The sequence below is a fragment of the Paenibacillus litoralis genome, from assembly GCF_046244365.1.
In the GTDB taxonomy this organism is placed as follows: Bacteria; Bacillota; Bacilli; order Paenibacillales; family NBRC-103111; genus Paenibacillus_V.
Map to the genome: position 1 here is coordinate 3,940,807 of NZ_CP176395.1, position 57,671 is coordinate 3,998,477.

At 53.5% G+C, this 57,671-nt stretch carries 55 protein-coding genes; 41 read left to right on the forward strand and 14 right to left on the reverse strand.

Features of this window, described 5'->3' with window-relative positions; all coding sequences use genetic code 11:
- Window positions 1-28: 28 nt before the first annotated feature.
- From hisC to ACKGJP_RS16095, 12 genes are all read left to right on the forward strand, one after another.
- On the forward strand, window positions 29-1,129 hold the full coding sequence (hisC, locus tag ACKGJP_RS16040) for a histidinol-phosphate transaminase (RefSeq protein WP_409346619.1): 1,101 nt from the start codon (window positions 29-31) through the stop codon (window positions 1,127-1,129).
- A 121-nt stretch (window positions 1,130-1,250) separates the two neighbouring features.
- Entirely contained in the window at window positions 1,251-2,339 is a 1,089-nt protein-coding gene (locus ACKGJP_RS16045) for a prephenate dehydrogenase (protein WP_409346620.1), read from the forward strand.
- Window positions 2,340-2,879: 540 nt separating this feature from the next.
- Window positions 2,880-3,473: an RNA polymerase sigma factor gene (locus tag ACKGJP_RS16050; protein WP_409346621.1), complete on the forward strand. Its 594-nt coding sequence runs from the start codon at window positions 2,880-2,882 to the stop codon at window positions 3,471-3,473.
- Entirely contained in the window at window positions 3,470-4,093 is a 624-nt protein-coding gene (locus ACKGJP_RS16055; protein WP_409346622.1) for an anti-sigma factor family protein, read from the forward strand. Before ACKGJP_RS16050 ends, ACKGJP_RS16055 begins: the two co-directional genes overlap by 4 nt.
- 263 nt (window positions 4,094-4,356) lie before the next feature.
- Window positions 4,357-5,481: a hypothetical protein gene (locus ACKGJP_RS16060; RefSeq protein ID WP_409346623.1), complete on the forward strand. Its 1,125-nt coding sequence runs from the start codon at window positions 4,357-4,359 to the stop codon at window positions 5,479-5,481.
- Between the two features lie 47 nt (window positions 5,482-5,528).
- A complete protein-coding gene (locus ACKGJP_RS16065; protein ID WP_409346624.1) occupies window positions 5,529-6,059 on the forward strand; it encodes a gamma carbonic anhydrase family protein in 531 nt (176 codons plus the stop codon).
- Window positions 6,049-6,486: a DUF2487 family protein gene (locus ACKGJP_RS16070; protein ID WP_409346625.1), complete on the forward strand. Its 438-nt coding sequence runs from the start codon at window positions 6,049-6,051 to the stop codon at window positions 6,484-6,486. The genes ACKGJP_RS16065 and ACKGJP_RS16070 overlap by 11 nt, the downstream gene beginning before the upstream one ends.
- Before the next feature lie 223 nt (window positions 6,487-6,709).
- Window positions 6,710-7,261, forward strand: a complete 552-nt coding sequence (locus tag ACKGJP_RS16075) for a ubiquinol-cytochrome c reductase iron-sulfur subunit (RefSeq protein ID WP_409346626.1) — start codon at window positions 6,710-6,712, stop codon at window positions 7,259-7,261.
- 17 nt (window positions 7,262-7,278) lie between these two features.
- Window positions 7,279-7,950 (forward strand): menaquinol-cytochrome c reductase cytochrome b subunit, encoded by a 672-nt coding sequence (gene qcrB / locus ACKGJP_RS16080; protein ID WP_409346627.1) that lies wholly within the window; start codon window positions 7,279-7,281, stop codon window positions 7,948-7,950.
- 21 nt (window positions 7,951-7,971) lie between these two features.
- A complete protein-coding gene (locus ACKGJP_RS16085) occupies window positions 7,972-8,862 on the forward strand; it encodes a c-type cytochrome (protein WP_409346628.1) in 891 nt (296 codons plus the stop codon).
- 111 nt (window positions 8,863-8,973) lie between these two features.
- Complete coding sequence (locus ACKGJP_RS16090; protein ID WP_409346629.1) at window positions 8,974-9,612, forward strand: DUF1405 domain-containing protein; 639 nt, start codon at window positions 8,974-8,976, stop codon at window positions 9,610-9,612.
- Window positions 9,613-9,693: 81 nt separating this feature from the next.
- The gene (locus tag ACKGJP_RS16095; RefSeq protein WP_409346630.1) at window positions 9,694-10,557 is read left to right on the forward strand and encodes a sporulation protein YpjB; all 864 of its coding nucleotides are present in this window, start codon (window positions 9,694-9,696) and stop codon (window positions 10,555-10,557) included.
- Between the two features lie 77 nt (window positions 10,558-10,634).
- Here the strand turns inward: ACKGJP_RS16095 and ACKGJP_RS16100 are convergent, their stop codons facing one another.
- A complete protein-coding gene (locus ACKGJP_RS16100) occupies window positions 10,635-11,504 on the reverse strand; it encodes a YitT family protein (protein ID WP_409346631.1) in 870 nt (289 codons plus the stop codon).
- A 209-nt stretch (window positions 11,505-11,713) separates the two neighbouring features.
- Between ACKGJP_RS16100 and ACKGJP_RS16105 the strand changes: the two genes are divergently transcribed.
- From ACKGJP_RS16105 to ACKGJP_RS16170, 14 genes are all read left to right on the forward strand, one after another.
- Window positions 11,714-12,052: a nucleotide pyrophosphohydrolase gene (locus ACKGJP_RS16105; RefSeq protein ID WP_409346632.1), complete on the forward strand. Its 339-nt coding sequence runs from the start codon at window positions 11,714-11,716 to the stop codon at window positions 12,050-12,052.
- Window positions 12,053-12,191: 139 nt separating this feature from the next.
- Window positions 12,192-12,719: a tetratricopeptide repeat protein gene (locus tag ACKGJP_RS16110; RefSeq protein WP_409346633.1), complete on the forward strand. Its 528-nt coding sequence runs from the start codon at window positions 12,192-12,194 to the stop codon at window positions 12,717-12,719.
- Between the two features lie 22 nt (window positions 12,720-12,741).
- Complete coding sequence (gene dapB, locus ACKGJP_RS16115; RefSeq protein ID WP_409346634.1) at window positions 12,742-13,545, forward strand: 4-hydroxy-tetrahydrodipicolinate reductase; 804 nt, start codon at window positions 12,742-12,744, stop codon at window positions 13,543-13,545.
- Window positions 13,546-13,627: 82 nt separating this feature from the next.
- Window positions 13,628-14,056 (forward strand): methylglyoxal synthase, encoded by a 429-nt coding sequence (locus tag ACKGJP_RS16120; protein ID WP_409346635.1) that lies wholly within the window; start codon window positions 13,628-13,630, stop codon window positions 14,054-14,056.
- Window positions 14,053-14,745 carry a bacillithiol biosynthesis deacetylase BshB1 gene (gene bshB1 / locus ACKGJP_RS16125; protein WP_409346636.1) on the forward strand — a complete coding sequence of 231 codons (693 nt, stop codon included), beginning with the start codon at window positions 14,053-14,055 and terminating at the stop codon, window positions 14,743-14,745. Before ACKGJP_RS16120 ends, bshB1 begins: the two co-directional genes overlap by 4 nt.
- Before the next feature lie 172 nt (window positions 14,746-14,917).
- Window positions 14,918-16,093, forward strand: a complete 1,176-nt coding sequence (gene bshA / locus ACKGJP_RS16130; RefSeq protein WP_409346637.1) for an N-acetyl-alpha-D-glucosaminyl L-malate synthase BshA — start codon at window positions 14,918-14,920, stop codon at window positions 16,091-16,093.
- Between the two features lie 70 nt (window positions 16,094-16,163).
- The gene (locus tag ACKGJP_RS16135) at window positions 16,164-17,495 is read left to right on the forward strand and encodes a CCA tRNA nucleotidyltransferase (RefSeq protein WP_409346638.1); all 1,332 of its coding nucleotides are present in this window, start codon (window positions 16,164-16,166) and stop codon (window positions 17,493-17,495) included.
- Window positions 17,492-18,457 carry a biotin--[acetyl-CoA-carboxylase] ligase gene (locus ACKGJP_RS16140; protein WP_409346639.1) on the forward strand — a complete coding sequence of 322 codons (966 nt, stop codon included), beginning with the start codon at window positions 17,492-17,494 and terminating at the stop codon, window positions 18,455-18,457. Before ACKGJP_RS16135 ends, ACKGJP_RS16140 begins: the two co-directional genes overlap by 4 nt.
- A gap of 413 nt (window positions 18,458-18,870) precedes the next feature.
- On the forward strand, window positions 18,871-19,737 hold the full coding sequence (gene panB, locus ACKGJP_RS16145; protein WP_409346640.1) for a 3-methyl-2-oxobutanoate hydroxymethyltransferase: 867 nt from the start codon (window positions 18,871-18,873) through the stop codon (window positions 19,735-19,737).
- A gap of 18 nt (window positions 19,738-19,755) precedes the next feature.
- The gene (gene panC / locus ACKGJP_RS16150; RefSeq protein WP_409346641.1) at window positions 19,756-20,658 is read left to right on the forward strand and encodes a pantoate--beta-alanine ligase; all 903 of its coding nucleotides are present in this window, start codon (window positions 19,756-19,758) and stop codon (window positions 20,656-20,658) included.
- 13 nt (window positions 20,659-20,671) lie between these two features.
- On the forward strand, window positions 20,672-21,055 hold the full coding sequence (gene panD, locus ACKGJP_RS16155; RefSeq protein ID WP_409346642.1) for an aspartate 1-decarboxylase: 384 nt from the start codon (window positions 20,672-20,674) through the stop codon (window positions 21,053-21,055).
- 103 nt (window positions 21,056-21,158) lie between these two features.
- Window positions 21,159-21,773 (forward strand): tetratricopeptide repeat protein, encoded by a 615-nt coding sequence (locus ACKGJP_RS16160; protein ID WP_409346643.1) that lies wholly within the window; start codon window positions 21,159-21,161, stop codon window positions 21,771-21,773.
- Window positions 21,774-21,893: 120 nt separating this feature from the next.
- Window positions 21,894-24,752: an ATP-dependent DNA helicase DinG gene (gene dinG / locus ACKGJP_RS16165; protein ID WP_409346644.1), complete on the forward strand. Its 2,859-nt coding sequence runs from the start codon at window positions 21,894-21,896 to the stop codon at window positions 24,750-24,752.
- A complete protein-coding gene (locus ACKGJP_RS16170; protein ID WP_409346645.1) occupies window positions 24,749-25,369 on the forward strand; it encodes a redox-sensing transcriptional repressor Rex in 621 nt (206 codons plus the stop codon). The genes dinG and ACKGJP_RS16170 overlap by 4 nt, the downstream gene beginning before the upstream one ends.
- 207 nt (window positions 25,370-25,576) lie before the next feature.
- Here ACKGJP_RS16170 and ACKGJP_RS16175 read toward each other — a convergent pair whose 3' ends face one another.
- From ACKGJP_RS16175 to ACKGJP_RS16185, 3 genes are all read right to left on the reverse strand, one after another.
- A complete protein-coding gene (locus ACKGJP_RS16175; protein ID WP_409346646.1) occupies window positions 25,577-25,756 on the reverse strand; it encodes a capping complex subunit for YIEGIA in 180 nt (59 codons plus the stop codon).
- Window positions 25,757-25,761: 5 nt separating this feature from the next.
- Window positions 25,762-26,670: a YIEGIA family protein gene (locus tag ACKGJP_RS16180; RefSeq protein WP_409346647.1), complete on the reverse strand. Its 909-nt coding sequence runs from the start codon at window positions 26,668-26,670 to the stop codon at window positions 25,762-25,764.
- 151 nt (window positions 26,671-26,821) lie between these two features.
- Window positions 26,822-27,439 (reverse strand): DUF47 domain-containing protein, encoded by a 618-nt coding sequence (locus ACKGJP_RS16185; protein WP_409346648.1) that lies wholly within the window; start codon window positions 27,437-27,439, stop codon window positions 26,822-26,824.
- Window positions 27,440-27,646: 207 nt separating this feature from the next.
- On the opposite strand from ACKGJP_RS16185, the gene ACKGJP_RS16190 reads away from it, so the two are divergent.
- From ACKGJP_RS16190 to ACKGJP_RS16220, 7 genes are all read left to right on the forward strand, one after another.
- Window positions 27,647-28,942: an amidohydrolase gene (locus ACKGJP_RS16190; protein ID WP_409346649.1), complete on the forward strand. Its 1,296-nt coding sequence runs from the start codon at window positions 27,647-27,649 to the stop codon at window positions 28,940-28,942.
- A gap of 26 nt (window positions 28,943-28,968) precedes the next feature.
- Complete coding sequence (locus tag ACKGJP_RS16195) at window positions 28,969-29,460, forward strand: DUF5590 domain-containing protein (RefSeq protein ID WP_409346650.1); 492 nt, start codon at window positions 28,969-28,971, stop codon at window positions 29,458-29,460.
- A gap of 105 nt (window positions 29,461-29,565) precedes the next feature.
- Complete coding sequence (locus tag ACKGJP_RS16200; RefSeq protein ID WP_409346651.1) at window positions 29,566-29,946, forward strand: cytochrome-c oxidase; 381 nt, start codon at window positions 29,566-29,568, stop codon at window positions 29,944-29,946.
- Between the two features lie 211 nt (window positions 29,947-30,157).
- Window positions 30,158-30,694, forward strand: a complete 537-nt coding sequence (locus ACKGJP_RS16205; protein WP_409346652.1) for a hypothetical protein — start codon at window positions 30,158-30,160, stop codon at window positions 30,692-30,694.
- Complete coding sequence (locus ACKGJP_RS16210; protein ID WP_409346653.1) at window positions 30,687-32,192, forward strand: AAA family ATPase; 1,506 nt, start codon at window positions 30,687-30,689, stop codon at window positions 32,190-32,192. Before ACKGJP_RS16205 ends, ACKGJP_RS16210 begins: the two co-directional genes overlap by 8 nt.
- A gap of 251 nt (window positions 32,193-32,443) precedes the next feature.
- The gene (asnS, locus tag ACKGJP_RS16215; protein WP_409346654.1) at window positions 32,444-33,739 is read left to right on the forward strand and encodes an asparagine--tRNA ligase; all 1,296 of its coding nucleotides are present in this window, start codon (window positions 32,444-32,446) and stop codon (window positions 33,737-33,739) included.
- 103 nt (window positions 33,740-33,842) lie between these two features.
- Entirely contained in the window at window positions 33,843-34,514 is a 672-nt protein-coding gene (locus ACKGJP_RS16220; protein WP_409346655.1) for a DnaD domain protein, read from the forward strand.
- Window positions 34,515-34,570: 56 nt separating this feature from the next.
- On the opposite strand, the gene ACKGJP_RS16225 is transcribed toward ACKGJP_RS16220, so the two are convergent.
- From ACKGJP_RS16225 to ACKGJP_RS16265, 9 genes are all read right to left on the reverse strand, one after another.
- Window positions 34,571-35,692, reverse strand: a complete 1,122-nt coding sequence (locus ACKGJP_RS16225; RefSeq protein WP_409346656.1) for a GGDEF domain-containing protein — start codon at window positions 35,690-35,692, stop codon at window positions 34,571-34,573.
- A gap of 187 nt (window positions 35,693-35,879) precedes the next feature.
- Complete coding sequence (locus ACKGJP_RS16230) at window positions 35,880-36,518, reverse strand: methylthioribulose 1-phosphate dehydratase (RefSeq protein WP_409346657.1); 639 nt, start codon at window positions 36,516-36,518, stop codon at window positions 35,880-35,882.
- 137 nt (window positions 36,519-36,655) lie between these two features.
- Window positions 36,656-37,333, reverse strand: a complete 678-nt coding sequence (locus ACKGJP_RS16235) for a 2-hydroxy-3-keto-5-methylthiopentenyl-1-phosphate phosphatase (protein WP_409346658.1) — start codon at window positions 37,331-37,333, stop codon at window positions 36,656-36,658.
- Complete coding sequence (locus ACKGJP_RS16240; RefSeq protein ID WP_409346659.1) at window positions 37,330-38,589, reverse strand: 2,3-diketo-5-methylthiopentyl-1-phosphate enolase; 1,260 nt, start codon at window positions 38,587-38,589, stop codon at window positions 37,330-37,332. Before ACKGJP_RS16240 ends, ACKGJP_RS16235 begins: the two co-directional genes overlap by 4 nt.
- A gap of 12 nt (window positions 38,590-38,601) precedes the next feature.
- The gene (gene proC, locus ACKGJP_RS16245; protein ID WP_409346660.1) at window positions 38,602-39,480 is read right to left on the reverse strand and encodes a pyrroline-5-carboxylate reductase; all 879 of its coding nucleotides are present in this window, start codon (window positions 39,478-39,480) and stop codon (window positions 38,602-38,604) included.
- 6 nt (window positions 39,481-39,486) lie between these two features.
- Entirely contained in the window at window positions 39,487-40,743 is a 1,257-nt protein-coding gene (locus ACKGJP_RS16250; RefSeq protein WP_409346661.1) for a glutamate-5-semialdehyde dehydrogenase, read from the reverse strand.
- A 41-nt stretch (window positions 40,744-40,784) separates the two neighbouring features.
- The gene (locus ACKGJP_RS16255) at window positions 40,785-42,509 is read right to left on the reverse strand and encodes a proline--tRNA ligase (protein ID WP_409346662.1); all 1,725 of its coding nucleotides are present in this window, start codon (window positions 42,507-42,509) and stop codon (window positions 40,785-40,787) included.
- A gap of 228 nt (window positions 42,510-42,737) precedes the next feature.
- Window positions 42,738-43,835, reverse strand: coding sequence for a glutamate 5-kinase (proB, locus tag ACKGJP_RS16260; RefSeq protein ID WP_409346663.1), 1,098 nt, complete (start codon window positions 43,833-43,835; stop codon window positions 42,738-42,740).
- Window positions 43,836-44,293: 458 nt separating this feature from the next.
- Window positions 44,294-45,490, reverse strand: a complete 1,197-nt coding sequence (locus ACKGJP_RS16265) for a pyridoxal phosphate-dependent aminotransferase (RefSeq protein WP_409346664.1) — start codon at window positions 45,488-45,490, stop codon at window positions 44,294-44,296.
- 563 nt (window positions 45,491-46,053) lie between these two features.
- On the opposite strand from ACKGJP_RS16265, the gene ACKGJP_RS16270 reads away from it, so the two are divergent.
- Together ACKGJP_RS16270 and ACKGJP_RS16275 are read left to right on the forward strand one after the other, a co-directional pair.
- Window positions 46,054-46,944, forward strand: a complete 891-nt coding sequence (locus ACKGJP_RS16270) for an EamA family transporter (protein WP_409346665.1) — start codon at window positions 46,054-46,056, stop codon at window positions 46,942-46,944.
- 228 nt (window positions 46,945-47,172) lie between these two features.
- Window positions 47,173-47,973, forward strand: coding sequence for a carbon-nitrogen family hydrolase (locus tag ACKGJP_RS16275; protein ID WP_409346666.1), 801 nt, complete (start codon window positions 47,173-47,175; stop codon window positions 47,971-47,973).
- Between the two features lie 68 nt (window positions 47,974-48,041).
- Here the strand turns inward: ACKGJP_RS16275 and ACKGJP_RS16280 are convergent, their stop codons facing one another.
- A complete protein-coding gene (locus tag ACKGJP_RS16280; protein ID WP_409346667.1) occupies window positions 48,042-48,935 on the reverse strand; it encodes a LysR family transcriptional regulator in 894 nt (297 codons plus the stop codon).
- 169 nt (window positions 48,936-49,104) lie between these two features.
- On the opposite strand from ACKGJP_RS16280, the gene leuC reads away from it, so the two are divergent.
- The 6 genes from leuC to nth all read left to right on the forward strand — a co-directional run bounded on the left by leuC (window position 49,105) and on the right by nth (window position 57,653).
- Entirely contained in the window at window positions 49,105-50,511 is a 1,407-nt protein-coding gene (gene leuC / locus ACKGJP_RS16285) for a 3-isopropylmalate dehydratase large subunit (RefSeq protein WP_409346668.1), read from the forward strand.
- Window positions 50,512-50,611: 100 nt separating this feature from the next.
- Window positions 50,612-51,217 (forward strand): 3-isopropylmalate dehydratase small subunit, encoded by a 606-nt coding sequence (leuD, locus tag ACKGJP_RS16290; protein ID WP_409346669.1) that lies wholly within the window; start codon window positions 50,612-50,614, stop codon window positions 51,215-51,217.
- A gap of 280 nt (window positions 51,218-51,497) precedes the next feature.
- Entirely contained in the window at window positions 51,498-53,297 is a 1,800-nt protein-coding gene (locus tag ACKGJP_RS16295; RefSeq protein ID WP_409346670.1) for an N-acetylmuramoyl-L-alanine amidase, read from the forward strand.
- A gap of 62 nt (window positions 53,298-53,359) precedes the next feature.
- Window positions 53,360-53,914, forward strand: coding sequence for a GerMN domain-containing protein (locus ACKGJP_RS16300; protein ID WP_409346671.1), 555 nt, complete (start codon window positions 53,360-53,362; stop codon window positions 53,912-53,914).
- A gap of 30 nt (window positions 53,915-53,944) precedes the next feature.
- Window positions 53,945-56,698, forward strand: a complete 2,754-nt coding sequence (locus ACKGJP_RS16305) for an S-layer homology domain-containing protein (protein WP_409346672.1) — start codon at window positions 53,945-53,947, stop codon at window positions 56,696-56,698.
- A 277-nt stretch (window positions 56,699-56,975) separates the two neighbouring features.
- A complete protein-coding gene (gene nth, locus ACKGJP_RS16310) occupies window positions 56,976-57,653 on the forward strand; it encodes an endonuclease III (protein ID WP_409346673.1) in 678 nt (225 codons plus the stop codon).
- Window positions 57,654-57,671 lie beyond the last annotated feature (18 nt).

Genomic DNA, 57,671 nt, shown 5'->3' on the forward strand with positions numbered 1-57,671 from the left:
TTCACATCTATTTAAAGAGGTGTCCTACATGCAGCCTAAACAGAACATTGTACATTTGCCGGTCTATCAGCCGGGCAAGCCGATTGAAGAAGTGAAACGCGAGCTTGGACTTACCGAAGTGACGAAGCTTGCTTCTAATGAAAACCCGTTCGGCTGCTCGCCGAAGGCGAAGCAGGCGATCGTCGACGAAGTCGAGCGCGTAAGCCTGTATCCCGACGGCGGAAGCGTCGATCTGGCGAAGGCCGTTGCCGAGTTTTATAGCGTCGAGCCGAACCAAATCATTTTCGGAGCCGGCTCGGACGAGATCATCCTGATGATCGCGCGCGCTTTCTTAGTGCCTGGCGACGAAACGGTTATGGCTTCGCATACCTTCCCGCAGTACAAGCATAATGCGGAAATCGAGAGCGCGAAAATCATCGAGGTGCCCTTGCAAGACGGTACGCACGATTTGCCTGCTCTGCTCGCCCGCGTTACGGATAAAACGAAAATCGTTTGGATTTGCAACCCGAACAATCCGACCGGTACGATCAACACGCATGCGGAAGTTAAAGATTTCCTGAACAGCATTTCGCCGAATGTACTAGTCATTCTTGACGAGGCTTATGCGGAATACATTACGACGGAGGATTATCCGGACGGGCTTCAACTGCTTAAAGAGCATAAGAACGTCGTTTTGCTGCGCACCTTCTCCAAAATTTACGGTCTCGCATCGCTGCGTATCGGCTATGGCATCGGGCATCCGGACGTCATCCATACGATCAATCAAGTTCGCGAGCCGTTCAATACTTCGCGCTTCGCCCAAGCGGCAGCGCTGGCGGCACTGGGCGACCAGTCGTTTATCGAGTTCTGCCGTACGGCGAACGCCGATGGCATCAAATATTTGTCCGGCGAGTTCGATCGCCTCGGGCTGAGCTATTTCCCGGCGAACGGCAACTTCATGATGGTCGATGTCAAACGTCCCGCAGCTTCAGCCTTTAACGCGCTGATGCGCAAAGGGATCATCGTAAGAGGCGGTCATGCACTCGACTTCCCGACCTCGATCCGCGTTACGGTGGGCAGCCGCGAGCAGAACGAGAAATTCATTGCCGCGCTTGAGCAAGTGCTGTCGGAAGTCGCCGTTACCGTTTAATGTTTCCAGCTTGCTGCACCCCAAGCTTGCAGACTCCTAGAATCAGCAGGCACCCCGCGAAGATTAACGCAACAGCGTAACTTTTGAACGGGCAACTTTAACAGAAAAAGGTTTTGATCTCATGACGAAAATCGCCATCATCGGCGTAGGTTTAATGGGCGGCTCGCTTGCATTATGCTGGAAAGGAAAGCCCGGACTGCATATTACGGGCTTTTCCTCCAATCCGGCCTCTGTCGATAAATATTTGAAGCGCAGCGTTGTCGATTCGGCCACGACTTCCTTGGAGGAAGCTGTGGCGGACGCGGATTTTATTTTTCTATGCGTACCGGTCGGTCTTATCTCGGATTATTTAAACAAGCTGCAGCAGGTTACGCTTAAGCCGGGCTGCATTATTACGGATGTCGGAAGCACGAAAGGGGCCGTTGCCGAATGCGCGGCTCGAATGAAGCTTCAGGGCGCCTATTTCATCGGCGGGCATCCGATGGCCGGCTCCGAACGTTCCGGGGTTGAAGCCGCTTCTTTATACTTGTACGAAAATGCCTTTTACGTGCTCACGCCTCCCGAAGGAACGCCGGAGGACGTCTACGGACGTTTAGTCGAGCTGCTCCAATGGACGCGGGCGCAGATCATACGGGTGGACGCCAAGCAGCATGACGATATCGTCGGCGCTATCAGTCATCTTCCCCATGTGATCGCTGTCGCGCTTGTCAATCAGATTGCGGGCTACAACGAGTCGAACGGGCTTTACCGCGCTTTGGCTGCGGGGGGCTTCCGCGATATTACTCGAATCGCCTCCGGCGATCCGGTTATGTGGCGTGACGTTTTTCAAAGCAACAAACCGGTAATGCTGAAGCTGCTTGACGATTGGAACAAGGAAGTCTCCCAGTTTCGCAGCATGATCGAAACGGATGACGGCGACGGCATTATGGATGCGTTCAAGCGGGCGGGCAAGTTCCGCAGCGAGCTTCCGGAACGCCGCAAAGGCGTCATTACGGCATTGTACGACCTATACGTCGACGTACCCGATCATCCGGGCATTATCGGATCGGTCGCCACCTTGCTCGGCAGTCACAGGATCAATTTAAGCAACATTCAGATAATCGAAAGCCGTGACGACGTCCCCGGCGTGCTTCGGCTGTCGTTCCGCAATGAAGAGGACTGGGAGCGCGCTTCCGAAGTGCTGAAACCGCATTACCCGGTGCACGTGTAGGAAGAGAGACTTATTTTTTATAAAATATGTTTCATACGATAAGCGCATAAAAGCGTTTATCCTTGCCGTCTAATAAGTATTCGGGAGCGCATTCCGTCAGGAATGCGCTCCCCCCATTAATGACGACTAATAATCATCGGTCGGAAAGAAACCGCTTGCACAAAACTGTTGACAAAATGTAAACGGATACATATAATAAGAACTACAGTATGGTTTCTCTCCACTCCTATCCGAATTTGCACTATGTGCGCCCACCGGGTTCCGGTGGTTTTTTTTTTGCTTTTTTTTATGTGTTCGGTATTTGGATTGTCATTATGACGATTCACTAGGCATGATGACCTAGTTTACATGCATTTGTCGAAATAAAGCAGGAATTTTACCGTTTTTAACGAATGTTGTAAATGGAACATTTTTCGAATGAGATACGTCTAATTAATTTGAAGAGAACCGCAACTTTTATCTCCCAGTCGGGTAAATAACGTACATACAAGATTCAGCGACGCTGGGAGAAGGGTGCTTTGCAAGGAGGATCGCTTGTAAATGACCGATTCCCAGTTAATTCGCGAGATTAAAGACGGCAATACGCAATTGTATGCGGAACTCGTTCGTCGTTACGAGCGCAAGATATACGCATTCATCTTCCATATGCTTAAAAGCGCACATATGGAGCTGTTGGTCGACGATTTGAGCCAGGAGACGTTCTATAAGGCGTATCGCAGCCTGCAGACGTTTCGTGAGATCGAGGCTTCGTTCTCCACTTGGCTGTATACGATAGCAAGGAATACGGTTCTTAGCGAGATGCGGAAGCAAAGGCACGTGAAAGTGTCACTCGATCAGAGCGGCCTTACGCCGCATGCTTCTTTCGAAGCTATGCCGGAACAAACCATCTTGCGCAACGAGAAGGTGGCTTTGGTTCGCGAAGCGATCAATAACTTGCCGGAGAAACAGCGGTCGGCGTTAATTTTACGGGAATACGAGCAGCTTGATTACCAGGAGATTGCAAACATACTGGGACAAACGGTCAGCGCCGTCAAGTCGCTGCTGTTTCGGGCGAGGGCCAGTGTGAAGGTACAGCTTGAGCCATACTTTGGAGAAGCGATTTACGAAGAGTATGAAGGGATGAGTCATCGATGAAATGCGAGGATATTCAGGAATTGTTCGGCGATTATTTTGATTTGCCCGAAACGGATCTTAAGCGGTTGTGCGTCGATGAGCATGTACGCCGCTGCAAGGTTTGCGCCGAACAGTTTGAGATTTGGGAGGAAAGCCTGCTGCTGATTCAAACGGCAGCTCGCGACATTCCTTCTTCCTCCAAGGAATCGTACCTGATTTCCAATCAGGTCATGGATCGCATCTACAAGGACGAGTCCTGGCGCATTCCGATCGCCGATCGCATATATGCCATTCCGTATCGCATTAGACGCAATTTGACGGCCGTCTTATCCTTCTGCTTGGCGCTATTTCTATTCAGCTTCATGTACACGTTTGCCGGGGGCGACTTGTTTCGGAAGGATGAAGCCCAGTCATCGTCATACGGCTTTCATCAAGCGGCTAAAGCCAGCGAAGAGCGGAATACGAGTATCAATGTAAGCAATATTCCGAAGTTTGCAATGGCAAGCACATCCGGTCGTGTCATCGAACCGATGAAGCTCGGACCGATTCATACGTATGCGGATTATTTACTTGCGATATCCATTCTAGGATTGATAAGTTCGCTCCTCATTATGAATTGGTTATCGCGTACGCGCAGTTGACGGCTATTTAAAATTGTTCGGCAGAGAAGCGTCCATTAACGGACGCTTTTTCTTTCGTAATCGGGCATCATTCCCTTAATTCAGCAAAGGGATGATTCCAGCTTGCGACGGCTGCGATTTGGGCGGAATGTAGCTGCACCCGGAATGATTTGGACGGAATTTTCCCATAATGGAAAATGAAAGGAACGGCAGCATAACGGGACGGAAGGCGGCCTGCTGCTTTGCTCTTTCATGATTTCTGACGAAAGGGAGGATAACGCGCCATGAACCTGGCAGATATGCTTTGTTACGCCGACATCCACGAATTAAGCCGGATTGCCCAAACCTATAAGTGCGAGTGCAACGGCCACTCCAAGAACGAGCTGATCCAAACGATCCTTTCCGCGATTAACCGCAGAGACATCTTCGAGAGACAAATGACGGAATTGACCGAGGAGGACGTCCGTTTTTTGAACTCTCTGTTGTTCGATTCCAGAAATTCGTTCAGTATGGAGGAGCTGCTGGCTCGCGCGAGCATGTCCAAATGGCAGCAAGAAGACGGGCAAAAAGCGAATTCCCGCGACATGATCGTCAAATTCAAACGAAACGGCTGGCTGTTCAACGGTTATTTGCAGCAAACCAAATCGTTATTTCAACTGCCGGACGATCTGAAACGGCGGTTTGACGACGTGTTGACCGTTCAATTTCGTAAATCGGTACAAGAGCTGGAAGAAGCGCCTGGCGTATACCGGGACGAGCAGCAGCTTCTGCTCGGGGACATTCTCCATTTTCTGCGGTATGTGCTGGAGCAGGATATTCCGCTTTCAACCGAAGGATTCATGTACAAAAGACATTTGCAGCAGATCATGGAACGGCTTTCGATTGCCGAAGAGCCGGTGGCAAAGACGGCATGGAGATTCGGTTACGGCCGCCGTTACCGGGAGTACCCGATCCGGCTTTCTTTTATTTACGATTATTGCTTTTACCACGGCTTGATTGCGGAAACGGGAGACTCGCTTACGATTACCGATTTGGGACGCTCCCGTTTGGCGACGGGACAGAAGGAACCGCTTACGGAGATTTACCGTTTTTGGCTGCGGCTATACAAAGGTCCCATATCGAACATTCGTTCGATCGTTTACTGGCTGGACAAGCTTGCAAGCCGCTGGGTGACGGTCGAATCGCTCGGCGGCGTGTTATACAAGCTCATTCGCCCTTACTACTACGACTCTTCCGAATCCATATTGGAGGCGCGTATTTTGCAAATGATGATGCATATCGGGTTGATCCGGATCGGGGAAGACGAAACGCACGGGAAGGTCGTGCAGGTAAGCAAGCTCGGAAGCAGCGTGATCGCCGGCTCTTATACGGAGGAAGAAGCGATTGACTTGAAGATTGACAAGTGGTGAGGGGATTGCTACAATCTCCTGCGGAGCCACCACTGGAGGAGAAGCGAATGATACATACGTACAAAGGAATACGACCGCAGCTGCACGAATCCGTATTCATTGCGGATGGAGCGAAGCTCATCGGAGACGTGACGCTCGGAGAGCAGGCTACGGTATGGTACAATGCGGTGCTGCGAGGAGACCTGGCACCTGTCCGGATCGGCGACAGGTCGAACATACAGGACGGCTGCATCGGTCATGTGAACACGGACCAGCCGCTGATCGTCGGCAATGACGTTTCCGTCGGTCACGGAGCAATCATTCACGGCTGCACGATCGGAGACGGGAGTCTTATCGGTATGGGGGCCATCCTGCTGAACGGCGCCGACATCGGCCAATCCGTACTGGTTGCGGCAGGATCGCTAGTGCCCGAGAACAAAAAGATTCCCGCGTTCACGCTGGTGATGGGATCGCCGGCCAGGGTCGTACGCGAGCTGACGGAAGCGGACTTGCAGCGGATGAAACGGACGTCCGCCAGCTACGTGCAAAAAGGAATCGAGTTCCGAGCGGAGAGGGGAGACCTGCCTTATGAAATTTAGCGATATCAAAAAAGACCAATGGGCCGACCTTCAGCCCTATTTAGACACTTGCCTGGTGCCTTTAACCGGCCTGACCGGGGGAGAGGAGCCATGGGAGGTTACGCAGGCGCTGGAACGGCTGGCGGACATTATGGAGCCGGTCGAGATCCCTTTTAAAGGGCGGGTCGTCACTTATCCTTCGCTTCATTATAATGGCCAGCCGGGTTCGTTCGTCGCCGGTGTCAACCATTTATGCGGTAAGCTTAGGGAAGGCGGTTTCGCTTACGTCATTCTCATTAGCGCGGACCCGGCCATATCGATCATGTCGTTCGAAGGCGCGGATTTGTTTCTTTCGGCGGAAGACGCAAGCGGCGGGAAGGCGCTTATCGGAGAGAAGCTGCAGGAGGTTTGGCGGCGGGAGAAGGAAAAGTTAACGAAAGACGCATGAATGTAACGCTTTTGGAAAAAGCTATAGCTATTGTTGACCTATAATTGATATGTGACAATTTCGTTAACGTTTGGGCGAACGCCGAGCAAACGGGTCGCCATTTATCTTCAGCCGTTCTTGACGCTTATAGGGACGTAAGCTATTATATTTATGTCCTAGTATGTTGTAAGGTTCTGTCGATTAGACATGATGATATGAATGGCAAAAGGGGGTAGAAGAGAACATGAGCGAGAGCAGAAAACACGCATCCCATGGATCGGAGAACATGCCGGTGGCAAAGCGGGAAATGTCGCGACGTCAATTTTTGTCGTACACGCTAGGCGGAACGGGAGGCTTCTTGGCTGCAGGCATGCTCGTACCGATGATTCGTTTTGCCGTCGATCCGGTGCTGCAACCGAAAAAGGAAGCGGACTGGGTTAAGGTTGTCGAAACGAGCAAGGTAACGGATTCGCCGCAAGCCTTTAAATTCCAAATCCATCAAGTTGACGGCTGGTATGAAAGCGATCCGGAGATCGAGGCTTTTATTTCGAAGGACAAGAGCGGCAACATTTTCGCATTGAATCCGACGTGTAAGCACCTTGGTTGTACGGTTGGCTGGAATAACAACGCCGATTACAAGGATCAGTTTTACTGTCCGTGTCACGGCGCGCATTACACGAAGGAAGGCAAGCAGCTTGCTGTTTCAACCGCGCCTTTGGACGAGTACAAAGTGAAGATCGAGAACGGCTTCGTATACTTGGGTCAACTCGGTCCGAACCAAATCGCAAATAAGTAAGGAGGCGTAACAGTTAAATGCTGAAAGGTCTTTATAATTGGGTAGACGAACGCCTTGACATTACGCCAATGTGGAGAGACGTTGCCGATCACGAAGTTCCTGAACACGTGAACCCGGCGCATCACTTTTCCGCATTCGTTTACTGTTTTGGGGGATTGACCTTCTTTATCACGGTCATTCAAATATTGTCCGGCATGTTTCTGACGATGTACTACACGCCCGATATCATTAACGCGTACAAGAGCGTCGACTTCCTGCAGCACAAGGTTGCATTCGGCGTCATCGTTCGCGGTATGCATCACTGGGGAGCGAGCCTTGTTATCGTCATGATGTTCCTACATACCCTTCGCGTATTCTTCACAGGCTCCTACAAAGCGCCGCGCGAAATGAACTGGGTTGTCGGGATGCTGATTTTCTTCGTCATGTTAGGTCTTGGTTTCACGGGATACTTGCTGCCTTGGGATAACAAAGCGTATTTCGCTACCCAAGTAGGTATTCAAATTGCCGCTTCGCCTCCGATTATCGGTGACTACATCAAGACGTTGCTGCAAGGGGGAGATATCGTAGGAGCGACAACCTTGACAAGATTTTTCGCGATTCACGTGTTCTTCTTGCCTGGAGCGCTGCTAGCTCTTCTTGCCGGTCACTTTATTATGATTCGGAAGCAAGGCATTTCCGGACCACTATAAGATCATAAGGAGGGGAAGAGCGTGGCTCACGGTCATAAAAGTGATGAAAAGATCGTTTACGTAGGCGATTCGCGTGTGCGTCAAAAATCGAACCGCCCGTTGCCGATCGATTACTCTGCATATCCGGGCAAATCCGAAGCATTCATCCCTAACTTCCTGCTCAAGGAATGGATGGTTGCGGCTGTTTGCTTGGTCGGTATTCTTGCGCTGACCATGTCCGAACCGGCACCGCTCGGTTATCCGGCTGATCCGACTACGCCAGGATATATTCCGATGCCGGACTGGTACTTCCTATTCTTGTACCAGCTTCTGAAATACCCGTACGCATCGGGCGATTACAAGCTGATCGGTGCGCTTGTCCTTCCCGGTCTTCTGTTCGGCGGCTTGCTGTTGGCGCCGTTCCTCGATTCGGGCAAGGAAAGAAGGTTTTACAGAAGACCGATCGCTTCAAGCTTGATGATTGTATCGCTTGTTGCGGTTACTTATCTGACCGTCTTCTCTTGGCACCACTACACCAAAGAGATGGAAGCTAAAGGCATGATTCCGGAGCATATCAAACGCGAGGAAGAAATGCACGAAGCGAAGAAGAGCGGCAAACCCGCGCCTTCGACGGATAAGAAAGCGGCGGCGGTCGCGGTCGTCGATCCGACTGACCCGGCAGCCGAAATCTACAAGAAATCGACTTGTATTTCTTGCCACGGCGACGGCCTGAAAGGGATGGCTGCGGCAAAAATTCCGGCACTTACCGGAGTCGGCGACAAGCATGACAAAGCCGGTATCGTCAAGATCATGAAAGAAGGCGTTGGCCAAATGCCTCCGGGCTTATGGGATGCCAATAAAGGCAAAGGCTTGACCGATGCCGATCTTGATAAATTGGCCGACTGGCTTGCCAAGCAGAAAAAAGCGCAATAATGCACCGAATGAAGCCTGACCCTCGAATGAGCGGTCAGGCTTTTCTAAATATTAGGAGCGTTAGCTGACGCTGTACGGGTATCACATTAATCGGACTAGTGGGGATAGCTTATGCCGACATCGCTTTCGCATTTTTGGAGCAGACCGTTTCTGACTTCGCGGTCGGTGCTTTGGACATTGTTTTTGGTTAATTTGGGTGGGACCTATTACGGCTACGTTTGGTATTGGGAGCAGCTTAAGCTGACTGTCGAAACGAAGCCTCTCTGGATGGTTATTTTAGTTCCCGACAGTCCGACGGGCAGTTTGTTTTTTACACTGGGACTGCTTTATTTACTGATCGACAGCTATCGTTCTCCCGTCATTGGCAAATCTTCTGCGCTGCGTTCCATGATCGAGACGGTGGGCGTCGTCTCTTCCTTTAAATACGGCATATGGGCGGTAGTCGTTATCGTTGCGGCTAACGCTCAAGGATCGCCGGGAGCATGGCAGGACTGGATGCTGTCCATTTCCCATCTCGGGATGGCTGCAGAAGCGCTGTTGTTCGCCCGCTTCTTCAACATTCGGCCGATCGGGCTGGCGGCTGCCGCTCTGTGGGTGTTTGCAAGCGACTTTGTCGATTACACCTATGATGTGTTCCCGGCGCTGCCGAAAGTGCTGTTGGACGACCTTCCTGTTATTCAATTGTTCACGATTTTGCTAAGCGCAATCAGTTTACTCGTATTCTACATGCTTTCGGCCAAAAGAACATAGCCGGATTCGCTCAATCCGCTTCGGATCGGCGGTCTAAAACCGGACATCCCCCCATATCTTATTGATGAGGAGGGGATGTCCATGTTCGTTAAGGGCTATCGGAAAGTATTCATCCTGCTTGTCCTATGCCTCCTGCTTGCCGTAATAGGGGGTTGTATCCGTCAAGAGCAAAAGCAAAAGCCGGCGCTGGCAGGAGCGGAGGATTATCGTAAGCTCGAACAGCTGAATCGAGCGGCGGATGACATATACAAGCAGGTTTCGGAAGGGAATATCGTCGGGGCTCTGGATAGAATGAATGAAATCAGCTTGCTCATTCCGACGATCCACTACGGCGGGGTTACGACGGTGGAAGGGATGAACGCATTGGCGCAGTCCGTCGTTCAAGCGAAGCGTTCGTTTAACAGCGTGTATGCATCGCAGCAGGAAACGTTGCTGGCAGCCGCCAAAATCAGGCTGGTAGCGGACGCGCTTACGCATCGTAACGAGCCGATGTGGCTTCAATATTATAAAGTGATGAAAGAGGATGTGCGCGCGCTCGAGCTTGCGGCCCAGCAGCAGAAGGCAGCCCAGCTTGTGCAGGCTGCCGCCAGGTATGAACAGCATTACTTGACGATCCGGCCCGCCTTGTTCATTAGCAAAGAGCCCTCGGATGTCGAAAAGCTCGATTCCCTGCTGTCGTTCATCAAGACGCAGGCTTCAGCGAAAACGATTCCTTACGGCAATATTACTTCCGTATCGTCCACCTTGCAGGATACGCTCGATCTTGTGTTCGGCAAACGGGAGGAGGATACCGCATATCTGCCTCTCGGCCAGAACGGCAATCCCGTCTGGTGGGCGGCACTGATGGCGCTCATCATCATCCCCGTCCTTATCTTCGCAGGGTGGCGCATGCATGCGGAGCGCAGTCTGATTAGGTTGGGACCGAACGAGAAGGAAAAGATGTAGGGATGTCGTCCTCTTTTTACCTGCCATCACAATGAAAAGAAGGGAGCCCCCAGCGAAGCGAGGGGTTCCCTTCTTTTTCATCCCTCCTTAAATCCTTCCCCTAGCACGTCATGCACATCGCTGATAATGATAAACGCCCGAGGATCCACCGATTTGATCAGCGTCTGCAGTTGGCGCAGCTCCGAGCGGGCGACGACGCAATAGATGACTTCCTTGCTGCTTTGCGAGTATGCGCCTTTTGCCTGCAGAAGGGTGACGCCGCGATCCATTTCCTTGGTGATCAGCTTGGCTATCTCGCCGCTTCGATCGGATACGACCGTAAATGCTTTAGCGGCATATGCGCCTTCCGTAATAAAGTCGATCATCTTGGAGGCTATAAACACTGCCACCATCGTGTATAAGATTTTCTCGCGCGGGATGTACAAGATCGAAACGCCGATGATGATCGCGTCCAGCGCCAAAATGACCTGTCCCATCGACCATCCTTTCCATTTGTTCGCAAGCCTCGCGATAATATCCGAGCCCCCCGTTGTGCCACCGTAACGAAACACGATCCCCAGCCCTGTGCCAAGGGTAACGCCGGCGTATAACGTAGCCAGAAAATAGTCCTGCTGTGTCGTAAAAGGTTGAATCCATCCCCGGTGAATCATGATTTCCATAACCCATAGGAAGAAGGATACGGAAACCGTTCCGAAAATCGAGTAGGCCATCGGTCCTTTCCCAAGCGCTTTCCAGCCGATTAGGAATAGCGGAACATTCAAGAGGAGCGTCGTATAAGATGGAGGGAGATCCAGCGAATAGTTAAGAAGCAGGGCGACTCCTGTCACGCCGCCCTCCATCAGCTCGTTCGATATGACGAAATAGTGGAGGCCGAAAGCGTAAATGGCGGTCCCGACAATGATCGGTAAGATCTGTTTCAGCAATAGCTTGTCCATAGCACGGAGCATGGTTGTTGAAGCCTCCTTGTCGAAAAAAAGGGAATATCTAGAAGATGGAGCGGCCGATAACGTACATTATACCCGTTTTTTTGCGAAAAGCATTTGTTTTCAACAAAGCTTTCGGTTAACATGGATGAAAGGGAACGTTTGTTCAATCATCACTAGCCGGGCCTGAAGGGTCTACGGTGCTACTGATCACATAGAAGGAAGGGGACCCGATGTCACAAAAATCATTGCAAGAGCTGCAGCAGGAAGTCGATCGGTACATATCGCAGTACAAGGAAGGGTATTTCAGTCCTCTATCCATGCTTGCCCGCATGTCGGAGGAAGTCGGCGAGCTCGCTCGCGAAGTGAATCACCGGTTCGGCGAAAAGCCGAAAAAGCATGATGAAGAGGATAATTCGATCGAGATGGAGCTAGGCGATATTTTATTCATTGTCATATGTTTCGCCAATTCTCTCGGTATCGATCTGACCGAATCGCATGACCGCGTTATGGAGAAGTTTCGTACCCGAGACGCGAACCGCTGGACTCCTGTCGATTCCGAACCGCAATAACGATCATATGCTGTACCATCACCTGATGCACGTAGGGGATCCGATGCGGACTCGTACGTGATGGGGGAACGGTTTTCCAGGAACGGAAGGCCGGTTTTCTAAAATGCTTTTTCATGCGAAAAGTATGGAGGGATGGACAGTGAGCGGTGAAACGTATATTCATGAAGCCTATGAAGCGATCCTCGTCAACGATTTCGAACGGGCGATTGCTTGCTTCGAACAAGCGATCCGGCTCAGTCCGGATAACGGAAGTTACTACTATAAGCTGTCAGTGACATATGCCAGAAGCAACCGGTTGAACAAAGCGTTTGAATTCGCTCAGCGCGCTTGCGCATTGGAGCCGGACAACGAAGTTTTCACCAGCCATTTGCGGCATATTCAAGCAAGACAGCTGATCGAGCAGGCGGAAAAATATTTGGATTTCGATTTCGAGCAGCTTTACATGGCCGTCGAGCTTCTGAAAGAAGCCGCGCGGCTGGACCCGCTTTCGTTCAACGCCTATTTGCTTCTTGGCGTCGCCTATGGCAGCCTGGGCGATTATGCGGAGGCGATACAAGCGGTCAAGGAAGCGCTTCGTCTGGAACCGGACAACGAAAGCGGCATAAGGCTGCTTTCCGAATACGAAAGGCAATTTATTGCCTACATGCGACTACGGCATACGAAGTAAGGAAAGGGTAAGGTGTCCATCCATGAGTCAAACGATAAAAGTAGCAGTAGCTGGAGCAAGCGGCCGTATGGGGCAAGAAGTAGTCAAAATGGTGTTGAACGATCCGGAGCTGAAGCTGGTCGCCGCTGTCGGCCGGGCTTCGGCCGGATTGGACGCCGGACGTCTTGTCGGTAAAGAAGAATGCGGCGTTCTGATTAGCAATGATTTGGAACTGACGCTGGCGGAAACGAAGCCGGACGTTATCGTGGATTTCACAACGCCGCAAACGGTTATGAGCAATGCGCTTACCGCAATCAAATGTAAGGTTCGTCCGGTAATCGGTACGACCGGCTTGTCTCCGGCACAAATTGAAGAGCTGGACAAGTTGTGCCGCGAACAGGAAATAGGCGGACTATTAGCGCCGAATTTTTCGATCGGGGCCATTCTGATGATGCAATTTGCAGCGCAAGCCGCTAAATATATGCCTCATGTAGAAATTATCGAATACCACGGCGATCAAAAGCTTGACGCTCCTTCCGGAACGTCGATTAAAACCGCCGAACTGATTTCCCAAAACCGTCAGGAGCTCCGGCAAGGAAATCCTAGCGAGGAAGAGACAATTGAAGGAAGCCGCGGCGGTTACTACAACGGATTCCGTATACATAGCGTACGGCTGCCGGGCGTATTCGCGCAGCAGGAAGTTATTTTCGGCGGCTTTGGGCAAACGCTCAAGATCCGCCATGATTCATACGATAGAGCCGGATATATGCCGGGCGTCAACATCGCGGTCAAAAAAGTGATGGACTGCTCCGGCCTCGTTTACGGCTTCGAAAACTTCATGGATTAAGCGGCCGATCGCAACCGAATTCGGTTTTTTCGGTTACGAATGGCATGCTTACCGGTAGTCACCTGAGAAAGGGAGTGCAGGCATGGGACTGAATATCGCTTTAATCGCACATGACCGTAAAAAAGACGAAATGGTCAATTTCGTCATCGCATATGAGCATGTCTTTGCAAGAGGACATTTTCTTTACGCAACAGGCACGACGGGAAAACGGATCATGGAGCAGACGCAACTGAACGTTCACCGCTTCATGTCCGGACCGCTTGGCGGCGACCAGCAGATCGGAGCGTTAGTCGCGCAGAACGAGATGGATTTGCTTATCTTCTTACGCGATCCGCTTATGGCGCAGCCGCACGAACCGGACATTATCGCCCTTCTCAGGCTTTGCGACGTGCAAGGGATTCCGGTTGCGACCAATATCGCTACGGCTGAAATCTTGGTGAAGGCGCTCGACCGGGGAGATTTTGCATGGCGCGAGCTCGTTCATAAATATAAGCCGGGTGAATTGGAATGACGCTAGATATTTTAGTATTCGGCGCACATCCGGACGATGCGGAAATCGGGATGGGCGCAACCATCGTCAAGCATACGAAAGCGGGCTACAAGGTCGGCATTTGCGATTTGACGTATGCGGAAATGTCGTCGAACGGGACGGTTGAAACCCGTAAGCGGGAGGCAGAAGACGCTTCCCGGATATTGGGGCTCGCCGCCCGAACGAACCTGGGGCTTCCGGACCGCGGACTTTTTGTTTGTGCGGAGCAGATCGAAGCCATTACGCTCGAGATTCGCAGATGGCGTCCGCGAATCGTATTTGCGCCGTATTGGGAGGATCGTCATCCCGATCACATCTTATGCAGCCAGCTTGTCCAGCAAGCGGTGTTCAACGCCAAGCTTCGGAAATATGCTTCGCATACGGAGCCGGTAACGGTTGAACAGACGCTATACTATTTCATAAACGATCTGCACGATGCGGATCTGTTGGTCGACGTCAGCGCAGTATATGAGCAGAAGCTGGAGTCGCTGCGCGCTTACCGTACGCAATTCGAGCCCGCGGGTCAAGGCAACGATTTTGTCTCGACGCCGCTCAACCAGGGCTATGTCGAGAGGGTCGAAGCGCGCGACCGTATGCTCGGCCAGAAGCAGCTCGTTCCCTATGCGGAAGGGTTCGTGACCAGGCTGCCCTATGTTGTCGACCTATTTTGACTTCGCACGGCATAAACATAAAAACAAAGTCATTTCGTGGGAGCAGGCAGGAGCCTCCGATTAATAGGGCCGGCGGTGTATCATGCGGAAATGCTGGCACCTATCGCAGGTTTTCCGGATGAGGCATCCATGCCTCGCTTCACGTTGTGGGGCTGAAGGGGGAAAGAGCGCTTTGAGCGATCGGTTGAAAATCGGCATTACTTGTTACCCGACACTAGGGGGTTCGGGCGTAGTTGCCACGGAGCTCGGCAAGCTGCTCGCCGAAAAAGGCCACGAGGTTCATTTTATTACGCACAGCATCCCGTTCCGTCTCGGCAAGTTCGATAAAAATATTTATTATCATGAAGTCGAGGTCAGCGATTATTACGTATTTCGCTATCCGCCCTATGATTTGTCCTTGGCCAGCAAGCTTGCTCAGGTCGCTCAGATGGAGGAGCTCGACTTGCTTCACGTACACTATGCGATCCCGCACGCGGTTTGCGCATTGCTGGCCAAGCAGATGGTCGGGGATCATTTGAAGGTCATGACGACGCTTCACGGAACGGACATTACGGTACTGGCGCAGGATCACTCGCTTAGCGATCTGATCCGATATGCGATCAACCGCAGCGATGCGGTGACAGCGGTATCGGACGATCTCATTCGCGAAACGAGAGAAACGCTTTCTATCGACAGACCGATCGACCTAGTCTATAACTTCGTCGATAAACGGGTCTATTATCCGCGGGAAGTGACGGAGCTCCGCAAAGAATTTGCGTCGCCCGACGAGAAAATACTGATTCATATTTCGAATTTCCGTCCGGTCAAACGGGTGATGGATGTCATCGATATTTTTGCCAAAGTCAATGAGAAGGTACCTTCCCGTCTCTTGTTCGTCGGGGAAGGGCCGGAGCTTTCCCGTATATGCAGCACGGTGAAAGAGCTAGGTCTGTCCGACCGGGTTACGTTCTGCGGCAAGCAGGACGACGTGGCCCAAATCATTTCGCTTGCCGACGCGATGCTGCTGCCTTCGGAGAAGGAGAGCTTCGGCTTGGTTGCTCTTGAGGCGATGGCGTGCGGAGTGCCTACGGTCGGATCGGAAGCCGGCGGCATACCTGAGCTGATTACGCACGGCGAAACCGGCTTCTTGGCTCCCATCGGCGACACGGATGCGATGGCCGGTTATGTCCTGCAGCTGCTCCAGGACGAAACGATGTATCAGCGCATGAAGCAGGCATGCTTGGATCGCGCCCGATATACGTTCTGCAACGACTTGATTACGATGCAGTACGAGAACATTTATTACCGGATTCTCGGCCGGGACATTCCGGAGCAGAACCGGACCTTCGATAAAATGATTTGTCAATAAAAAGGGAACGGTCTTCCATTTCTAAATTTATTAACGGCGTATCCGGGGTGAAAGCAGGAGGGCGGCAGCCATGGATCCACAAAAAGTTGCTTATGCGGTTATCGCCCGTCTCGAAGAGGAAGGCTATGAAGCTTACCTGGTTGGCGGCTGCGTCCGCGACATGCTGATGAACCGTCCTGTGAAGGATTATGACGTAGCCACCTCCGCACTTCCGGAGCAAGTAATCGCATCGTTTGCCCGCACGATCCCGACCGGTCTTAAGCACGGCACGATTACCGTCGTCATACAAGGCACGCCGGTGGAAGTGACGACGTTCCGGACGGAATCGAAGTATGAGGATCACCGCAGACCGGCATCCGTTACGTTCGTTCCGAATTTGCGCGAGGATTTGCAGCGCCGGGACTTCACGATTAACGCGATCGCCATGGATCGGAACGATCGTTTGATCGATCCGTTCGAAGGGCGGCAAGATATCGGGCGCAAGACAATACGCTGCGTCGGCGACGCATGGGAACGCTTTGAGGAAGATGCGCTTCGCATGCTGCGCTGTCTGCGTTTTGCATCCAATTACGGGTTCGCGATCGACGATGCGACTTGGCAAGCGCTGCTTGCGAAAGCCCCTCTGCTCAGGCATATCGCCATGGAACGCGTGGAAGCGGAGCTGACGAAAATGATTGCCGGAGCCGACCCGCTAAGGGCGGTCCGGCTTCTTCAGCGAAGCGGCTTGCTTCGGCATACGAAAGTTCCGCTCGGTCCACTTGCGGACTGGCTCGCGTCTCAAGTTAATGAAGCAGGCGGTATCCCGGATTCATCTGTCCCTGGGGCGCTCTGTTTGCTGCGCTGGACGGAGCTTTCGGGCGAGGTCATGCGCTGGTCTCTGCTATTCGCGGCTGCAGGAGTTAACCGGGATGACGCTGCTTATGCGATGAAAGGGCTCGTGTTCTCCCGCAGAAGATCCGATCGGATCATTAAGCTGCTGGAGCTGGATCAAGCGGTTGCTTTGATGGTATATGACCTCTACAACAAGGGGGCGGCGGAAGTCGACATGCATAGCGATCCGTTCAAAAGACTTGTTCTTCCTTTCGGGAAAGGCTGCGCTTCGGACTGGCTCAGACTGCAAACGCTGCTGCTTCCCGATCGCGACGAACGGCTTCGCGGACTTTACGAAGCGATTACGGATCATGGAGCCGGATGGCTGGAGGAAATGCCGATTTGGGAGCGGACGCAGCTGGCCGTAACCGGAGCGGAGGTTGCCGAAGCGTTCTCGCGCGAAGCGGGTCCATGGACGGCCAAGGTGCTGGACAGGCTACTGGCAGATACGGCGCTATGCAAGACGGCTAACGAGAAAAACAAGCTTTTGGAGCTGGCCGAACATTACGGTAAAGAGTTGGAGATGCGATGAACGAGCGGATAGTTCAGCTATTTAAACAAAGCAAGGGCGCTTTCCTGTCTGGCGAACAGCTCAGCAAGGAGCTGCAATGCAGCAGGACGGCCGTATGGAAGCATATACAAGCTCTCCGTAAGGAAGGCTTCGAATTCGAGGCCGTACCGAAGCTGGGTTACCGGTTATTGCAGGAGCCGGAGCGGATCGATCATGCTTCGCTACTGGCCGGTCTGAAGACGCGCGTATTGGGACAGTCGATCAAGCTGTTCGACGAGGTCGATTCCACGAATAATATCGCGCATGATCTCGTACAAAAGGGCGCGGGTGAAGGGACTCTCGTTATAGCGGAACAGCAGACCAAGGGCCGCGGCCGCATGGGGCGCGTTTGGCTGTCGCCGAAAGGCAAGGGCATATGGATGAGCATCGTGCTGAAGCCCGATATTCCTCTTCCGTTCACGCCTCAGCTTACGCTGCTTGTAGCCGTCGCGCTATGCAGAACGATACGGAAGCTGACGCCCGACGTTGGCATCAAGTGGCCGAACGATCTTCTGATCCGAGGCAAAAAAATAAGCGGTATCCTTCTAGAATCGAGCGCAGAGGATGAACGTCTCAATTATGTCATCGTCGGCGTCGGGATCAGCGCGAATCTGAAGGAAGAGGATTATCCGGACGAGCTGCGCGAGAAGGCGACTTCGCTGCTGCTGGAAACCGGGCAGCCGATCGACCGTGTAGCCATGGTCTGCGATTTTTTGCAGCAGTTGGAAGAGCTTTACGATTTATACCGTTCCCAAGGCTTTGCGCCGATTCGGCTGTTGTGGGAAGCGTTAACCGTGACGCTTCAGCGTAAGGTAACGATTCAAACCGCACAGGGACCGGAAGAAGGCACGGCCGAATCGATTGACGATATGGGTGCCCTTCTGGTGAGGACGCCTGACGGGCGAATGGTAAAGTTTTTTTCGGGGGATATCGGGCAACCTTGATGCAACAAGGGCGAAAAGAACATAAAATCGTGTAGTTTTAGCGCAAATTATGGTATACTTGGGGAAGAGGTGGCATCCTTAGGAGCTGCACTCTTCACAAGGCCATGAACGTTAGCTTTCGGGTTAGGTAAGAACAATACTTTAATGCGACGATGTCGGATTCTGCTCTGAGCCGTAAGGACCGAGACAGAAGGAACATACGCGATACAGAACCTTTGTATTTCGTAACCTTTTAGTCTGGGACTAGAAGGTTTTTTGATGTTCCAGGCTGCTGTGCGGGGCAAATTCTACCGGTGAGAGACATCCCTGAATGGTTGGAAGCAGACTTCATTTACGGGGAATTTGACCGTTCTCTTTAAACCGCGAGGAAAATGCGCACACTCAAAGTAGACGACCGCAAGGAGGAGCGAACCATGGAACAACGTAAGCCTATCACCACCATTCGTATGAAAAAGATGAAACAGGAAAGCGTGCCGATCTCCGTAGTCACCGCCTATGACTATCCGTCGGCAAAGCTCGCGGAAGAGGCGGGAGTAGACGTCATTCTCGTCGGCGACTCTCTAGGCAATGTCGTGCTGGGTTACGAATCGACGCTTCCCGTCACGATCGACGATATGGTGTATCATACGCGTGCGGTAACGCGCGCCGTTACCACGAGCTTCGTCGTTGCCGATATGCCGTTTAATACGTATCACGGCTCGATTGATACGACCTTGCGTCATGCGGGCATGCTTATGCAGGAAGGAAGAGCCAAAGCGATCAAAATGGAAGGCGGCAAAGAAATCGCCGGTGCCGTGGCGGCCTGTGTCTCTGCAGGGATTCCGGTAATGGGGCATCTCGGCTTGACGCCTCAATCCGTTTATCAGATCGGGGGTTACTTGATTCAAGGCAAAACCGAGCAGCAGGCTCAAAAGCTGCTTGACGATGCGAAGGCTCTGGAAGAAGCCGGCGCTTTCTCGGTCGTGCTTGAGCTAGTAACGGACGAAGTGGCGGCATACATTACTTCCCGGCTTTCGATTCCGACTATCGGCATCGGGGCCGGAGCCGGCTGCGACGGACAAGTGCTCGTATTTCATGATTTGCTGCAATACGGCTCGGATTCGGCTCCCAAAAAGTTCGTCAAAACCTACGCCAATATCGGGGAACATATACGTAACGGACTCGCAGAGTATGTGAAGGATGTTAAAGCCAGACAATTTCCAGCCGAGGAGCATACGTTCAAAGGCGGCGGTTCGATCGTCGGCCAGCTATACGGAACGCCCGCCGGAAGAGGAAATTAACGAAACGGAGTGGACGGGATGGATGTCTTGACAACAATCGAGGAAATGCGCGATGCGCTGGAACTTCGCCGCGTGAAGCCGCTCGGTGCCAATAAGTTAGGAAGAATCGGCTTTGTGCCGACGATGGGTTTTCTTCACGATGGTCATGCCAGCTTGCTGAAGCGGGCCAAACAGGAGTGCGACGTCGTCGTGTTGAGTATTTTCGTCAACCCGCTTCAATTCGGTCCGAACGAGGATTTCGAACGCTATCCGCGCGACGAAGAGCGCGATAAAGCGGTAGCGCACCGGGAAGGCGCCGACTTTATCTTTATGCCGTCCGTAGAGCAAATGTATCCGCAGCCGATCCGGACGAACGTCTCGGTCAGCGGGGTTACGGAAAAGCTCTGCGGCGCATCGCGTCCGGGGCATTTTGACGGGGTCGCCACTGTGGTGAGCAAGTTGTTTAACATTGTCCAGCCCGATCGCGCTTATTTCGGCATGAAGGATGCCCAGCAGGTAGCCGTCGTGCAGCAAATGGCAAACGATCTGAATATGCGCGTAACGATCGTGCCTTGTCCGACGCTTCGGGAAGCGGACGGTCTTGCGATGAGCTCGCGCAATGTGTATTTATCGGCCGAGGAGCGGGAACAAGCGTTAGTGCTCTCTCAATCGCTTGACTTCGCTGAGAAATGGTGCGATGAACCGGGCATCGAAAGCGGCGATTTGCTACGGCGCGTACGAAGCCATATCGAAGCGGCTCCGCTAGCCGTCATCGATTATGTGGAGCTGCTCTCGTACCCTTCCCTCGTTAGTCCCGCGGAATGGAACGAGCAGGGAATCAGGGATGATCGTATGCTGCTTGCTCTCGCTGTCAAATTCGGGAAAACGAGGCTGATCGACAATCGGCTTTTGCCCATTAATCAATCATGGATAAATCGCTAAAGGAGGCGGGCATATGTTCCGAACGATGATGAAAGGGAAGCTGCACCGGGCTACGGTGACCGAAGCAAACCTCAATTACATCGGCAGTATTACCATAGACGAGGATCTTATCGATTATGTCGATATGCTGCCTAACGAGAAGGTGCAGATCGTCAACAACAATAACGGAGCAAGGCTGGAAACCTATATTATACCGGGCCCTCGCGGCTCCGGCGTCATATGCTTAAACGGTGCGGCTGCACGTCTTGTTCAACCGGGCGATAACGTCATTATTATTTCATACGCGCTCATGACCGACGAACATGCTCGTACGTACACGCCGAAAATCGCTTTGCTCGACGAGAAAAACAAGATCGTCGCTTCGCTAAGCGCAGAGCCGCATTCCACAGTCGTGTAAGACATGTTTTCCAGCGAATTGCAGAATGAAACGCGCCTCCTTGACAAACAATGAGTGTGAACCGGGAGCAGGGACATACTCCGTGTGCAAGGTGGGATGATACGTGTTCAAACAGTTATTTTCGACGATGAACGATGTGCTTGAGGAAATTGCAGGGCGATACCCGCTTGCCGAAGACAACGAACGCAAGGATTTGGACGACCAACTGGCCACATTAAAGTCGATGAGCGACGTGTGCATTGAAGAATGGCTTCTGTTCGAGGAGAAAATGGGCAAGCTGCTTTACCCGGCGAAAGCTCAGCCCGACGTTCCCGCCTGTGTCGCGACGCTGCTGCCGGCGGCCGTTCAGGATGACGAAGCCAACGAATCGTTTGCACGCGGGCAAGGCTATTACAAGCTTTACATGTTTCCCCAAGCCGTAGACGAATTCCAAAAGCTCGTCGAGCAGCAGCCGGATTTTTTACTCGCCCGCATTTATTTGGCTATGGGATATTTGCGGCTCGGCGATTATGGAGAAGCGTACCGGCACTTTCAATTTCTGCTGCCGCTCACCGACAACACGAAAATCAAAGCGATTTCTTACAATGCAATGGGCTGCATTCATGCGCATAATCAGAATATGGATAAGGCTTACGAGTACTTCAAAATGGCTTACCGTTCCGATCCGACTTGCGTCGACGACGCCTTTCAACTGGTGGGTTGGTCAAAAAGACAGTAAATTTCCGAAAACTGCTCCTTTCCTTTCCTCTTCAATGTCTGGTATGCTAAGGGATAGACTCATGCATCCAAACAGCTTCCGAGCGAAGCCTTGATATAGAAGAAGGGACTGGAATACGGAGTGAAATTCGCCATACTCGATTTCGAAACGACCGGCACCCAACCTGCAGACGAAATTATTCAGGTAGGACTCGTCATTATCGAAAATAGGCAAATCACCGACAGGTATACGTCCCTCGTGAAACCGGGGATACGTATACCTTCTTATATTTGTACATTAACGGGCATTGACGACGAGATGGTAGCGGACGCCCCGCCCATCGAAGATGTAATCGGAGAGATGCAAAGGAGATTGCAGGACAGCGTGCTGGTTGCCCATAATGTGGGCTTCGATCTCGCCTTTTTGCAGCGGGCCCTCGATTTGAGCGGTTACTCGTCGTTCGACGGGCGCGTGCTCGATACGACGGATATGCTCCGCATCTGCTTCCCGTCTTTGCCGAGCCTGAAGTTGTCCATGGTTTGCCAATCGCTCGACATTCCTCACGACCGTCCGCATCAGGCGGATTCCGACGCGCTTGCGACCGCAGAGGTATGGCTGAAGTGCCTGCAGAGGTTTGAAGATCTTCCGCTCATCGCCGTGCAGCGGATTTCGCAAATTTTCGATGACGACCCGAGCGATTTGGGATGGTTCATGAACGAGCTGCTTGTGCGGAAGGAGCAATCCGCTGCGCCGGATCGTGAGCATTACCGGTTTCACAGGCAGTTTGCCTTGAATGTGGACGACTGGGGCGACGAGGAACCGATACGGGAAGATGCGGAAGCTTCCGCCTTGGCCAAATTGGATTTCGATCAGTTTTACAATCATTTCAAAGAATCGCTCAAGCGCAGGTTCGAGGTTTATGAGGAACGCGAATCCCAGGATTTGATGATCAAGGAAGTGAACGAGTCGTTCTCGAAGGATCGTCATCTTATGATCGAAGCGGGTACGGGTACGGGCAAATCGCTCGGCTATTTGCTGCCGTCACTTTTTTACGGCATCAAAGAAGACAAGAAGGTGCTTGTCAGCACGCATACGATCAATTTGCAGGAGCAGCTTCGCCAGCGGGATGTGCCGCTTCTGCACGACATTTTCCCCGTACCTTTTCGAGCTGCCGTTCTGAAGGGACGAAGCCATTACTTGTGCTTGCGTAAATTCGAGCAAAAGATCGTGACTCACGATTTCGAATACGGCAAAGAAGAACGGCTGACGGCTGCCCAGATGATCGTCTGGTTAAGCGATACGAAGCACGGAGACGATGAGGAGCTGCATTTTACGGGGCGCGGCAACGACGTATGGGGGACGGTCTCCAGCGACGCCGATTCCTGCTTGAACCGGGCCTGCCCTTGGTTTAAAAAATGTTTCTATCACCGCGCGCGCAACGAGGCGAATTTGGCGGACGTCGTCATCACCAATCACTCCATGCTGTTTACCGATATCGTGGCCGAAAACCGGCTGCTGCCGTCCTATAAGCACCTGGTGATCGATGAAGCGCACCATTTCGAAGACGTGGCGAGCAAGCATCTCGGCATCGAAGCGCAATATATGGGGTTCGTCGGCGCGCTTACCTGGCTTTATAAGGACAGCAAAACGGGGCAGTTGCCGCTCTTGAAGATGCGGTTATCCCGGGCGGACGGAGAGCTCGCGGAGAAAGCGGCGGATTGGTCGCGGCTCATAGACGATACGTACTCGGCCATGGTGCAGGTGAAGGAGCAGTGGGATCAACTGACCTCGCAGCTCTATGAGGTGCTGATCAGACAGCATGACTCGAGCTCGGCAGAATTGGGTCAACTGGTGCTTCGGATCAAGGAAGACTCGCTGCCGTCCCACTGGGAACAGCTGCAGGAAATCGAGGACAATCTGTATACCGGCTTAACCGACAGCTTGAAAAAAATCGAAAAGATGCTGGTCACGCTAAAGGAATTAGATGAGCTTGACGTGCAGAGCATCGTTACCGATCTGAACGGAACGGTTAAGACGCTCTACAAGCAGCGCGATGCGGTGCGCTTCTTCATGAAAAGAACGGAAGCGAGCTACGTATACTGGCTGGAGGCCAGCGCTACGTACAAGGCGAAGTCCTTGCAGCTCGTATGCGTTCCGACCGATGTGAGCGATATGCTTCAGCAGTATTTTTTCAATGTGAAGGATAGTATAATATTGACATCGGCAACACTGTCCGTGGATAAGAAATTCGATTATACAGCCGAGCAGCTCGGTTTGCGAACCGACCGGGAAGATAAGCTTCGCACCGTCATGCTGCCGTCGCCGTTCAATTACCGGAAGCAGGCGCTCGTCGTCATTCCGCGCGATTTCCCTACCATCAAGGGGCAAACCGGCGATGCGGTTTTCCTCGATAAGCTGGTTGAATCGCTCGGCGATATTGCGTCGCAAACGAAAGGACGCATGCTGGTTCTGTTCACTTCGTATAAAATGCTCAAGCTCGTACACGGATTGCTCAAGGAAAGATTGTCGACCGAGAACATCCAGGTGCTGGGGCAGGGGATCGACAGCAGTAACCGGAGCAAGCTGACCAGGATGTTCCAGGATAGCGCCGCCGCAGTCCTCTTAGGCACAAGCAGCTTCTGGGAGGGCGTAGATATACCCGGCGATGCGCTCAGCTGTCTGGCGATTGTCAGATTGCCTTTTCAGCCGCCGACGCATCCGGTTGTCGAGGCCAAATGCGAGAACCTCAAGAAAGCGAATCAGAACCCGTTTATGAAGCTTTCGGTGCCGCAGGCGGTCATCCGGTTCAAGCAAGGCTTCGGACGGCTTGTGCGGACCGCCAGCGACCGCGGAATCGTCGTCATTTACGATACGCGCGTGCTCGAGACGCATTACGGCAAATATTTTCTGTACTCGCTGCCCGGACCCAAAATCGAACATATGAACACGAATCGGCTCGTTCCGAGAATCAAGGAATGGATGGAGGAGGAGCACGGATGAAATCGCTGAAAATATCGGAAGCGGTCGTACGGCGTCTACCCATTTACCTGCGCTTTCTGAACGAGCTGAACATGAAAAACGTGCAAACCGTTTCTTCGCAGGACCTGGGTCAGAAGCTGGAACTCAATCCCGCGCAGATCCGCAAGGATTTAGCTTATTTCGGGGAATTCGGCAAGAAAGGGATCGGATACGATGTCGTGTATCTGATCGAGAAAATACGGCAAATTCTGAAGCTGGACCAGCACATAAACGTTGCGTTGGTAGGAGCGGGAAATCTCGGGCGGGCGCTCAGCAATTATAACGCTTATTTACGCGATAATATGAAGATCGTCGCCGTTTTCGACGTGATGCCGGATAAGATCGGCGCCCGTATCAACAACTTGGCCGTTCAGCCGATGAGCGAGCTGATCGAGACCATTTACCGGCTGAAGGTGCGCATCGGCATCATCACGGTGCCGGCGGGTGAGGCGCAGAACGTCGCGGACCAATTCGTCAAAGCCGGCATCGAGGCGATACTGAATTTCGCGCCGGTTATCATCAAGGTACCGAACGAAGTGCGCGTACACCATGCCGATTTTACGACCGAGCTGCAAAGTCTGGCGTATTATTTGGATTGATCCTTTCCGTCACGGAGACCTGTAAGCCTGCATTCCGCAGGTTTGCGGGTCTTTTTCGTTTATCTTGGTTGCATGGGAGCTCAATTCGGCAAAACGGGGAATGCTGGCGGATTCCTGCCCTCACCTCGCTATCCCGGAAGTGAATAACCTGAATGTAGACAAAGGTTGTGGCTGCCGGATCCAAGAATCGTTCCGGCAGCTTCCGCGTTAGGAATGATCGACCAGAATGATAACCCCGTTTTTCAAATCATGCGCATTTGCATCCAATATTTTTTCCAGAGAAAAGGCCAGCTGCTGTTGTTCCACCGGGCCTTCCGCGATAAAAATCGGCGCTCCTCCGTCAACCTGCTCCGCTCTATAGACGACGACGGCTACGATTTTGGCCATTTCCCTCAAGCCTCCTTGCTTGTCTCGCCTGCGAACTCCGACGGTAAGCGAATGGCATTCTCGAGCACCGGAACGCGTTTAAGCACGTTTAAGGCCAGCGTCTCGTTCTTTATTCTCGGTAGCAAAAAGACGGCAAGCACTCCGCTTTCGAGGTCAAGCTTGGCCATCGGCAGGAGAGAGGGCTCCCCGGAATCGCGGTATACGCCCAATATGGTAGACATGTTGTGCAAAATAGCCTGACGTTGGCCCAAGTTGGCAAGCGTTACTTTTACGTTGGCATTTTTGGGAATGACGAGCAGTCCGAGGGCGTGCTCGGCGATGATCCGGCGGTCGCTCTCCAGGCCGACGTTCATGATGTAAACCGAATCCACGAACAGATCGGGACCGTCCAGCCGGACTTCGGCCGTCCGTATTTCCGTGATTTGTCCGAGATTTTTGCCGGATTGGAACCACTTGGAAACGAAGAGTGACAGCAATCCTGCGACGATGCCCCAATACCATTCGAATAAAATGCCGAACAGCGAGGAAACGAACGCGCTGAATATCACGAGATAATTTCGCCCCTCGAACACCATGGCGATGCCCTCGATATACGTCGTGCCGCGGGGGACGAGTTCCATTTTGTCCACTTGGGTCAAGGTTTGCCGTTCCATATTGCGTACGTCTCGAAACTGCTGCGCAGCAAGCGACAGGAAGGTGATGGCCGTATAGTTTTTGCCGAGCAGGGAGGGAACGGCGACGGCTCCGAGTCCGGCTGCAATGACGCCCAGTGCCAAATGAATGATCTTCCCGTGCGGATGCGTGGGGTATTGACGGTAATCGGTGCGGAGCATGAGAATTCTCGCCAAAATTCCAAAGAAGACGCCGATGATTACGGCTGCGGTTTCGTGTTCCGACAACTGCCAAAGCATCATGTTCAGGTAGCCTCGCAATCTGAATGTTCGTAAGGCTTAGTATGAGTATCGCCGGCTTCTTCTACTCGGCCGGCTGACTGGGATGTTCAAGGCTCAAACAAAAAAGCCCTGCAGCCGGACTTATCCGGACAACAGGGCGATAGGCTGTGGATTAAGAGTATCTCAGGACGATGCTTTCAAGAATGTTGGCGACGTCTTCGCAGGCGTCCGTCGTTTGCTCGAGACGCTCGTACAATTCTTTCAGCTTGAAATCTTGGTACGGATCTTTTTGCTCGAGGAAAATTTGACGAATGCCTTCGCGCATCAAGCGGTCTCCTTCGTTCTCGAGGCTGTTGATTTGCACCGAATGCTCGGCGATTTGCAAATATTTTTTCTTGGCGAGCAGCTTAAGCGCATCGAGAATGTGCTGGCAGGAGCTGACGATAACAGCGGAAAATTCTCTCATGTAATTATCCGTATGGGTGATATTCAAATAATCGAACCGGGCGATCGTCGCCTCGATACCGTCGATGACGTCGTCGATTTTTACGGCGAGCTCCATGATGTCTTCGCGGTCGATCGGCGTAATGAAAACTTTGTTTAATCCGCGGTAAATGGTATGCGTGATCATATCGCCTTTATTTTCGAGTTCCTTTAGGCGGCTAAAGTATGTAGCCGGCGGCTCGCTCCCGAGCATAGCCTGCCGGAACATGTGCGAAGCTTCCAGCACGTTTTCAGCGGCTTCAATCAGCAGAACGAAAAAATCGATGTCTTTTTTGCCAAGTGCCATTGCGATATCCTCCTCAAAACTTGTCTCTAAGAAAGTCCTTAAGTCCCCCAAAAGTGACATCATTCACAAACGGAAAGCTCATAACCTTAAAATTAGCATAATGAGGGCTAGAAATGCAATGTTAGAATGATCTTTTCTTGATTTTACGTCGGCGAAACGGTACATTGGACAATGACGAAGATTTTTGCGGAGAATGGAGAGATTCCTTTGCCTAAACTTATCATTCAAAACGGTATTTTCATAACGAATGACGAAACCAAGCCGGTCGTGCACGGCAGCATGGTAGTCGATAACGGACGTATCGCGTACATAGGCGAACATTTGCCGGAGCCGCCGGCTCCCGGTGACGAGATCATCGACGGCCGCCATAGGCTGTATATGCCGGGTTTGGTCAATACCCACGGCCACGCGGCCATGTCGCTCCTGCGGGGCGTTGGCGACGATCTTGCCCTGCAAGTATGGCTTCAAGAGAAAATGTGGCCGAATGAGGCGAAATTCACGCCGGAGGACGTTCGCTGGGGTTCCTTGCTGTCGATCGTGGAAATGATCAAGGGAGGAACGACCTGCTTCGTCGATATGTACGATCATATGGATCAAGTCGCGCAAGCGGTCGAGCAATCCGGGATGAGGGCCGGCCTGACGCGTGGCGTTATCGGTTTGTGCCCGCCGGATGTGCAGCAAGCGAAGCTGGAGGAAGCGAAACGGTTCGCCCGGGATTGGCACGGCAAAGCGGACGGCCGCATCACGACCATGATGGCTCCGCACGCGGCGTATACGTGTCCGCCCGACTATATCGAGAAAATCGTCGAGGCTGCTCACGAGCTGAATCTGCCTATCCATACGCATATGTCGGAAACGATCCGCGAAGTGCGCGAAAATGAAGAACAATACGGTTTGCGCCCCGTCGCGCATCTGGAGAAGCTCGGCGTCTTTAGTCGCCCGTGTCTCGTCGCTCACGCGGTTCATTTGACGGACGAAGAGATCGATGTCCTCTGTAAATATGATGTGCGCATTTCCCATAATATCGGCAGCAACCTGAAGCTGGCTAGCGGCGTTGCGAGATTGCCGGAGCTGCTAAACGCGGGCGTTCTCGTTTCGCTCGGAACGGACGGTGCCGCCAGCAACAACAACCTGGACATGTTCGAGGAAATGCGGCTGGCCGCTCTTGTGCACAAGGGCGTGTCGTTCGAGCCGACCGCGGTTCCAGCATGGCAGGCGCTGCGGATGGGGACGCTTGACGGAGCCCGCTCGATCTGGCTTCCGGATGTTGGCAGCCTGCAGGTCGGCATGAAGGCGGATTTTATCGGCATCGATATCGATCAGCCCCATTTGCTGCCGCATTCGAATCTCGTTTCGCACGTCGTCTATTCCGCCTCGGCGAAGGACGTTACGGACGTCTGGGTGGACGGCCGCGCGCTGGTGCGGAATGGCCAATGCGTGACGCTTGACGAGGAGCGGATCAAGGCGGAATTCCAGGCATGCTACAAACGGCTGATCGGTTAGAATGAAGGAAAGGAGCAGCAAGCTTTATGCGCACAAGAACTAAGGTTACGATCGGATCGATCGTTGCGGCAGGGCTGCTCCTTTACGGAGGAGCAGCATGGTATAAGAACGTGCAGGCCGGGGAATGGCAGCAGGAGAACGAATCGGTCAAGACCGCCTATGAACAAACGATTTTGGCCAAAGCGGTCCGCACGGAGCAATTTGTCGGCGATCGTCCTTATACGATCGTATATGGTCAGGACAAGGTCGGCCAAGAAGTTATCGTCTGGGTAAGCCAGAACGATATCCATAGCGAGTATGCGGCGAACGGCGTCAGTAAGGAAGATATCCGCAAGAAGCTTGAAGCGAACGACCCCGCGATTGAAGCTTTGCGCATCACCCCGGGCAAGCTTGACAATGCTTACGTCTGGGAAGCTTTTTACAAGAAAAGCGGAGACGGCGCAACGCGTTATTTTTATGACTATTACCGATTTCAGGACGGGGCCCTTATCGATACCTGGAAGTTAAGCCTCAAATAGGCTGTAATTGGACAATCCTTCCTTAAAAAGGATTGTGAGTATTTCGGCGACCTGCTATACTTTTTCTGTCACGAAATGGTCACAACTTACGGGAGGGGTTGTTTCATGGGTATTCGATTTTTGAAGATGGCTGTCGTTTACTTTACGGTCGGCGTCATTTTCGGGCTCGTAATCGGCATTACGCAAAACTTCGGTTTCTCCTCGGTGCATGCCCACATCAACTTGCTTGGCTGGGCATCGATGGCGCTTGCCGGCATCATCTATCATTTGTTTCCGGCTGCAGGCAATCACGCGCTGGCTAAGGCGCATTTTTGGCTTCATGCGATCGGCGTCCCGATCATGATTATCGGTTTGTTCTGGGCGGTATCTGCAGACGAGGAGAAGCCGATTCACGTTATCTTCATTTCGACAGGCGCGCTTCTTGCCATCATCGGCGTTATATTATTCCTGATCAACGTACTCCGAAATGTGAAGAAAGCCGCTTGATTCCGTATGCACTTACATAAATATCAGCCGGTTCGGACTTTGTCCGGGCCGGTTTTTTTGCGATTGTCCGCTGGTATTTGGCGTTTATCGCGCGGATTACCATGCATTACATCAGCAGTTGTGATATACAATGTGATATACTCGTCGTATAGCAATTGATATGGATTGTTCGTCGATTCGCGATAAACTATGTGAAAGGGGGACGTCAGCTGTGAAGTTGAAACTGCGTCTCATACCCGTTATCGTTACTTTTACGGCCTCTTGCGTTATTTTGTTCGGAGGCTGGTTCGTTTATAACAGCATGGCCATGGAAAATCCGCTTACGCAGCTGCTTGCCGATCAGCCGGGGGTTCAGGGTGTACAGGCCGATCTGTCAGCAGGACAAGTCACTTTCGATTTACAAGTTAACAAGCAAGCGAGTCTGTTCGACTTGATGCATAGAGCAACGACTGAAGGCAGCAAACAGATCGGCAAACGTGAAGTGAAGCTGAACGTGAAGAGCGACAGCTCCGAGAAACTGGACAAGTGGTGGTCCGAAGCGCTGTTCGGCGTCGCGCAAGCTATGGAGACGAAGCAATATGCGCGTATTCCCGAGCTGCTTAACGAGAAGGCGGCAAACGAAGGCATTCAAGTCGATACGCAAATCGACGACAAGTATGTGTATATCCGCTTGACGGAGGGCGAACACAGCAAGTTTGAAATGCTTCCTCGGAACCCGGCGAAAATGGGGGTGTGGCCGAATGAGTAAATACGGCAAGGAAATCGCAGTCGGTTTCGTACCGGTTATTCTATTATTTCTAGCTTTCGTCGGCGTCAATGTGCTGCCTATTTTGTTCGCGTTAGCCATAGGCGGCTTTCTGTTCTTTATGACCCGTATGCGTGACGGCGTATCCGGGGGCGGTATGGACCGCAAACGGCAAACGAAGGTCAAAGCCCCGGCTTATATGACGTTTGACGATATCGGCGGACAGGACCGCGCCAAGAATGAATTGAAGGAAGCGCTGGACTTTCTGATCCGGCATGAGGACATCAAGAAGTTCGGCATTCGGCCGTTAAAAGGCATTTTGCTGACAGGTCCTCCGGGAACGGGCAAAACGCTGATGGCCAAAGCCGCGGCTCATTACACGAATTCCGTGTTCGTTTCGGCGGCGGGCAGCGAGTTTGTCGAGATGTACGTAGGAGTAGGCGCAAGCCGCGTCCGGGATCTGTTCAAGGATGCGCGTACCCGCGCCCAGAAGGAAAACAAGGAAAGCGCCATTATTTTCATAGATGAGATCGATGTTATCGGGGGCAAGCGCGAAGGGGGGCAGCATCGGGAATATGATCAGACGCTGAACCAGCTGCTCACGGAAATGGACGGCATCCATTCGGGCGAGACTCCGCGCGTGCTCATCATCGCGGCAACGAACCGCAAGGAAATGCTCGACAGCGCGCTGCTGCGCCCGGGCCGTTTTGACCGTCATATTACCGTTGATTTGCCGGATAAAAAAGGCAGACTCCACATCCTGAACATTCACTCGGCAAACAAACCGCTGGCAGAGGGAGTGTCTTTGGATAAGGTAGCGGAAGAAACGTTCCATTTCTCGGGTGCTCAGCTCGAGAGCGTCATGAACGAAGCTGCAATTTACGCGATGCGGGATTCGATCGACCAAGTGGAGCAGCGGCATTTGTCCCTCGCTATCGATAAGGTGATGATGGGGGAGAAAGCGGACCGTGAAACGTCCAAGGAAGAACGGGAACGCGTCGCCTATCACGAACTCGGCCATGCGATCGTTGCGGAAGCCGTGAAGCCGGGAACCGTATCCCAGGTGGCGTTAAGTCCGCGCGGTCAAGCGCTCGGCTACGTTCGGCACAATCCGCAGCAGGATCAATATTTGTATACGAAGCCGTATTTGGAGCAGCATATCATGATTTCGTTGGGCGGAGCGGTAGCGGAAGAAATGTTTTACGACAACCGCAGTACCGGCTCTCGCAACGACTTCGAGCAGGCGCTGAATATGGTAGGCAACATGATCGACTGCGGCTTGACATCGCTCGGTATCGTAGACAGAAATCTAGTCACGAAGGAAGAACTGATGAAGGAAAACGCCAAAATCATGGACGAGCTGACGCAGCGGACACGGGATTTGCTGGAGCGGTATCGTCCGGTATTTCTTCAATCGCTCGACATTCTCATTCATGAGGAAGTGTTGTCCGGCGAACAATTCCGTAATTTGCTGGCCGAATTGAACAAACAGACTGCTTAAACTAAGCCGACTCGGGCTGTCCTCGCATGCAAGAAGCGAGGGCGGCCTGTTGTCGTTAACCGGGGGGATACGCATCGTCTCATAAAAGCTGCAAACGTGCCGCGAAAGGTGTAAAATAGAAGAAGCCGCATGGGACTAAACCGGATGGCGTACGATAACGGGGAGAACAAGGTATCCAGGACGACTGCTGCGGAAATCGCTTTGCAAGGATGTTCGGTCTTTGCAAGGACATAGGTGGAGGAGGTTCGGCCATGAGCAACGTTTGCCTGATTCGGGAAGTGAACCGATTTGTCGATCAACCGGTTAAGATCGGCTGCTGGCTGTATAACAAGCGGTCCAGCGGCAAAATCCAATTTTTGCAGCTGAGAGACGGCTCCGGCTACATACAAGCGGTCGTTGTTAAGCAAGAAGTAAGCCCAGAAACTTGGGAGGCGGCCTCGAAGCTGACGCAGGAAAGCTCGCTCTACGTTTCCGGTACGATTCGCGCGGATGCCAGAAGCCAGAGCGGGTTCGAAATGAACGTGGAGTCGGTTGACATCATCCAGCTGACCGAGGATTATCCGATTACGCCCAAGGAGCATGGCGTCGACTATTTAATGGACCATAGGCATTTATGGATCCGGAGTCCACGCCAGCGTGCCATTTTGGCCGTTCGGGCACAAATTATTAGAGCGATCCAGCAGTTTTTTGACGAACGCGGCTTTTATTTGGTCGACCCGCCGATTTTGACGCCTTCCTCCTGTGAAGGGACGACCAATTTGTTCCATACGAAATATTTCGACGAGGACGCTTACTTGACGCAGAGCGGGCAGCTGTATATGGAAGCGGCGGCGATGGCGATGGGACGCGTGTATTCGTTCGGGCCGACGTTCCGTGCAGAGAAATCGAAGACGCGCCGGCATTTGATCGAATTCTGGATGATAGAGCCCGAGATGGCTTTTGTCGATCAGCAGGAAAACATGAACATTCAAGAACAGTTCGTGTCGCATATCGTCCAGTCCGTACTGGACAACTGCGGCAGCGAGCTGCAAACGCTGGAGCGCGATATCGGCAAGCTGAAAGCGATCAAGCCGCCGTTCCCGCGCATTTCTTATGACGATGCCATCCGGTTTCTGCAGGAGAACGGCTTCGATATTCCGTGGGGTGAAGATTTCGGTGCACCTCATGAATCGGCGATTGCCGCATCCCATGAGAAACCGGTGTTTATTACGAACTATCCGACGCAAATCAAATCGTTCTATATGAAGCCGGATCCGAACCGTCCCGAGGTTGTTCTCTGTGCGGATATGATTGCGCCGGAGGGCTACGGAGAGATCATCGGCGGCAGTCAGCGCATCGACGATCCGCAGCTGCTGGCTGAGCGGTTTGATGAACATAATTTGCCGCAAGAGGCGTATCAGTGGTATATGGACTTGCGGAAATACGGCACCGTTCCGCACTCCGGCTTCGGTCTTGGCTTGGAGCGGACGGTAGCCTGGATATGCGGGCTGGAGCATGTGCGCGAAACGATACCGTTTCCGAGGCTGCTGTACCGTTTGTATCCGTAGTTTTGGCTTAAAGAAGTTTTGCTGCCCCGCTCGCCATGCTTATCTGAGCTCTGTTTTAGGCCAGATAGCTGCCGAGCGGGGAATTACGTAGTGGAGGCCTATAATGAGCAAAAAAGACGAGGGAAAGCTGCTAGAAGCGGGCATGTTAGCTGCATTTAGAGAGGGAAACGCCGCCGTGCCGCTTTTGCTGCTTAAATATTATGCGAGGCTGAAGCTAAGCGATTCGGAGGCCATGCTCCTCATTCATTTGCTCGCGTTTGTCGATAAGGAGAAGAAGGATTTCCCGACGATCGAAGAAATTCAAAGCCGTATGGCGTCCGACCCGGACCATGTCATCCGGCTGCTGCAGAAGCTGATGAAAGAAGGGTGGATCAACATCGACGAGCACTCCGATCCCGTTACGCGCATCCGTTACGAGCGCTACAATCTGACCGGCGTCTATGCGAAACTGGCGGCATGCGGGGCGGAGGAGCTGATGCGGGAGCGCGAGCAAGACAAGTTCGCTCTGCTTCAGCAAAATAACGATTTGTTTACCGTGTTCGAGAAAGAATTCGCCCGTCCGCTAACGCCGATGGAGCTGGAAACGATCGCAAACTGGCTCGACAAGGACGGTTATCGCGAAGAGCTGATCGTTGCGGCGTTGAAAGAGGCTGTTTTTGCCGGAAAGGTTCATTTTCGGTACGTGGACCGCATTCTGCTGGAATGGAGCCGGAATCGCGTGACGACGACGGAGCAGGCTAAGGAGCATGCGCAGCGTTTTCGCAGCAGATCATGATCGATATAAGCGTTAAAAGAGCTTCCCAATAAGGGAGGCTCTTTATCATTCGTTCGTTATCCGATCGCTTCCGCAGGCTGCCCGACGACCGTTCTGTTTTTGCCTGTACGCTTGGCCGTATAGAGGGAGGCGTCCGTACCTTTGAACAGGAATTCTTTGCCGGTGCCGCGGCGGTAAGCCTGCAGCCCGATGCTGATCGTTACCGATTTGCCGTCGAGCTCCTCGTGCTCCATCTGTTCGATCGTATGCCGGATAACTTCCACGATTTGAAAGGCTTGTTCCAGCGCTTTATCCGTAAAAATAACCGCGAATTCTTCGCCTCCGTAGCGGGCCCCAAAATCGTCGGTCGCAATATGCTCACGGATGGCGGCGGCTACGCGTCTTAAAATAATATCGCCGATCCAATGGCCGTACGTATCGTTCACTTTTTTGAAGCTGTCGATATCGATGATGGCAAGCTGGAGAGAGAGGCCGTTTTTCTCCGCGTGCTCGATCAGTTTGTCCAAATATTCATGGAACGTCTTATGATTATATAGATCCGTTAAGGCGTCGGTTTTCGAAAGCTTGTCCATCATGACGTTCTTGACGAGCAGATCCTGCTGCGCTTCCACCGTTTTTTTCAAATGTTTCTGCATCTCGATGCCCCGGCTTAAAATCCCGTAAGCGATCACAAGACCGGCCATAAGCACGGCGACCGTAAAGACGATATCGTCTCCATCCAAACGCTCCATCAGATCGGTATGAAGGAGCAGCAAGAGAAAAAAAACGACGAGGTTGCACGCAAAGGAAATGGCGACCTTGCGTCTTTGAAAATAAAAAACGGAGACAAACATCGGCATTAAGAAAACAAGCTGAATGCCGTTCATCTGCGCATGAAAGGCCACAATGATGCCGGCTAACGCCGTTCCTGCAACGATAACGACGTGGACGCTCCAGCCGTAGCGCAGCCTGCTTGCGGTTTCCGTAAAAATCAGGCAAAGAACCATGCCCGCAAGAGGAAGCGCAAACCAGAGCCAAATCATCTCGGCGAGGGAGACGGTTTGGAGGCCCTTCCAATACTGATAGGAGATGGACAAGGCATTGGCTATCATGTATATCACCGTGACGGCCCAATAGACGTTCAATATTTTACGGTTCCAATGCTGAATGCCGACCGGATGCGTTTCGATCCCGTTCACTTTCGTCAACTCCCGGAAGCTATAAAATCCTGATTTGCAACGATTCCTATATTATAGCACAACTGTTCGATTCATTGGGGGCGGCCGATTTCTAAAATTTCGTTAAAGTGCAAACGGGAAGCGAAGCTCCGGCAATAGAAAAACCCCACAGCGTGGGGTTTCAAGAGTGCTATACGTTATGGCCGCTTTATCGGCCGGATAACGCCTGCCAACGATACACGTATTCGAACAAAAATTCGAACGCTTCGAGATGCCTTTTGGCTTCGAACGCGTTGGCTCCCCAGGCGTAAATACCGTGGTTGCGAAGCACGATACCCGGGATTCGGGGGACGATGGCGCCTTCAACAAGCTCGGCGATTTTAGGGATGTTTGCATAATTGGGCAAAATCGGAATTTGGATTTCCGTATCCTCTTCCCAAATGTTAAAGCCCTTGATCAGCTCCACGCCTTTCACCGGTATGAAACCTTTCTCCGCAAAAAGCTCCGATACGATATTGTTGAATACGGTATGCACGTGAAAAATCGCTCCGCAGCCGGTCGCTTTATAAATCTCGCAGTGGATAAGCGTCTCTGCGGACGGTTTGAGAGCGGTAGCTTCCGTAGGCTTTCCGTCACGATCGACGAGCAAAAAGTCCTGCGGCGTCTGTACCGCTTTATCTTTGCCGCTGGCGGTGATGGCAAACGTCAGATCGTCGCCGATCGCATCGCCGACGCGGATGGAGAGGTTGCCGCTTGTCGCGGGAAACCAGCCTCGCGCGGCCAGCGTCGTTTTAATATCGCGAAGCTCGGCGAAAGCCTGCTGTTTTTGTTCTAGCGTAATGGACATCTACTTAAATTCCTCCTAATTCTAACTCGTCCCGCAGTTAAAGAAGCGATCACTTCCGGCACCATTGGCACCATTGCGGTCTCGCGAGCGGGGGGGGCCGTCGTCTGCACGGATGCGTAGCGTGGCGCCTTCGCCGGTTAGCGGCTGGCGCCTGCTCGCTCTAGGTGGGCTTCCAGCTGGGAAACGACTTCATGGAACGTTTCGTACCTATAGAACGGTACGCCAAGCTGCTCGCAGCGTTCAGCCAAATGAGAGCGGGCGAAAATCGTATCGGCCACCTTGGCAGCGGCAAAGTCCGAAATGCTGTCTCCGATCATGATGCGTTCGTACCGGTCGGCAGGGTAGGTGCCGATTATCGTCGGCTTGCACATCCCGCAGCCCTTCTGCTCGCAGACATCGCCGCACTCGTGCGGCCACAGAATGCGTATATGCTCTCCCGAGAAGTCGCTGCCGTTGCAATGGATGCGTGAAGGCTCGATACCGTAAGGCTCAAGCGTCGGGTAGACGAAGAAGTCGATGCCTCCGCTGGTGACGATAAACGTGATGTCATGCTCCTGACAATAGGCGAGAAGCTCAGGGAATCCCGCCCGTATGCGGATTTGATCGTTCACGAACGATACGATTTCTTCCTTGAGCGACGAAGGCAGGAGTGCGAACATCCCGCCGACCGCTGCCTGCAGCGTTATTTTGCCGGCAAAGCAATCGTCGACGAGCTGCTTCCAGCCCGGCGGGTCAAAACGCTTCATAATCGAGATGATATTGTCATTCTCGGTAATCGTTCCGTCAAAGTCGCAAAAAATGACCGGCTTTTTCATTCGCGGATCCCCCAAGCCTTGATGGCTGCATCCAGCTCGGAGCGGTTCGCTGCATACTCGGTCAAAGGGATGCCTGCTTTTACCGCCTCCATCGCTTGCCGGAATGCGCGTCCGCCCGCGGCGGTGCCGAGGGGATGACCGTGAATGCCGCCGCCTGCATTGACGACGACCTCGCTGCCGAAGTCCTTCAAAATAAGCGGTACGAGTCCGGGATGAATGCCTGCCGACGGTACCGGGAAGCTTGCCGATAACGAAGGGGCTTTCTCGGAAATATCGCCTGCGGCGATGTAGTCCGGCCCGTCTGTGGCGGCAAGCAGCGCATGCTTGATCGCCATATTCTCCTCCCGCGGCATGACAACGGAGCCGTATGGGGAGGGGAACAGGACGAGATCGGCGCCGGCCAGCCGCATCAGCTTGCCGAGCAGCACCGAGGCGGCGATCCCGTAATGAGGCGACGGGTACAGCGCTCCGGCCATTGCAGGATGCGCCATGATCGGCACAGAGATGTCCGGGTCGGCGCTAAGCTCGCGCAGCATATCGAAGCCATAGGCGAGCACATTGAACAAAAGGGCGTTAGCGCCCGCATCGATCGCCCGTTTCGCCTGGTCCTTCAGCTTCAAGGTAGGCCCGGTAATATTTGCGGCATAAAGCAGCTTTTGACCCGTTTCCTCGCCTGCCTGACGGGCTGCCTCCATACAGACGGCCACTCGTTTATCGATCGGCGTGTCCGGATTCTCGAACAGGATTTCATCGTCTTTAATCAGATCCACGCCTCCGAGCGCCTGCTGGTAAAATTGCTCCCGCAACGCTTGGATGTCATGCCCGATGACGGATTTGAATATGCTCATGAGCAATGGCCGGTCGTGTACCCCGAGCAGCCCGCGAACGCCCGCAATACCGAATTTCGGACCTTGGAAATGCCGCAGGAACGTGTCGGAGAAATGCAGGTCGATCAAGCGAACTTTGCCGTCCATCGACAGCTTCCCGAATACCGTAACGAGCAGGGCGGGAATGTCCGCGGAAAAGTTAATGTCGGGATAAGCGATCGAAATATCCGCGAAGCGGCCGTTTGCGCCGGACTCTTGAACATCGACTTGAATCACTTTGCCGAGATGCTTTTCCATCGCCGTTTTTTTGGCTTCGGGAAGGTCCGTCCAGCTGCCTACGGTAAGGCCGACGGCGATGCCCTGCGCTTTTTTGTGAAAATCCGCCTTGTCGTCATAGCAACGATAGGTCGCGATGCAATAAGAACTCATACCAATCACCTTTTATGTTGTTTTGTTGGCGACATCGGAAGAAATCATGTCGCCGAGCTCGCGTGCGCGTTCGGTTGCCCGAAGGACGGCCCGCTGTACGATTTCCGTAAACCCGTTCTCGTTCATCAGCTCGAGCGCCGCTTGCGTAGTGCCGTTCGGGGAGGTGACCTTGCGTCTAAGCTCGGCCGGATCCTCTTTGGTCACTTTCACCATCGTCGCCGCACCGAGCACCGTTTGAACGGTAAGGGAGTGCGCATCCTGGAACGTTAGTCCGCCCATGACGCCAGCCTCGATCATCGCTTCCATCATGTAGTAAATATAAGCGGGACCGCTGCCGGACAGTCCGGTCACCGTATCGAGCTGCTCTTCGGCTACGACGCTAACTTCGCCGATGGCCTGGAACATTTCGAATGCGATGGCTTGATGCGTCTCCGAGGCTTCCGGCGAGAAGCTCATCCCGGTTGCGCCGAGGCCCAGCGTGCTGGACGTGTTCGGCATCGTCCGGACGATCGGCATTCCGTTCTGCAAGATACGGGCTACCGTATCCATCGATAAGCCGGCGACGACGGAAACGAGAAGCTGATTCGCATTCAGGTACGGCTTCAGGGCGTGTACAGCTTGACCGACGTCCTTCGGCTTCATCGCCATGACGACGACATCGGCGTCCCGGATGTACGTTTCGTAGCATTCCCGTTCTTCTTCAAGCGTACAGGCTTGAATGCCGTATTGCTTTTTCATCGCATCGAGCCGGTCCCGGCTGCTGCGGTTAAGCGCGAACAGATGTTTGGGGTCGGCGATACGCTGCTCCACGAGACCGCGGACGATCGCTTCCGTGATCGAGCCGGCTCCGACGAACGTTATTTTTTGGGCGGAAAGACGGTTGTTTGCCATGGTTCTTCACTCCCTGATTTGGCCGCTGCCGTATACGATATACTTGGTAGAGGTAAGCGCCGGAAGTCCCATCGGACCGCGTGCGTGCAGCTTTTGCGTGCTGATTCCGATTTCCGCGCCGAAGCCGAATTCGAATCCGTCGGTGAATCGCGTCGATGCGTTATGATAGACCGCCGCTGCGTCAACCTCTAGCAAAAATCTTTGCGCATGACGCTCATCCTCCGTCACGATGCATTCGGAGTGCATGGTGCTGTAAGCGCGTATGTGAGCGAGCGCTTCATCCAGCCCGTCAACGATCTTGACGTTCAGAATGTAGTCGTTGTATTCGGTGCCCCAGTCTTCCTCGGTTGCGGGTTTGACGTCGCCGATGATACAGGAGGCTTCCGGACAGCCGCGCAGTTCTACGCCGGCCTCGCGAAGCTGGCCTGCGATTACGCGCAGATGCGCTTCGGCGAACGTTTGGTGTACGAGCAGCGTTTCCATCGAGTTGCATACGGAGGGCCGCTGCACTTTCGCGTTAAAAGCGATTTTCGCCGCCATTTCAGGGATTGCGGACGCATCCAAATAAGTATGGCACACACCGGCGCCCGTTTCAATGACGGGCACCGTTGCGTTCGCGACGACACGTTGAATCAGGGACCGACCACCGCGCGGAATGACGACGTCAAGCAAGCCGTTCGCCTTAAGCATTTCGTCGACTGAAGCCCGATCCGGACTCGCGACCAGCTGCAGCGCATCTTGGGGTACGTCCGAACGGGCCATGGCGTCGTGCAGAATGCCCACGATCGCAAGGTTCGAGGACAGCGCATCGGATCCGCCGCGCAGCAGAACGGCATTCCCGGATTTGAGGCACAGTCCGGCGGCGTCAACGGTAACGTTAGGCCGGGCTTCGTATATGATGCCGATCAAGCCGATCGGCACGCGGACTTTATGAACGCGTAGACCGTTCGGACGATCGAACCGTTCGAGCTCGTCGCCGATCGGGTCAGGCAAATCGACGATTTGCCTGAGGCCTTCTGCAATGCCGGTAATCCGCTCCGGCGTCAGCGTCAAACGGTCGAGCAGGGAACGGCTCATCCCGCTTGCTTCGCCGCGCTCCAAATCTTCCTTATTCGCGTCAATGATCGCTTCCTGCCGTTCGATGAGCGCATCCGCCATAAGGCGCAGCGCTTCATTCTTCTGCTCTGTCGTCAGACGTGCGAGCAGCGGTGCGGCTTCTTTGGCGAGCTTCGCCTTTTGCTTCACTTCCGATAGTTCGGTCATGGGATTACCTCCTAATCATGATGGGGGATGCGGTAGGGCCTTTAGAATGGCCGCTTTTTGTGAAGCTTGGCGGATAAATAGTCATTCAGATCTTGAATGGCGATATCCGCTTTAAGACGGTCGGCTCGCATGCTGCATTCGACCACGCCTTCCGCCGCTCTTTTGCCTACCGTAAGGCGGACCGGCATGCCGAGAAGATCAGCGTCCTTGAATTTGACTCCCGGGCGTTCGTCCCGGTCGTCGTAAAGCACCTCGTACCCCTGTGCCTTCATTGAAGCATACAATCGATCCGCCAGCTCGCGCTGAACGTCGTCAGTCATGGAAACGCACAGCAGATGGATTTGGTAGGGAGCGATCTCGAGAGGCCATATAATGCCGTCCTCGTCATGATGCTGCTCGATGATCGCCGCGACAGTCCGGGTTACGCCGATGCCGTAGCAGCCCATTATGATCGGTTCCTGGCTGCCGCTCTCGGTTAAGCATACGGCGCCCAGCTTTTCGCTGTATTTCGTTCCGAGCTTAAACACTTGGCCGACCTCGATCCCTTCCGTGAACCGGATCGGCGACCCGCATCTCGGACAAGGATCGTTCCCGGTTATATTCCGCAGATCGTAGTACGCCACGTTCTTCAGATCCCGCTCCACATCTATGCGGGTCCAATGATAGTCCTGTTCATTGGCGCCGGTAATGGCGTCCCGCATGCCGGAGACGCTGTGATCGGTAACGACGGCGATTCCTGAAACGCCAATCGGTCCGACAAAGCCCGGCTTGCAGCCGAACGTCAGAGCAATCGCTTCTTCATCCAGCATTTCCGCTTCGTTCGCCTGAAAGATGTGCTTCAGCTTCAATTCGTTAACGGCGTAATCGCCGCGTACGAGGGCAAGGACGATTTGACCGTCGACCCGATACGCGACGGATTTCACAATACGTCCAGCCTGACAACCGAAAAAGGCGGTCAACTGCTCGATGGTGCGGACATCGGGCGTATGCATTTTAACAGGCAAATGTGGAGCTTCCTCCGGCAAGCGGACTTCGCGAGACGAGGGAGGTCCGACTTCCGCTTTTTCGATATTTGCGGCATAGTCGCAGCTCGTGCAGGAGACGATCGTATCCTCGCCGATATCGCACAGCGCCATAAACTCATGCGTGCCGGTCCCGCCGATTGTGCCGGGATCGGCCTCCACGGCTCTGAAGGTAAGGCCGCAGCGGGTAAAGACGGACGAATACGCCTTGTACATGCTCGCGTAGGTGTCATTCAGTCCTTCCCAGGATGAATCGAAGGAGTAGGCGTCCTTCATCACGAATTCGCGGGAGCGCAGGACGCCGAAGCGCGGACGCCGTTCGTCGCGGAATTTCGTCTGAATCTGGAAAACCGTAAACGGCAGTTTGCGGTACGATTTGATTTCGTCTGCGACAAGCGATGTGACGACTTCCTCGTGCGTTGCGCCAAGCGCAAAGGAGCTTCCTTGGCGGTCCGTCAGCCGCATCAGCTCCGGCCCGTATTGCTCCCATCGTCCGGAATGCTGCCACAGCTCCGCCGGATGCAGCGCCGGCATCATCAGCTCCTGTGCGCCAATGGCTTCCATTTCTTCGCGGATAATCGTCTGGACGTTGCGCAGCGCCTTCAAGCCGAGCGGCAGAAACGTATAGACACCCGCTGCAAGCTGTCTGGCTAAGCCTGCGCGAAGCATAAGCTGATGGCTGACGGCTTTGGCTTCGCCCGGCACTTCCCGCATGGTAGGCAGAAGCGCGTGTTTCATTCTCATCGTATATTCGCCTCCTATTTTTCGGGCTCATGTGTCGGGGCTCCCCGCAAAGTAGTCGGAATTCGCATCGAAGGCTCGCGTCACTTTGTGGGGTTTATGTGTCGGGGCTCCCCGCAAAGTAGTCGGAATTCACTTCGAAGGCTCGCGTCACTTTGTGGGGTTTATGTGTCGAGGCTCCCCGCAAAGTAGTCGGAATTCGCCTCGAAGGCTCGCGTCACTTTGTGGGGCTCAAATCGCGACCCACTCGTCGCGGTGAATGACTTCGATACGCAGCACGTCAACACGCTTCTGGACTTCGTCCGTAGATAAGCCGGCTGCTGCGCGAAGCTGCGTCGACGTGTAATTCACGACGCCGCGTCCGATCGTGCGGCCGTCGGAGCCGAGCACCTCGACGACGTCGCCGGGATGGAATTCGCCGTCGACCAGCGTAATGCCGGCCGGCAAAAGGCTCTTGCCGCCGGCGAGGAGGGCGGAGCGGGCGCCGTCGTCGACGGTGATCGCCCCCGTGGAGAGCGAGTGGAAGCCGACCCACTGCTTTTTCATGGACAGGCTGTGCGCGCTCGTCTCGAAATAAGTGCCTTTGCCGGCTTCGTCTGCCGCGAGCTGCAGATCGCCCGGTTCGCATACGCGCCCCACGAAGACCGGAACGCCTCCGCGCATGGCGATGCGGGCCGCTTCGACCTTCGAACGCATACCGCCCGTACCGACAGCCGACCCGGCTCCGCCGGCAAAGCGGTAAATGTCCTCGCTGATGATTTCGACGCGTTCGATACGCTGCGCCTCCGGATTCGTTCTGGGATTATCGGTGTATAAGCCGTCCGTATCGGTAATGATGATCAGACGCTGCGCCTTTACGAGGTTGGCGACGAGCGCGGACAGCTTGTCGTTGTCGCCGAATTTGAGCTCGTCGATCGACACCGTGTCGTTTTCGTTAATAATCGGAACGATTCCGTGTGCCAGAAGCTCATCGATTGTCATTTGTGCGTTATGCATCCGTTTGCGGTTGGAGAAGTCGGAGCGGGTGAGCAGCAGCTGCGCCACGTGCACGCCGTCCGCCGCGAAAGCTTCCTGATAAGCCTGCATGAGCAGGGCTTGCCCTACGGCCGCCGCCGCTTGCTTCTCGTGCACGTTCTTCGGCCGCTGCTTGTAGCCGATCGTCGTAAAGCCCGCCGCCACAGCGCCCGACGTCACCAGCAGCACCTGGTGGCCGGAATGTCTCAGCTTAGCCAATTCGCCCGCAAAAAAGGCGACCCGTTCCCGGTTTAAGCCTCCTGCTTCCGAGGTAAGCGAGCTGCTGCCGATTTTTACTACGATACGATGCGTCATGTCATTCACGTCCTTGAATCCATAGTTAATGAGCGTTCCATATTCCGTTTAAGGCCGGCTATTCGCCGAAAATAAAAAAGCTTCCGTCCTCATGAAAACAAGGACGAAAGCTTGGGCTTCCGCGGTACCACCTTAGTTGACGAACCCGACTACGGGGCCGTCCGACTTAGTCCCTAGTAACGGCAGGGAGCCGTTCAACTCGTCGTTGACCGTTCGGGGGTGGGTTTCGGATAGGATCCGCGGTAAATTCTCTCAGCCTGGAAATTTACTCTCTGACGCGTTTCTTCTTCCTACTGGTCCCGTCAATACGTTTGCGTATGGCAAATATGAAATGATTTCCGTATAGCATAGCATGGCGTCATGCGATTGTAAAGCCATTGCGGCGGGTCTGCGTGACTGTTCTTTCTAACCAAACCCTTCCGTTAAGCCTCGCGGCTTAGACGGAAGCACGTATCCCGTCACCCGAACAACGCCAGCTTTCCGATACGCTCGGCAGCTTCTACGAGCCGTTCTTCGGTGGTCAGCAGTCCCATTCTAACGTAACCCTCGCCGCTGGTCCCGAAGCCGATTCCCGGCGCCACGACGATTTTCGCTTCGCTTAGCAGCAGGTCGGCAAGCGACGCGGACGTATGGCCTTTAGGCACGGGCAGCCACGTGAAGAAGGAGCCTTCAGAAGGCTTCGCCTGCCAGCCGATCCGGTTTAGCGCCTCGAACAGCGTGTTGCGCCGGGATTCATACACGGAGACAAGCTCGCGCACGCAATCCTGCGGCCCTGTCAACGCTTCCGCCGCAGCTTCTTGAATGCCGCCGAACAGGCTGCAGTAATAATGGTCCTGAATCAGATTGATCAGACGGACGATCTCACGGTTGCCGATGGCGAAGCCGACCCGCCAGCCGGCCATGTTGTACGTTTTGGACAGCGTGTAGAACTCGACGCCGACTTCCTTCGCTCCGGGCGTCTGCAGGAAGCTGCGAGGCTTTTGTCCGTCGAAGCCGATTGCGCCGTAAGCAAAATCGCTCGCTACGACGATGCCGTTCCGTTCGGCAAAGCGCACGGTTTCTTCGTAAAACTCGGCGGGCGCGTTCACGCCGGTCGGGTTGTTCGGATAATTGAGGAACATCAGCTTGGCGCGGTTCAGCTCGTCCGGCTTCAGGGAACCGTAATCGGGCAGAAAACGGTTCGATTCGCGCAGCGGCATGAACACCATCTCACCGCCTGCGAGCACGACGCCCGACCAATAATCGGGGTAGCCCGGATCGGGAACAAGGCAGACGTCTCCCGGGTTAAGCAAGCATTGGCTAATCTCGACGAGACCCGTTTTGCCGCCGAACAGGACGGCTACTTCGGTTTCCGGATCCAACTGAACGCCGTAATCCTCCGCGTAACGGCGGGCGACCGCTTCCTTCAAAAAGCCGAAGCCGCTGAAGGGCGGATATTTGTGATAGAGTGGATTCGGCGCCGCTTCCTGCAGCTTTCGTACGATATGGGCAGGGGTCGGACGATCCGGATTGCCTTGACCCAGATTGATGACGTCGTGGCCGGCGGCGATTTGCGCGTTCGCTTTCTTGACCAGGGTAGCAAAAAATTGAGTCGGCAGCTGCTGCATTCTCTCCGCAGGCTGAATGGCAAAAGGCATCGGTTGTTCGAGATTCATATAGCTTCACTCCGCAAGTTTATTAAGGCGGGTTTCCGTTTGGAAACGGTCAACCTCGCTCGGTTTTATCCTGTGCACAAGTCGATTTCTACTGTATCAAAAAACGGGATGGCTGTATAGTACGGTACGGGGTTACTGCTTAGGTGAAAAATCTTGATTCTTCAGCGCATTGCGTAAGCATCTAACTGGAAAACATGCTGTTCATTTTGTTCATAGGCGGTTCTCATCATCATTTATATGGAAAACCTGCCGTTATTCCGATAATTCCCCTCATCTGCTTAGAAAACGTGAGGAAATAGATGGAGAAAATCCAGTCCGTTCAAAATGACTATGCAAACCAATTAATATTAGCTGGAGTTTTTCCAGTTGCTTGGTCGGTGGAGTTCACGGTTTTGCGGCAAATTAAGGTTCAACTCATGTAGGACGCTGATTTTACGGGATTTGCACAAATAAGGTACCTAAGAGGTGACAAACGATGCGTTCAGGTCCGATCGTTCCCATGTCTCGCGGAACATGATACACTGGGTTAGTTTGACGCACATCAATAGAAACGGGGATTGGCCATGAAGTATATGCTATCTGTATTTTTGGGGGCGTGCAGCTTCGGAATCTTGTCCACGATCGTAAAGCTTTCCTACGGCAAGGGCTTTACGCCCGCGGAGGCGGTAGGCGGACAAAATCTGTTCGGCTGGCTCGTGCTGCTCGTGCTGATGCTCTTCTTTTCGCGGCATAAGATACCCTGGAGGACGGCCGGCACGCTAGCTTTGGTCGGCATGACTTCCGGGTTGACCGGCATGTTCTATTACGGCTCGCTTCAGACGGTGCCGGCTTCGATCGCCATCGTGCTTTTGTTTCAGTTTACGTGGATCGGCGTTCTGCTCGAGTCGGTCATCGACCGGAAAACGCCGGGCACCTCCAAGCTGGCGTCGCTTGTTTTTCTCGTCATCGGAACGGTCGTCTCCAGCGGCTTGCTGAACGGCGGAGCATTCGAGCTGACCGGCAAGGGAATCGTGCTCGGGCTGTTGTCCGCGCTGACGTTCTCCTTGTTCATTTTTTTCAGCGGCCGTACGGCCACGCATGTGCCGGTGCTGACACGCAGCTTCTGGATGGTGTCGGGCTCGCTGCTGCTCGTCTTTATCGTCTATCCGCCGGTTTATTTGCTCGATCTGGGCAGGCTCGCCGACATGACGCCGTACGGACTACCTCTAGGCGTGTTCGGCATGGTCATTCCGCCGCTGTTCTTCGCCATCGGCGTGCCGCGGATCGGCCCCGGACTTGCGACGATATTGAGCGCCGCGGAGCTTCCGACAGCCGTAACGCTGTCCGCCGTCGTGCTCGGCGAGCAGGTATCGCCGCTGCAATGGTTCGGTGTCGCCGTTATTTTGTTCGGCATCGCGGTTCCGCAGATGGGCTTGCTGCTCCGCGGTAAGACGCGGGAACCGAAGGGCGTCTAGCGCAGCCCGTTCGGTTTCTTTTCAAATGGCTGGCGGATTCATGCTATAATGAGGAAAAGCTTTGATATTGCGGTGGATTTGATGAGTATGCCACTGCCGAAACGTCAATACACTTGCGCCGACTACATGGGATGGACGGAAGGCGAGCGAGTGGAAATTATAGAAGAGATCCGGAAATTTGCTTGGAATGACACCCAACCATAACTATCGCAAGGGAGTTATCGAATCATGACTACATCTTCGCTACGCATCAGCTTGCTGCAAATGGATATCGCGATCGGCGAGCCCGAGCGCAATTTCGCCAAACTGGAGTCGATGCTGGAACAAGCCGTCGGAGCGGCCGAAAAGCCGGATGTCATCGTGTTTCCGGAAATGTGGAATACGGGCTATGCGCTCGACCGCATTCACGAGCTGGCCGACGTGCAGGGCGTTAGGACGCGCGAATATTTGTCGCAATTCAGCCGAAAGCACCAAGTGAACATTATTGGGGGTTCGATCGCCGAGAAGAAGGACGACGCCGTCCTGAATACGATTTACGCATTCGACAGGACCGGTGCCGTTGCCGCGGACTACTCCAAGATTCATTTGTTTCGTTTGATGGACGAGGAAAAATATTTGACGGCGGGGGAACGGGTCGGCCGCTTCGACTTCGACGGCATTCAGGCGGGGATGATGATCTGCTACGACATTCGATTCCCGGAGCTGTCCCGGAAGCTCGCGCTTGACGGAGCCAAGCTGCTGTTCGTGCCCGCCGAGTGGCCGCACCCGCGGCTTCATCACTGGCGCACGCTGCTGATGGCGAGAGCGATCGAAAATCAAATGTATGTCGTTTCGTGCAACCGCGTCGGAACGAGCGGTACGACATCGTTCTTCGGACATTCGATGGTCATCGATCCGTGGGGCGAAGCGCTTGTGGAAGGCGGCGAGGAGGAAGCCGTTCTGACGGCGACGATCAATCTGGACGATGTCGACAGGGTGCGCCGGACGATCCCGATTTTCGAAGACCGCCGCCCGCATTTGTATAAATAAGAACAACCCCCGAAGCTTCCTTGCCGAAGCGGCGGGGGTTGTTTTTCGCACATGCACGGCGATCGTGCTTATTTTACGGCCTCGACCGCTGTCGAGATAAACGCTTCCGCCGCTTTCGACAAATAGCGTCCTTTGCGGTAAGCGATGACTAGCATCCGGCTTGGGGCGCCGATCAGCTTCAAGTAAACGGGGACAAAGGGGCTGCCCAGCTCTCTGGCGATCATTGAGGGAACGAACGAGATGCCCATGCCGGCGGCGACGAGCGACTGCACGGTTTCAATGTTGCTGCTTTCGAACACGACCCGAGGCACGAAGCCGGCTGCGGCGCAAAGCTCAAAGGCCAGCTGGCGGAAGCCTTGGCCCCGCTTCAGCACGATGAACGGCTCGTCGCGCAGTATGGAGACATCAACCGGTTCTCCGTTTCGGGCCAGCTCGGCCAGCGGATGCTGCTGCGGAACGGCCAGCTCGATTTCCTCTTCGATAAGCGGCTCGTAGGAAAGCGCGGGATCGATAACCGGCAGCGTCAGCAGGCTGATATCCGTCTGGCCGCTTGCCGTCAGCGATTCCAGATTGGATGTCGTCTCTTCCACGAGCATGACTTCGATGCCGGGGTGCAGCTTATAGAATACCGGGAGAATGCGAGGCAAAATATGCGCGCCCGTCATCGGCAGGGAGCCGACGATCAGCCTGCCTTTGCGCATCTGCGATATGTCTTCCATTTCTTTTTTGAGCTGGGCGATCATGTCGAGTATGGTTTGCGCCTTTTCCACAAAAACGGAACCCGCGTGAGTGGCTTCGACGGAATTCGTGTTGCGCTGAAACAGCAGAACGCCGATTTCTTTCTCGAGCTTGGCGAGCTGCTGACTGAGCGAAGGCTGCGCGATATGAAGCTTTTCCGCCGCCCGCGAAAAATTTTTGTCCGCTGCAATCTGCACCGCATATTGAAGCTGCCGAATTTCCATCTATATTCCTCCTAAATGATTTTGCGGGGTTGCTTATTACTTCATCCTATAGCTCTTATAGATATTATATCTTGGAACAATGAACAAAGAAATGATACGATATTTGCATCGAAATTCATAGGTTAGCTTCTTACAAAGTTCGACATCTTCAAGAAGAGGTGGGGTAACGATGACAAAAAAGACATTGTACGAGAAAATTTGGGACAATCACGTTATTAATCAGGAAGCGGGCAAGCCGGCCATTATTTATATCGATTTGCACCTGGTTCACGAAGTAACGTCGCCGCAGGCGTTCGAAGGGCTTCGCCTGAACAACCGCAAGGTGCGCCGTCCGGATCTTACTTACGCGACGATGGATCATAACGTACCTACGAAAGACCGTTTTAACATAACCGATCCGATTTCGAAACAGCAGATCGACACTTTGTCGCAAAACTGCGCGGACTTCGGGGTCAAGCTGTTCGACCTGAATAACGTCGACCAAGGCGTCGTTCACGTTATGGGACCTGAAATCGGCTTGACGCACCCGGGCAAAACGATCGTATGCGGCGACAGCCACACTTCGACGCACGGCGCATTCGGCGCACTGGCCTTCGGTATCGGCACGAGCGAGGTCGAGCACGTGCTTGCCACCCAGTGCTTGCAGCAAGGCAAGTCCAAGACGATGGAAGTTCGCATCAGCGGCAAGCTGAAGCCGGGCGTAACGGCAAAGGACTTGATTCTTGGCGTTATCGCGAAGTACGGCACCGATTTTGCTACAGGCTATGTCGTCGAATATACGGGCGAATCGATCCGCGGACTGTCGATGGAAGAGCGGATGACCGTCTGCAACATGTCGATCGAAGCGGGAGCGCGCGCCGGCCTGATCGCGCCTGACGAAACGACCTTCAACTACTTGCGCGGCCGTGAATACGTACCGCAAGGCGAAGCGTACGATCAAGCGGTTTCCGAATGGAAGAAACTGACAACCGACGAAGGCGCAGTTTACGACACGGTCGTCGATTTCGACGCCGAAACCCTCGTGCCGCAAGTGACTTGGGGAACGAGCCCGGGGATGGGGACGGACGTAACGGCTTCCGTACCGGAGCCGAAGAGCCTTCCGACGGAGAATGAACGCAAAGCGGCTGAAAAAGCGATTGAATATATGGGCTTGACTCCGGGAACGCCGATGACGGACCTGAAAGTAGACGTTGTCTTTATCGGTTCCTGCACGAACGGCCGGATCGAAGATTTGCGCGCGGCTGCTTCGGTCGCCAAAGGCTACACGGTAAATCCTACGGTGCGCGCAATGGTCGTGCCGGGCTCCGGTCGTGTTAAATTACAAGCGGAGAAAGAAGGCTTGGATAAAGTGTTCGTCGAAGCGGGCTTCGAATGGCGCGACGCCGGCTGCTCGATGTGTCTGGCGATGAATCCTGACGTGCTGAGCCCGGGCGAACGCTGCGCCTCGACTTCGAACCGCAACTTTGAAGGACGTCAAGGACGCGACGGACGCACCCATCTGGTTTCGCCTGCAATGGCTGCTGCTGCCGCGATCAAAGGACATTTCTACGACGTTCGCGAATGGCAATTCCACTAAGATCATAACTAGACATTCTAATGTCTCTTTTTCAGAACCAACCGTTCTGCTTTGTTACCGGAAGGGGACATTAGAATTACCTTGAGGGGAGAACGAATAGATGCAACCTTTTATTAAGCATACAGGTCTGGTCGGACCGGTCGACCGCGTCAACGTCGATACGGATGCCATTATTCCGAAACAGTTTTTGAAAAGAATCGAGCGGACCGGCTTCGGACAATATTTGTTTTTTGAGTGGCGCTTTGATCAAGCCGGCAACGTGATTCCCGAGTTTTCGCTGAACCAACCGCGTTACGAAGGAGCTTCGGTGCTTATCTCCCGCGCCAACTTCGGCTGCGGCTCGTCCCGCGAGCACGCGCCTTGGGCGATTTTGGACTATGGCTTCAAGGTCGTTATCGCGCCATCGTTCGCAGACATTTTCTATAACAACTGCTTCAAAAACAGCATTCTGCCGATCAAGCTTTCCGAGGAGCAAGTGGAAGATTTGTTCCAGCGTACGACGGCTAAAGAAGGCTACAAGCTGACCGTCGATCTTGAGCAAAAGAAGATTACCGACGAACAAGGCCTGGAAATTGCCTTCGATCTTGACGAGCACCGCAGACAGTTCCTGCTGCTTGGTCTTGACGATATCGGTCTGACGCTGCAGCACGATTCGGCGATCGCCGCCTATGAAGAACAGCACGCGTCGCGTATCGCTTATAAATAAAAACGCATAGTTTAACGCCAGCCGCGGGACTTCGCTCCCGCGGTTTTTTCGATTTATCAAGAGTCAGCCCGTCTACCCTATCCAAAAATCATTGGAAAATGGAATGAAAGGAAGATATGGATGACATTATTGCCGATAATCCGTCCGCAGCGTCTAAATCTAGTAAAATACGACATTTAACGCAACTTTATCGTAGATTTTGCGTTATACTAGTGTCGGACAAAGTCGGAAGCTTACGCTTTACCGCAGTACGAAAAACGAACATGGGTTGAGGTGTGCGATGAGGAAGTTTTGGATTGCGCTGTTGCCGGCGCTGTTGCTGTTGCAGCTGCTTTTGCCGCAGATTGGGATGGCTAACGCTTCGGAGGTACGTCTGTTTCTGGATGGCAAGCAGCTGAAACCGGAGGAGCCGCCGCGAATCGTCAATGAAATTACGCTCGTTCCCATGCGTATCATTTCGGAAGCGCTCGGAGCCAAGGTCGACTGGATACAGGAGAAACAGAAAGCTACGGTTGATAAAGGCGAGATTCATATGGATTTTCATATCAATCGTCTGGAAGCGAACGTCAACGGAACCGTCCAAAAGCTTGAAGCCGCGCCAATCAACGTAAACGGCAATACGCTTCTGCCTGTCAGAATCGTTGCCGAGCAGCTCGGGCTGAAGGTCGACTGGGACAATGACGCGAGGGCCGTACTGTTAACCAAGAAGGAACCGGAGAAGAAGCCGGAAGACGGGAAAGGCAATGGCGGCGAAAACGGCCAAAATCTACCCGATAAACCGGGCCCGATCGGAACTCCTGGCTCGGAAGCGCCGGGCGGCGGCGGACAAAAGCCGTCGGGAACAGCTGAAGTCACAGCTATCGGCTTTGCCGAAGACAAATTGACCATTCTGACGAACGGGAACGTAAAGCCATCATTGTTTACATTAAAAAACCCGGATCGGCTCGTCATTGAACTGCCGAACAGCAAATTGTCAAAGTCATTAAAAGCAGGAACAGGCATCGATACCGCTTCCGCCTTGAAGCAAGCGAGCGGCGTATCCGTCGCCGAGGTGCCGTCCGCATCCGCGCCGCCATCCGGAAGCGAGACCATTCGTTCCGCGGCTTCGGGGAATCCCGAAAGTTCGAGCGCCGCCGGGACAAGCCCTACAAGCGACTCGGGCAAAAGGTCAATTGCAACAAGCCCGACGCCAAGCCCGTCTCCAACCGGGACGGCTAAAGCGACAGGCTCGGCAAGCCCGACGCCAAGTCCGAAAGATAACGCCGGTGGCGCCGGCACCCAGGCTTCGACCGCAACCGCAGCCGGCGGACTGTCGAGCGATTCCGTGCAAGCAGCCGCTTCGGCTAACGGCGGAGAATTTACCCCTATACATAAGGCTATCGGTAAAATCCGATACGCTAATTTTAAGAACGATCCCGCAGTCGTTCGCGTTGTGGTCGACCTGAACTCGAAAATCTTTTATAATTTAGTGGAGTCGGCATCGGCCGGCGCTATCGTCATCGCATTCAGCGACAAGGAGACGGCGGCGCCTTCGCCCGGATCGGGAGCCAAATACAAAGTGGTTATCGATGCGGGACACGGAGATGGCGATCCTGGCGCCAAATCGGTAACGGGGCGATTCGAGAAGGATTTTACGCTGGCGATGGCTCTCAAAGTGAAAAAGTATTTGCAGCAGGATTCTTCCATTGAAGTGCTGATGACGAGGGAGGACGACACCTTCCTTGAGTTAGACGAACGGGTCGAATTCGCCAACAACCGCAACGCGGACGTATTCGTTTCGATTCACGGCAATAAGTTTACATCCCCTTCCGTTCGCGGAACGGAGACGTATTATTGGCGCGAACAAAGCTTTGAGCTGGCGAAGCTTCTGCATGACCGCATTTTGAATGCGGCCGGTTTTCCGGACCGGAAAGTGAAGAAGAACGATTACCGTGTCATCAAAAGCACAACAATGCCTGCCGTACTTTGCGAAATCGGATTTTTATCGAATGAAGCGGAAGAAGCACAGATGTTCAAGGAAGAACTCCAGGAAAAGGTTGCCGAAGCCATAGCCGCAGGCATTAAACAGTACCTTCACTAGTGAAGCGCCGAGCGGTACGTCGAACGGAACCTAAGAAACCAAATACACCGGGAGGGGATACCATGCGCAAACAAACCATCACGTACATCGTAGCCGCTTGTATGGCCGTAACCGCTGCCGGTTGCGGACAAGCGAAGCAGCCGAACAACAACGCCGCGCAGCCTTCTGCCGCAACGCAGCAGCCTTCGCAAAGCCCGTCGCCGTCGGCTTCGATTGCGCCGGCTAAGCAGGAGAAGAGCATCCAGGTCTATTATTCCGACGAAACGGCCAGCAAGCTGGAAGTGAGAACGGTTACGATCCGTTACGAGAACGATCAAGCCAAATACGCCGAAGCTTTCAAAGCGCTGCAGACGGGGCCGGACAAACAGGCAATTCCGCTATGCGCGGGATTGACGCTGAAGTCGGCAACCGCCAAAGACGGTGCGCTCGTACTGGACGTTTCTTTAAATCCGGACGGGCAATTAGGATCAAATGGGGAAGCGATGCTTTTGCAGGCCCTGCAAAAGACGCTGTTTCAATTTACCGAATTGAAATCGATCGACGTGCTGCTTGACGGCAAGCAAGTCGAAAGTTTAATGGGGCATATGGATTTGCCGCATCCTATGCACAGGTCTTAACGGGCGGCTCATGGAGAGAGGGGAAAACAGATGGGTAATTCGAAGGTGGCAAAACGCGCTGTCGTCGTAACGATCGCGGCGACGATGGCGCTTGGCGGCGCTCCCGTATGGGCGGAAACGACCGGGGGAACGGGAACGGCCCAAGGAAGCACGGCGACGGCGAAATCTAGCTTTCCCGATGTGGCGGTTTCGCACTGGGCGAACAAACATATTACGAAACTATCGCTGCTCGGAATCATTCAAGGATACGACGGCAAATTTTTCCCGGAGAACAATGTTTCCCAGCAAGATGCGCTTATTATGGCAATCCGCATGATGGGACTCGAGGATAAAGCGAAGGGGAACAGCGTCGAGACGGTCCTGCCTAAAAATATGGTCGTACGCAGCGACGCAAAACCTTACGTCATCCAGGCGATCGAGAGCGGGCTGATCAAAATTCAGGAAGAGTCCGACAGCGCGGGCAGCGGAGACAAAACGAGTTGGGGAGAGCGCGGCGCATCGCGCGAATGGATCGCCAAAATCGTCGTCCGCATGCTCGGCAAGCAAGGAGAAGCGGACAAGCAGCAAAACGGCTCGACTTCATTCTCCGATACGTCCAGCATGTCTTCCTGGGCAATCGGCTACATAAACGCGGCGGTAGGCATGAAGCTTGTGGATGGCTTCGAGGACGGAAGCTTCAAGCCGAAGGGCAGCGTAACGCGGGCCCAAATGGCGACATTCCTGAGCCGGGCTGCCAAAGACATCGCTCAGCTTTCGGGGCAAGCTTCGATCCGGTACATCGACCAGATTGGCGATAAGTCCATTCGGTTAGCCGATTCGGTCGGCACACTCTCAAGTTTTGGCGTAAGCGGCGCAACCGCTATTTTTAACGCTTCGAACGATCCCGGACAAATCAAGTTCAGCGATTTGAAAGCGGGCAGCGAAATCTACGTAGTGACGCAAGGTACGAATGCGGTTTATATCGAGGTGGTTCGCGAGGATGCCGGGATCGAAATGGCCGAGGGCGTTCTTGAAGAGGTCAATTTGGTCGAAATGAAGCTGAAACTGACTGCCGCTACCGGAACCGGCTGGTACGATCTGGCGCAAGCCGTCACGGTGCTCAACAAAGACGGCAGCGGGTCCAGTCTCGGCTCCTTGGAGAAGGGCAGCAAGCTTGCGCTTAAACGCTTGTCTTATCCAGCCGGCAGCAAGTTCAGCCAGGTAACAATCGTACAGCCGCCTGTCATCGCGAATGCCGAAGGTGCCGTACAAAGCGTCAAAGCTTCGGAAAATAAGCTGATCGTTGCGGAAAAAGATAAAGGCACGGTTGAGTACACGCTGGCGGCCGGTGCCGATATTACGTTTAAGGGCACGACCTCGACCGAGCTCGGCAAGCTTCAGCAAGGAGACAAGGTCAAGTACCAGACGCTTAACGGCGCCATTACGACGCTTGACGTCACTAAGCCTTATGCGGAGACGGTCGATCAAGGGAAGCTGGAATATGTAAGCTCGGACGCGGGCAATTCCTATGTGACCATCCGTAAAGCGGCCGGAAACAAACCGGCAAGCTATGACGTTCGCTCCGACGTTACGGTGACGATTCCCGGATTGTCATATGCGGGGGTCAAAGATTTGAAGGTAGGGGACGAACTGAAAGTCGAGCTTGACGACAATAACAACGTCACCGCCATTATCGTGATGTCCCGCTCGATTCGAACGACGTATATGGTTTCGGTTGTCAGCTACGACGCCGATACGAAATCGTTAACCGTTCTCCAGGACGGTCGTCCCGAAGCTTATGTGTTGAGCGATAACACGGTTATCGATAAGAACGGCTATCCGGTTACGGTCGCGAATTTCCCCAGTCAATTTCCAAAGGGCATGAAAATTGATCTGGTCGCTTCCCAAGGCGATAAATCCGTGCAAAAAATTATGGTATCCAATACGTACGAAGGAACCATCGCGCTTATCAACTCCACAACGTCCGATTTAACGATCAAAACGGATGACGGACAAATCTTGCCGTTAAAACTTAGCTCGTCTCCGCTAGTTGAGTTGGCAGGGGGACAAGGGGCTGCGGTTCCTTCCAAGCTGGCAGTCGACGACAAGGTCAAAGTGACGCTTAGTTCGTCGCAGGATCGGGTTAGCAGCGTGCAGCAAGTGAAAACAAAGCTGGTCCGGCTGGTTTTCAAGGATGAACCGAACCGCCAAATCAAAGTAATTGACGAATCGGGAGCAACGTCTACTTTTATCGTTAACTATGACGTTCCGATTATCAACTCGTCCAAAACAAATGCCGTTTTCGCGGATATGAGCATCGACGAGAACATGCATATTTCGTTTACGGGAACTAAAGTTACGAAAGTCGCTATGCAGTCAACCCTGCGCGGCTCGGTTACATCCGTTGATGCGGCAACCGGCAAACTGATCGTGCAAGAATCGTCGGGAACAAGGCAAACGATCGATACGGCGGGTAAATTCATCGTACGTCAAGGCAATGCTGCGAACGGTTCGCTTTCTTCCCTTAAGCAAGGAGACCGCATCGAGCTGAACGCCAATCCGGATGGCGGCTTCACGGCAACGGTTGCCGAGAAGCAGCAGAGAACGGTTTCCGGATACAATCCGAGCTCGAGGGTGCTCACGCTGCTGCTTAGAGCGATTGGCGATAAGACGGAATACGTGCTCCATCAGAACGTTTACGTTCACAGAGGGGATACGGCGGTCATTCCGAATTACCTGGTGGCGCAAGAGCAAGTTTCGATCTATTTGATCGACGGCAAGATTATTGAGGTAGAACGTCAGTAAGCCCTCATTCTGTGCTACTCACACACAGTTGACATGATCAGAATCCGGCAGCAAAGCGACAGGCTTTCGTTGCCGGATTCTTTGCGTTTTTTTCGCGTTGTGACCTATTCGAAATGCACCGCATGATGCCGGCAAAAAAAAGACAAGGAATTTTCGCTTTTTTGCGAAAAAGTTCGGTTTTTGATGAAGGAAAGCATTGATTATCCTTGTATGATTCTGTACACTGATGGGTATTGGGCAAAAGCTACTACTTGCAATGGGGGAGGGATGACGCCAAGTGGTCCAGAAACAAGTTCGACACGTGCTTGACACGATTGCGGAGATGTTTCCCGATGCGCATTGCGAGTTACGCCATTCCAATCCGTTCGAATTAACGATTGCGGTACTGCTATCCGCTCAATGCACGGATGAAACGGTCAATAAAGTGACCCAAACGCTGTTTGAGAAATATAAAAAGCCTGAAGATTATGTGTCCGTTCCGCTTGACGAGCTGGAGCAGGATATTCGCCGGATCGGGCTGTTCCGCAGCAAAGCCAAAAACATCCAAAGCTTGTGCCGAATTTTGTTGGATACATATGACGGAAACGTACCGGAGAAGCACGAGCAGCTTGTCGAGCTGCCCGGCGTGGGCAGGAAGACGGCTAACGTGGTCGTTTCGAATGCTTTCGGCGTACCGGCTATAGCTGTCGATACTCATGTCGAGCGTGTTTCCAAACGGTTGGGCATGGCGAAGGAAGAAGATTCGGTGCTGGAAGTCGAGAAGAAGCTGATGAAAAAGGTCCCGAAGGACGAATGGACGATAACGCACCACCGGCTCATTTTTTTCGGGAGATATCACTGCAAAGCGCAAAACCCTAGCTGTACCGTCTGCCCTCTCCTCGAGGGTTGCCGGGAGGGCAAAAAACGTATGAAAACGCCGAAGATTAGAAAGACTAGTAAGATTGTAAAGAGATAGCGACGATAACGAATAAGG

What these genes read in the sequence shown, in the direction of transcription:
- ACKGJP_RS16255 (WP_409346662.1), bottom strand. Translation starts at nt 42,509, where the DNA reads ATGAGAATGAAACACGCGCTTCTGCCTACCATGCGGGAAGTGCCGGGC.
- ACKGJP_RS16135 (WP_409346638.1), top strand. Translation starts at nt 16,164, where the DNA reads ATGGATCCACAAAAAGTTGCTTATGCGGTTATCGCCCGTCTCGAAGAG.
- ACKGJP_RS16300 (WP_409346671.1), top strand. Translation starts at nt 53,360, where the DNA reads ATGCGCAAACAAACCATCACGTACATCGTAGCCGCTTGTATGGCCGTA.
- leuC (WP_409346668.1), top strand. Translation starts at nt 49,105, where the DNA reads ATGACAAAAAAGACATTGTACGAGAAAATTTGGGACAATCACGTTATT.
- ACKGJP_RS16265 (WP_409346664.1), bottom strand. Translation starts at nt 45,490, where the DNA reads ATGAATCTCGAACAACCGATGCCTTTTGCCATTCAGCCTGCGGAGAGA.
- qcrB (WP_409346627.1), top strand. Translation starts at nt 7,279, where the DNA reads ATGCTGAAAGGTCTTTATAATTGGGTAGACGAACGCCTTGACATTACG.
- ACKGJP_RS16210 (WP_409346653.1), top strand. Translation starts at nt 30,687, where the DNA reads ATGAGTAAATACGGCAAGGAAATCGCAGTCGGTTTCGTACCGGTTATT.
- ACKGJP_RS16235 (WP_409346658.1), bottom strand. Translation starts at nt 37,333, where the DNA reads ATGAAAAAGCCGGTCATTTTTTGCGACTTTGACGGAACGATTACCGAG.
- ACKGJP_RS16270 (WP_409346665.1), top strand. Translation starts at nt 46,054, where the DNA reads ATGAAGTATATGCTATCTGTATTTTTGGGGGCGTGCAGCTTCGGAATC.
- ACKGJP_RS16055 (WP_409346622.1), top strand. Translation starts at nt 3,470, where the DNA reads ATGAAATGCGAGGATATTCAGGAATTGTTCGGCGATTATTTTGATTTG.
- ACKGJP_RS16175 (WP_409346646.1), bottom strand. Translation starts at nt 25,756, where the DNA reads ATGGCCAAAATCGTAGCCGTCGTCGTCTATAGAGCGGAGCAGGTTGAC.
- ACKGJP_RS16100 (WP_409346631.1), bottom strand. Translation starts at nt 11,504, where the DNA reads ATGCTCCGTGCTATGGACAAGCTATTGCTGAAACAGATCTTACCGATC.
- ACKGJP_RS16105 (WP_409346632.1), top strand. Translation starts at nt 11,714, where the DNA reads ATGTCACAAAAATCATTGCAAGAGCTGCAGCAGGAAGTCGATCGGTAC.
- ACKGJP_RS16050 (WP_409346621.1), top strand. Translation starts at nt 2,880, where the DNA reads ATGACCGATTCCCAGTTAATTCGCGAGATTAAAGACGGCAATACGCAA.
- ACKGJP_RS16090 (WP_409346629.1), top strand. Translation starts at nt 8,974, where the DNA reads ATGCCGACATCGCTTTCGCATTTTTGGAGCAGACCGTTTCTGACTTCG.
- proC (WP_409346660.1), bottom strand. Translation starts at nt 39,480, where the DNA reads ATGGCAAACAACCGTCTTTCCGCCCAAAAAATAACGTTCGTCGGAGCC.
- ACKGJP_RS16065 (WP_409346624.1), top strand. Translation starts at nt 5,529, where the DNA reads ATGATACATACGTACAAAGGAATACGACCGCAGCTGCACGAATCCGTA.
- ACKGJP_RS16305 (WP_409346672.1), top strand. Translation starts at nt 53,945, where the DNA reads ATGGGTAATTCGAAGGTGGCAAAACGCGCTGTCGTCGTAACGATCGCG.
- ACKGJP_RS16170 (WP_409346645.1), top strand. Translation starts at nt 24,749, where the DNA reads ATGAAATCGCTGAAAATATCGGAAGCGGTCGTACGGCGTCTACCCATT.
- panD (WP_409346642.1), top strand. Translation starts at nt 20,672, where the DNA reads ATGTTCCGAACGATGATGAAAGGGAAGCTGCACCGGGCTACGGTGACC.
- bshB1 (WP_409346636.1), top strand. Translation starts at nt 14,053, where the DNA reads ATGACGCTAGATATTTTAGTATTCGGCGCACATCCGGACGATGCGGAA.
- ACKGJP_RS16140 (WP_409346639.1), top strand. Translation starts at nt 17,492, where the DNA reads ATGAACGAGCGGATAGTTCAGCTATTTAAACAAAGCAAGGGCGCTTTC.
- dapB (WP_409346634.1), top strand. Translation starts at nt 12,742, where the DNA reads ATGAGTCAAACGATAAAAGTAGCAGTAGCTGGAGCAAGCGGCCGTATG.
- ACKGJP_RS16045 (WP_409346620.1), top strand. Translation starts at nt 1,251, where the DNA reads ATGACGAAAATCGCCATCATCGGCGTAGGTTTAATGGGCGGCTCGCTT.
- ACKGJP_RS16275 (WP_409346666.1), top strand. Translation starts at nt 47,173, where the DNA reads ATGACTACATCTTCGCTACGCATCAGCTTGCTGCAAATGGATATCGCG.
- panC (WP_409346641.1), top strand. Translation starts at nt 19,756, where the DNA reads ATGGATGTCTTGACAACAATCGAGGAAATGCGCGATGCGCTGGAACTT.
- ACKGJP_RS16180 (WP_409346647.1), bottom strand. Translation starts at nt 26,670, where the DNA reads ATGATGCTTTGGCAGTTGTCGGAACACGAAACCGCAGCCGTAATCATC.
- ACKGJP_RS16095 (WP_409346630.1), top strand. Translation starts at nt 9,694, where the DNA reads ATGTTCGTTAAGGGCTATCGGAAAGTATTCATCCTGCTTGTCCTATGC.
- leuD (WP_409346669.1), top strand. Translation starts at nt 50,612, where the DNA reads ATGCAACCTTTTATTAAGCATACAGGTCTGGTCGGACCGGTCGACCGC.
- ACKGJP_RS16250 (WP_409346661.1), bottom strand. Translation starts at nt 40,743, where the DNA reads ATGACCGAACTATCGGAAGTGAAGCAAAAGGCGAAGCTCGCCAAAGAA.
- ACKGJP_RS16200 (WP_409346651.1), top strand. Translation starts at nt 29,566, where the DNA reads ATGGGTATTCGATTTTTGAAGATGGCTGTCGTTTACTTTACGGTCGGC.
- ACKGJP_RS16120 (WP_409346635.1), top strand. Translation starts at nt 13,628, where the DNA reads ATGGGACTGAATATCGCTTTAATCGCACATGACCGTAAAAAAGACGAA.
- ACKGJP_RS16295 (WP_409346670.1), top strand. Translation starts at nt 51,498, where the DNA reads ATGAGGAAGTTTTGGATTGCGCTGTTGCCGGCGCTGTTGCTGTTGCAG.
- ACKGJP_RS16230 (WP_409346657.1), bottom strand. Translation starts at nt 36,518, where the DNA reads ATGTCCATTACGCTAGAACAAAAACAGCAGGCTTTCGCCGAGCTTCGC.
- ACKGJP_RS16185 (WP_409346648.1), bottom strand. Translation starts at nt 27,439, where the DNA reads ATGGCACTTGGCAAAAAAGACATCGATTTTTTCGTTCTGCTGATTGAA.
- ACKGJP_RS16075 (WP_409346626.1), top strand. Translation starts at nt 6,710, where the DNA reads ATGAGCGAGAGCAGAAAACACGCATCCCATGGATCGGAGAACATGCCG.
- ACKGJP_RS16195 (WP_409346650.1), top strand. Translation starts at nt 28,969, where the DNA reads ATGCGCACAAGAACTAAGGTTACGATCGGATCGATCGTTGCGGCAGGG.
- ACKGJP_RS16060 (WP_409346623.1), top strand. Translation starts at nt 4,357, where the DNA reads ATGAACCTGGCAGATATGCTTTGTTACGCCGACATCCACGAATTAAGC.
- proB (WP_409346663.1), bottom strand. Translation starts at nt 43,835, where the DNA reads ATGACGCATCGTATCGTAGTAAAAATCGGCAGCAGCTCGCTTACCTCG.
- ACKGJP_RS16220 (WP_409346655.1), top strand. Translation starts at nt 33,843, where the DNA reads ATGAGCAAAAAAGACGAGGGAAAGCTGCTAGAAGCGGGCATGTTAGCT.
- ACKGJP_RS16070 (WP_409346625.1), top strand. Translation starts at nt 6,049, where the DNA reads ATGAAATTTAGCGATATCAAAAAAGACCAATGGGCCGACCTTCAGCCC.
- ACKGJP_RS16280 (WP_409346667.1), bottom strand. Translation starts at nt 48,935, where the DNA reads ATGGAAATTCGGCAGCTTCAATATGCGGTGCAGATTGCAGCGGACAAA.
- ACKGJP_RS16240 (WP_409346659.1), bottom strand. Translation starts at nt 38,589, where the DNA reads ATGAGTTCTTATTGCATCGCGACCTATCGTTGCTATGACGACAAGGCG.
- asnS (WP_409346654.1), top strand. Translation starts at nt 32,444, where the DNA reads ATGAGCAACGTTTGCCTGATTCGGGAAGTGAACCGATTTGTCGATCAA.
- panB (WP_409346640.1), top strand. Translation starts at nt 18,871, where the DNA reads ATGGAACAACGTAAGCCTATCACCACCATTCGTATGAAAAAGATGAAA.
- hisC (WP_409346619.1), top strand. Translation starts at nt 29, where the DNA reads ATGCAGCCTAAACAGAACATTGTACATTTGCCGGTCTATCAGCCGGGC.